The sequence below is a fragment of the Streptosporangium sp. NPDC001681 genome (assembly GCF_040298085.1).
GTDB lineage: Bacteria > Actinomycetota > Actinomycetes > Streptosporangiales > Streptosporangiaceae > Streptosporangium.
This window is the reverse complement of the sequence record NZ_JBEOZN010000043.1, coordinates 1-54,982: the sequence shown is the minus strand read 5'-3', so window position 1 is coordinate 54,982 and position 54,982 is coordinate 1. Positions and strand designations below refer to the sequence as shown.

Genomic DNA, 54,982 nt, shown 5'->3' with positions numbered 1-54,982 from the left:
AGGAAGTTGCCGGCCGTCGGGGTGCCTCCCGCAGCCGACACCGACTCGAAAGCGAATCGTGTGGTGGTCTGTCCCGGAGGTACGACGTACACCCCGGTGTAGTGGCCCCAGGCGGTGTTGTCGTCGGAGATGTCCGGTGAGGAGGCCCCGGTGGGGATTTGAGCCACGGTCGAGCCTGGTGCGCCGATGAGCACCCGCATCACGTCGGTACCGAGGCGGCCTCGGTGATACAGCGACCAGGTCATCGGTGTTCCCGGAACGGTGGGCAGATCCTGGTAGAGCGTGGAGACCTGGGTGGCGTTGAGCTCGGCGAACTGCTGGCCGTCGGCTGCCGGGACCCCGCTCGCGCCGCCCCGCCAGAACTCCAGCTTGTTGTCGGTGGCGGTGGTGTGCCAGCCGACGCTCGGGTTGGTGGAGGCGTCGGAGATGGACCAGTCGACCGTGGCCACCGGTGGCGTCTCGAAGCTGCCGTTGACCAGGTTGACCGGTGTGTAGTCGCAGATGACGGTGACGGTGACCGTGGCGGTGCTGGTTCCGCAGGCGGTGGTGATGGTGTAGGTGAAGGTGTCGGTGCCGCTGAAGCCCGCGGCGGGTGTGTAGATCACGTTGCTACCGGAGATCGTCGCGGTGCCGTTGCCGGGCTTGGTGACGCTGCTGATCGTCGGTGCGGTCGCGGTGTCGTTGGCCAGGACGGGCACGCTGACGGGTGTGCCCCGCATGACGGTGGTGCTGGCGGTGTCGTCTACGGCCCTGGTGGGCGAGATGGACTGCCCGCCGACGATCTGGATCGGGGGGGCGGGTGTGTTGCCTCCGAGCTGGCCCGGAGCGGCGATGACGCTGCTGATCCCGGTCGGCCGGATGGTCATGCCGCCCCCGATGGTGCCCTGCCTGACCCGGAAGGTGATGACCTTCGCAGGTGGGTCGGTCTTGGTGCCCGGCGAGGTGATCGACAGGGTGTTGCCGCTGATGGTGCCGGTCCCCGACTGGCCGACGACATCTGCGTTGGCCAGCAGTGACGACAGGTCCCACGTGGTGGTGTAGCTCCTGACCAGCAGTGGCCACTGGGTCGTGCGGTGCGCCAGTGTGAGGGTGAAGGTGTCGCCCGGTGTGATCTGCCCGCCCCACAGGGACGGGGAGGTGTCGACCGAGACCGACCCGCTGCCCAGCCTCATGCCGAACGCGTTCTTCCAGTAGTAGTCCACGGGGTAGGTCGTCTGCCCTGGCCGGATACAGGGCGCGGCGGCTCGCGTGACAGCCTGCCGCGCGGTGGTGGCGGCGTGCGCGTCGGCACTGGCCGCCACCTGCGTTCCCGATGTGGCCAGCAGTGTCAACAGGGTGCAGGCCAGCGCGGTGAGCGCGGATCCGGATCGTTGTGACATCAACGCTGAACTCCCAGTCTGTCCTAGGGATGTCTTCGTAGATCGACTTCACAGCGAAGCTACTCTCTGTGTTCAATCTGTTGCGCTAGGCGTTGAGTCGTGTGATCTCCGTGTCGCCCGCCGCTACCGACTGGACCTCTCGGTATAGGCCGCCGAGACGATCATTCCTCCGCGCTCACTGCGAAAGACGGCGCATTCACCAGGTGACGTGAAGTGCTGTGGGTCCGATGTCGACCGCGTTGCCGGTCCACTCGATCCGGTCGACCGGACCTTGAAGCCGGAGGCCGGGCAACCGTCGGGCGAGAGCGCTGAGGGCGGCGCCGACCTCGATGCGGGCCAGGGATGCGCCAAGACAGTAGTGCGGCCCATGGCCGAACACCAAGGGTGGGCTGGACAGCCGCTCGGGCACGAACCGGTCGGGATCCGCGAAGTGCCCGGGGTCGCGATGGGCGGCCTCGAGTCGGACCAGAACCAGGTCGCCGGCACTGATCGAGACACCGGCCAGTTCGAGATCTTCGTGGGCGTAGCGGGGGAAGGGTTCGCCGGTCCGTCCGGACTGCATACGCAGGACTTCTTCTACGGTCGCGTCGACCTGCTCGGGGGCGGCGGCGGCCAGATAGGCCAGTCGTCCTTCGGTCAGGAGCCGGATCGCGCCGACGGAGATGGCATTGCGGACCGACAGGTAGCCCGCGGAGACGATTGTGGCGATCATGGCGACGAGTTCGGTGTCAGCGAGCCGCTCGCCGTCGGTGTCGCGTACCGCGATCAGGGTACTGAGCAGGTCGTCGCCAGGTTCCTCCCGTTTGGAGGCGATCATTGCGGCGGCGTAACCACCGAGCTCGTTCCACGCCTTTGTGGCCACGGTCATGTCCTCTTCCGTGCCGAAGACGAAGTCCGCGGCGCTCGCGGCGTCGGCCAGGCCGCGAAAGCGCTCACGTTCGTCGATCGCCACGCCGAGCAGCTCGCTGATCACCGTGATCGACAGCGGGGTGGCGAGTCCCGCGACAAGGTCGGCGGGTGGGCCGGTGTCGGCGACCGCCGAGACATAACCGGCGGCCAGCCGCTCGATGCGCGGACGCAGTACGACGAGGCTCCGGGGGGTGAAGGCTTTCGACACCAGGCGACGGAGCCGGGTGTGGGCTTCGCCGTCCTGGAACAACGTGTCGTTGCCCGGGAAAGCGGCGCCGGGCGGCGCCAGCCCGAACCGGCGGTCGGACAGAACCGTCGCGACGGTCTCATAGGAGGTGACCAGCCAGGCCGGTTGTCCGTCCGGGGTGAGCACCGGGGCGACGGGCGCCCTGCCGCGCAGCCGCGCGTAGGCCGGTGGCGCTTCCATGGGATCGGGCCGGTCGAACGGCAGGGTCGGCGTTGTGGTTGTCATGGCATGGGCACCTTTCTGCCGGCGATGAGCCGGACCGCCTGGCGTACAACCTCGGCCTGGGCGGGGGCGATCTCGTCAAGGAAGGGTTCGACCGCCTCCGCGCTCCACGTGAGCGGCCCCGGTGCGAGATCGGTCAGCATGTGTTTGACGGTGTACTCGGCGAGTGCTGTGGCCAGGAACGTGATCCGGGAGTCGTCCTGCCTGGCCTCGGCCAGTTCGTCGAGTCGGCGGTAGAAGTCGTGGCCGCGGGTCGTCGCCTCAGGGTCGGCGGCCAACATCGCGAACATCGTGGAGGAGCGCTTCCGGTCAGGCGGTGACGCCATACCGTCCATCAGCACCAGCAGGTCACGATCCCACGCCGCTGACCTCGACGATGGAACGTCGACCTCTCGCAGGAAGGCCACCAGTTCGGGCGAAGCGGTGTCGTCCAGCCGCAGCGCCCCGACCTCGGCTTGCCTGAGCAGTTCGGCGAGCCGGGATCGTTTGGCCTGAATCTCCTGTTCTTGCCGGGTCAGATCGGCGTCGATCTCCCGCAGGATCCCGGGGAGTTCCCTGGCCCGGTCGTCCGCGATGATGTCGTGCGCCTCATCCAGACTCAGCCCAAGCTCGACGAGACGTCGTAGGCGTGCCAGGGCGATGGCGTCGCGCATGCCGTACTCGCGGTAGCCGTTGGCGCGACGGAACGGTTCTGGCAGGACGCCCTGGCGGTGGTAATAGCGCACCATACGGGTCGACACCCCGAGCAGTGCGGCGAGTTCTCCGATCCGCATGCCCACAGTTAAGACCTTGACGCCGTGTCAAGGTCAAACGTGGCAGCCAAACAGGCCGTGCAGCCTGCGGCGATTCCTGGGCCGAAGATAGAACGTAGTCCATGTCAAAATTGCAGTCGACTTCATATTTGGAGTGGAGTTAGACTTCCGGCCATGTCTGAAGGGCTGCGGGAACGGAAGAAGCGGCAGACGCGGCAGCGCATCTCCGATGTGGCCGTCGGCCTGTTCGTGCAGCGGGGCTTCGAGCGCGTCACGATCGCCGAGGTCGCCGCCGCGGCGGAGGTGTCCGTGAACACCCTCTACAACTACTTCCCGGCCAAGGAGGACCTCGTCCTGCCGCCGGACCAGGCCTCCCCGCAGCGGATCGCCGACATCGTGCGGCAGCGCCCGTCCGGCGACTCCGCCGTGCGGGCGGTGCTGACCGGGCTGCGTGAGGAGGTGCGGCGGCGCGACCGCAAGCTGGGGCTGACCGACGGGTTCGGCCGCGTCCTCGAGATGATGCTGGCCGCCCCCACGCTTACCGCCCGGCTGGGCGATCTCGCCCAGCAGATGACCGACGCCCTCGCCGCCGTCCTCGCCGAGGAGACCGGGACCGCGCCGGACGACCCACTGCCCCGCATGGTGGCCTGGCAACTCGGTTGTCTCCACTCGCTGGTCTACGCCGAGATCGGCAGACGCACCACGGCGGGAGAGGACCCCGACGCGATCGCCGAGGCCGTGCTGGACCTCCTGGACGCCTTCGAGGACCTGCTCGGCGAACGCGTTCTCAGCTATGCCGTACGAAAGGAACAACCTTGTTCAGAGTGATGATCCGCGGCAAGTTCGACGGGCTGAACGACGCCGGTCGCGCCGCCGTCCTGGCCGCGGGTGGCGCCGCCTTCACCGAGGCGGGAGCCTTCACCCATGACTCGAGTCTTTCGGCCTTCACCTTCCGCTGCCAGGTGCCCGCGGGCCCGGATGACGGCGAGAACGATGCCGTCCGGAAGGCGACGGCGGCGTTGGACGCGCATGGCCACCCGTATCAGGTTCTCCACGTCGCGGTGACGGACATGCGCTATATCAAGATCCGCCGGAAAGGCCGACGGGAGTGAGCCGCTGAACCGCGCCGCCCTTGTCACGTCGGCCCCTGCCTTACCCGGCAGGTGTGATCCGCCGCCACCGAACATCCCCTCGGTTTCGGGCTACCGATCCAGGCGCACCCCCGCCATGTCCACGTAGCCGATGACATCGCTCTCTGACAGCCGCTGCCGAGCCGTCTCCCATCGCCGCATCTCACTGTCCTCGTCGGCGTCCTCCTCGTACCAACCCGTTTCCGCGACCCAGGCCTCCAGCCAGCCGACCAGACTCTCGGTGTCGACGTACCACGCGTCGTGCCAGTCGTCCTCGATCCCGTTCGGCTCGAAGAGCAGCACGGTGCCCTCGGGGCTCCGGCAGTCCACGGCGGCGTACATGCCGCATCCCCAGTCCAGGATCGGCAGGACATCCACCGGCCAGTGCGCCTTCTCGCCACGCTCTGATGTCGCGCGTTCCTCGTGATAGACGCCCACGGCGGTACGCCCTTCTCCCCGGAGCGGGAAGAGCCGGTAGTCCGGGCCGAAACCGCCGTTGGCCACCTCGCGATAGAGCCGTGCGAGCAGCGGAGGAAGCTCGAACCCCAGGATGCTCTCCGCCTGTGCCACCTCTTCCGCCGTCGCGGTGGGAGGCAGTCGTTCCTCGGTCGCACTCGCCTTCACGGACACGCGCCGGAGGAGATCATCGATGTCTGTCATGGCGAGGATCCTGCCAGCCGCCTACGACGGACTCGCACGCATCCCGAGGAGCGACAGGCCGCTCGGCCGGGCGACACCGCCGATGTGTGTGCGGGGGTGGTGCTCATGCGAGTGTTCGCCTTTCCCGTGGCGCCCGGTCGGCGTTCTTGTGTTGGGGGGTGCGGTCGTGCCGAGGGAGGAGGAGTGAGGTCGCCAGAAGGAGGAGACCGGCGATCGCGATCGCGGTGCGGGGGCTGGTGAGGCCGGCCAGCAGGCCCCACAGTCCGGTCATGGCCGCGACGGTGGCTTTACTGGTGATCGACCAGGCGGACAGCGTGCGGACGACCCGGTCCGACGGGAGCTGTTCGAGCCGGTAGGTGGCGAATACCGGGTTGAACACGCCCATGCAGGTGATCAGCCCGAGTTCGACGGCGATGACGAGGACAAGCCCGGCGGGGCCGGGGCTGACGAAGGCCAATCCGAGTGACCAGCACGCGCGCAGCGTCCCGGCGGTGAGCATGACCTTGTGCCGTCCGAACCGGGCGAGGAGCGGGCGGGCCAGTCGCGAGCCGATGAGGCCGCCGACGCAGGGGACGCCGAAGGCGAGGCCGTACTGCCAGGGGGCGAACCCGAGGTCACCGAGCATGAGGACGGCGAGCAACGGCGAGGCTGCCATGATCAGGCCGCTGACCAGGACCGTGTTGAAGAACAACGGGCGCAGCGCCGGGCTGGCGAGGATGTACCGCCATCCCTCCAGCAGGTCGCCGGCTCCGGGCCGGGGCGGTGCGGCGGTTCGCGCGGGACGTGGCTCCCGCCCGCCGATGGCGCGGACCCCTGCGGCCGAGAGGAGGAAGCTGACCGCGTTGGCCGCCACGCTCGTCACCGGGCCCACCAGCCCGATCGCGGCGGTACCGAGCGGCGGCCCGAGCGCGGTGGCGGTCCAGGCCGTGGCCTCGAACCGCCCGTTCGCGACGAGCAGGTCCTCGGACCGGACGAGCGCCTTCAGACATGCTCCGCTCGCAGCGGTGAAGGCGATGTCGGCCGCGCCGACAACGACCGCCACGATCAGAAGTTGGGCGAAGCTCAGCCGGCCGAGCACGTAGGCGGCGGGAACGCTCATCAGCGCCGCGAACCGGATCAGGTCCATCGCGATCATCACCGGCCGTTTGCGCCGGAACTCCACCCACGGCCCGAGCGGCACCGCGACCACCGCCCCGACCGCGAGCCCCGCGGCGGCCAGCACCGACACCTCGGCAGGCCCTGCGTCCAGGGCGAGAATCGCGATCAGGGCGAACGCGTCGAACGCGAACCGTGTGCCGAACGTGCTGACCGCATACGCGGCCCAGAACCACCTGAACTGCCGCCCCAGCGACCTTCCCAACGCGCACCCGCCATCTCCAGGAAACAACCATCCGCTGATTTGAGAGATCAAAACGCGCAGCCAGTAGGCAGGTCAAACAACCGTCCGACCGAAGTCACACAACCGCAAGTTGTGCACTAAGGTCAGTCGACGTGGATCTCGATGCTGTGCGCACGTTCGTCGCCGTCGTGGACACCGGCCAGTTCCAGGACGCCGCCGCAGATCTGTCGATCACCCAGCAGGCCGTCTCCAAGCGCATCGCCGGGCTGGAGAAGGACCTCGCCGTGCGGCTGTTCACCCGCACCGCGCGCGGGGCCCGGCTCACCATCGACGGGCAGGCGTTCCTGCCCCACGCGCGCGAGCTGCTGCGCGTCGCCGAGCGCGCGGTCGCGTCCGTGCGCCCCGGCAGCCGTCCGCTGCGCGTCGACGTGATCGCCTCGCGCAGCGCGGCATCGGGCCTGATGCGCGGCTTCCACCGCGCGCACCCCGAGATCGAGCTCGACGTGGTGATGCTGTTCGATGTCGAAACGGCCCTCGCCGCCATTCGGTCCGGTGCGATCGACGCGTCCTTCCGTGCCGTCGCCGTGCCCGGCCGGCCCCTTCCCGAGGACATCGAGTCCGTCTGGGTGCTCGACGAGGTGCTCCAGCTCCTCACCGGGCCCGCCCACGCGCTGGCCGGCGCCCGGTCGGTGACCGTCGCTCAGCTCGCCGGGCACCGGATCTGGATGCCCGGCATCGTCCCTGGAACCGAGTGGGCCGCCTACTACGACGATCTCGTCGCCGAGTTCGGCCTCACCATCGAGGCGACCGGCCCCAACTTCGGCTCCGACGCGCTCCTCGACACCATCGCCGACACCCCGGCCTTGGCCACTTTCATGGGCGAGCAGACCCGCCTGGTCTGGCCCGCCGACCACGGCCTGCGCCGCATCCCGGTGACCGACCCGACGCCCGTCTACCCGCACTCGCTCCTGTGGCGCCGCGACAACCCCCACCCGGCGCTGGCCACCCTCCGCGCCCACCTCGCCGCCGCAGCGGCCGGCCACGACGCCGCCGGGACCTGGGCGCCGGGCTGGGTGATTCGGCGCTGAACGCCGCCGACCTCGACCTCACCCCGGCGGACCTGGCCGACCTCGACGCCCTACCCGCACCGCGGGGCGCCCGCTACTGATGCCAAGCCGCATCCGGCTGCCAAGGCTGCAAAACGCGTTCGGCCAGTGAACACGGGAACCTTTACCATCGCGCCGCTGGTCCGTCGCTGCGGCGTGCGGCGATTTTGTCGGAGGGCTGCCGTAGCGTCGTAGCCACGACCGTGGCGGGCATGTCGTGAATGGAGTCGACTCCGAGTCCGGTCAGCCGATCAGGAGCGTGGCCGCAGTGCCGACACAGCTTGGCACCAAGGTCGGAAAGGAACGCCGATGAGTGGTGTACGAGTACTGGTTGGCACGCGCAAAGGCGCGTTCATCCTGACGTCGGACGGCAGGCGCGAGCGGTGGGACATCAGTGGCCCTCATTTCGGGGGCTGGGAGATCTACCACCTCACGGGTTCTCCCGCTGATCCGTCCCGGCTGTACATGTCGCAGTCCGGTGGCTGGTTCGGGCAGTTGATCCAGCGTTCCGACAACGGCGGTGCCACGTGGGAACCGGTCGGTAACCAGTTCCAGTACGCGAGTGTCCCCGGCACGCACCAGTGGTACGACGGCACGCCGCATCCATGGGAGTTCGCACGAGTCTGGCACCTCGAACCCTCGCTGACCGATCCGGACACGGTTTATGCCGGGGTTGAAGACGCCGCCCTGTTCCGCTCGGTGGACGGCGGGCAGAGCTGGCAGGAACTGCCTGGGCTGCGCGACCATCGCTCAGGGCCCTCCTGGCAACCGGGCGCCGGTGGGATGTGTCTGCACACGATCATTTCAGACCCGCACGATCCCGGGCGTATCGTCGTGGCGATCTCGGCTGCGGGTGTGTTCAGAACGGACGACGCCGGCAAGAGCTGGCAGCCGATGAATCGCGGCCTGCGGTCCGAAGGCATTCCTGACCCGGATGCCGAGGTCGGTCACTGCGTCCACCACATCGCGATGCACCGGTCGCGTCCAGAGGTGCTCTTCATGCAGAAACACTGGGACGTCATGCGCAGTGACGACGCCGGTGAGTCGTGGTACGAGATCAGCGGCGACCTGCCCAGCGACTTCGGATTCCCGATCGCTGTCCACGCGCACGAGCCGGACACCGTCTATGTCGTTCCGATCAAGAGCGACTCGGAACATTACCCGCCCGAAGGAAAGCTCCGTGTGTACCGCAGCCGGACGGGCGGAAACGAATGGGAGCCGCTCACGAAGGGGTTGCCACAGAGCCACTGCTACGTCAACGTGCTGCGGGACGCGATGGCCGTCGACTCGCTGGATTCGTGCGGCGTGTACTTCGGTACGACCGGTGGACAGGTGTACGCATCGGCCGACGCCGGCGACAGCTGGGCGCCCATCGCCCGAGACCTTCCGGCCGTGTTGTCGGTCGAAGTCCAGACGCTCCCATGATCCGTGTCGTGCTCCCGGCGCATCTGCGGAACCTCGCACGTGCCGAAAGCGAGGTGAGGATCGACGTTCAGGGGCAGGTCACGCAGCGCTCGGTCCTCGACGCGCTTGAGGCCCGCTATCCGATGTTGCGCGGGACGATCCGTGATCACGTCACGCAGCGGCGTCGACCATTCGTGAGGTTCTTCGCCTGCGAACAGGATCTGTCCCACGAACCGCCGGATGCCCCGTTGCCCGAGCCGGTCGCAACGGGGGCCGAACCGTTCATGGTCGTGGGAGCCATGGCGGGCGGGTAGGCGGTACGGACGACGAGAAGCCCAGGCAGGGACGAATCTCTGACCTGGGCTTCCAGGGGGCGAAGAGCCGCAGCAACTCCGCTTGTTCTGGGCGTACCGGAAGTGCCGGGTTGCCGGCACGCGGGTAGATCTCGGCTGCTGCCCACTGCTGGGCTCGAACGCTGGACGCGGTTCCGATTCTGACTCCACGCGTACGCAGTTCGGTGATTAACCGTTTGGCATCGAACAGGTACACCGACTCGATACACCAGGGGCGAGTGCTGCCTCGTGACGAAGACGCTCTCGACGCGGGTCCCGTCAGCACTAGATAGAAGTCCAAGGCCGGCCCCTCGGTTACGTCGAGAAGGCCCTCGCGCTTGAGGTACCACTTCACATTGACCGTCTGCCCGCGCAATGGACCAGACGAGAACCGGCCGTCGACTGCGGCGGTCACGGCGGACGGCTCCAACTCGATTCCGAAGACCTGCGCCGCGATCCACTCGCCCAGATGGCCGGAGGTCATAGGGCGCTGGGTAATCGATGCGATCTTCTCGTCGACAGAGTTGCGCTCCCTCAACAGTCGCGCTATCTGCTCAACGTTGACGTTGCTCATGTTGCCCAGCTTCTAGGGGACTGGATGAGATGTTAGACAGGTCGACCAGCAGACTGCTAACGGCATTCGGGAGGCAGCTCGCCCACCGGTGCGACGGTATGTGTTCCGGCGGCCGTGCATTGCCAAACGGCGATCTCATCTTCCACCTCGGCACGCAGGCCCCGATCGTGCGTCGAGCAGACAGGCCAGGCCCTCCAGATCATCTCCATGATCACTTCTTGGGTGGCGTCGGCGATGCGTGCGAGTCCCGCTTCGGGCCCAAGGGCGTTGCCCTGGCAGATGCCCTGGAACTCCACCCAGGCCCCACCCATGCTGTCCCAGTCAGGGACGACCATCCGAAGCGTCCCGGTGATTCCCGTGGTGCGAACGTCACGCTCCACGATCTTCAGCTCTTGCTCCAGGGGCACCAGCAGACTGGGCTCAAAAGCGAAGGTCGGCCGGAAGCCGGTCTCGTCGAGAAGAGCCTTGCCCAGCCGGGGCAGGTCAGCCGCCGTCAGATCGGCGGTGGGGCGTTCGAGGAGCTCGCGCGTGACAGGAAGGGAGGCGCCCCAGTCCTCCAGCAGGCAGGCGAGCTCGATGAGGGGTTCGGCTTCGAGGCCACCGTCGCGCAACGCTGTGTAGATGCGCTTACTCAACTCGTCGACGATCCGCTCGGCTCGCTCATAATCGGTTTGCCCATAGGAGTCCACGCTGCAGTGTTACCTGCCGCATGAGTCCAGGTAAACGGGATTTTCCGCGCGCTATCGAAGACATCTGGTGGACCCTGGCGTCATCGACCCTTCCTATCAGCCGGGGCACAATCTCCTTTAGCGAGCATCCTTTTCGGGCAGTACCGGCAGTCCGGTTCCGGAGTCGAGCAGGAGTCGGTTGCCCAGGGGTTTGTCGAGCGTGACGGTGATCCGGGCGGAAAGGAGCTGGTCGGTGCAGAATTCGTCGCCGGCTTCCTCGTCCACGTCGACCACCACCAGATCTCCGGCCTCGTAGGCGCGGGCGCCGTGGATCTGGTCGCACGCGCCGTGACCGTACTGGAGAAGCAGGTCTCGGGGCTTCGCCGGGGTGAGGTCGAAGGCCATCACCTCCTCGTACTCACCTTCTTTCCGGGCCGGGCGCGGGCTGATCTGCGATGGGTGGACCGCCACCCGGCTGAACCTTTCCTTGACGCCCTTCACCGTGAAGTGCCAGGCGGGCACCAGAATCGTCCCTCGGCTGGTGCGCAGCGGCACCTCGCCGAGCTCGGCGCCGGTGACCCGGAGAGGGGTGCAGCCGTCCGGCGGGCACTCCTCGTCGATGAAGTCGGCGGCCTTGCTCCGCTCCGCGTACGCCGTCGCCGCCGTGACCAGCGGAACCGTCAGGGTGGAGCCGTCCGGCCAGCTCATTCGCCTGCTGGGCGGGGTGTCCGCGGGCAGATCGACGTCAAGGGACCACGCGCCGTTGTGCACGCTCAGGGGCACCCAGTCAGGAATCCGTTCTCGCGGCTGGATATCGAGATCGTCCAGTGGGACGAAGCCTGTCCGCCATGCGCGGTCCTCCTCGGAGCCATGCCAGCGCTCCGCCACCTCACGGGCGCGATCCTGGAACTCTCCCGGCGACATGCCGTTATAACCGCATGCGGACAGCAGCAGCATCAACGAGAGGAACCAGATCGTTTTTCGCAAGACGGCTCCTGAGTCATGGAGAAGAGGAGCCACCGTAGCAGCGAGGGGGCGGGCACGGCGGCCCCATTCCTTCCCCGGCCTGGGCCGCCGTGCCTTCGACCTGCGTTGTTCAGTCCGCGACGAGGCGGGCTCGCTGTCCCTCGTGCTCGCGTTGCCGCCGGATGACGTAGCTGCCCGGTGGGCAGCCGGTGGCGCCGTGCTCGGGGTGGAGCAGGTAGGCGACGGCCGAGGTCTCGAAGACGCCGATCGCCAGCTGGTCGGAGTCCAGCACGTGGGTCGTCCACCGGCAGGTGCCCGGGTCGGCGACGAGGGTGTGCGGGTTGCCCCCGGCCGCGCCGCGGAGCAGTTCGACCCCCTCGGCGGGCACGTCCGTCCAGCGGGAGTCGGGCCAGACCCGCACGGAGGAGGCGATGACGGGGAGCGGGATGACGATGAGGTCGCCCTGGGCCTGGAGCCCGTGGACGACGGGGATGCTCGCCGACCGCTCAAGGTGGTCGAGCACGGCGAGTCCGGTCTGCCGGGAGAGCGAAGCGAGAGTCACGGTCATGGAGGTCACCTCAGGTTCGGCGGAGAAGAAGGGAGTACTGCTTGGCGGAGAGCCCGTAGGTCCAGCCGGCGGCGGCGATCGGATCGTCGAGGAAACCCGGCACGGTCAGCCCGTACCGGCGGCGGCGTCCGTCGCGTTCGACGGACCCGTTGACCGCGAGGAGCACCCTGGTCTCCCTGCGCATGTCGTAGAGCCGTAGTTCCGAACCGGGATTGCCGGGGTCCGGTGCGGAGGCGACCAGCCGCAGCCCGGCCCGGTCGATGTAGGACGCCCAGCCGATGCGCTCGATCGCGCACCGCCTGACCTCGACGTTGGCCTCCCGCGCGATCCGCTGGACGCTCGGATCGGTGATCACCCAGGAGGGCACCCGTGTCCCGTGCCAGGCGTGCACGTCCCACCCGTCGGCGTACCGCACCGCGGGGCCGTCCGCGCTGTGCAGCCGTACCTCGCCGTCGTCGCCGCACACCTCCGTGCGCATGGTGACGGGGCGCTCGGAGATGACGCACGCACCTTCACGAGGCCACCACCAGCCACCTGACCGGGCCACCGCCGCCCACAGGTCGAGCCGCCGGTTCTGCTCGGGAGTGAAGGGCACGCCGGCCGCCCGGCGGAGAGCGTCGTAGTGGGCGATCCAGGAGACGCACTGTGTGTCGTACCAGGTGTCCCGAAAGCGGTGTCGCGAGTCGTGCGCCGCCAGCAGCGGCATGCGGAGTGAACCGTCGGTGGATCGGGTGAGCGGGCTGCGAACCTTCTGGCGGATCAGCTGGTCCATCGACTGACGGCCCCATCCGACCTGGGCGTCGAGTGCTGTGCACAGCTGTCTCATCAGCGAGGAGAACCGGGACGGCAGCGGCCATGCGGAGATGCGGTCGACGGTTTCCGAAGGCCGTGGACGCACGCCCGGCGGGACGGTTGTCAAGGCCGTGACCGGTGAGGGGACCCAGTGAAAACGTGGTGGGGCGAGCCCGATCAGGCGGTACAGCTCGGAGATGGCGGCCTCTGCGGCCGGACGGTCGGCGGGCAGCGTCGACAACGCCCGGCCCAGCCATTCTTCACGAATGTCGGCAGCTTCCCGCTGCACGAGAACGCTCACCGGATGAGGGTGGCGTCGTCCTTTCTTACGATCATGTCCGGAATGGTGACAGATCGACGCGGTGCCTGTCCACCACGTACGAAGCCGGACGCCGCGCGGCAGGCGTGACGTTTCCAGGTACGCGGGCCGGGTCGTCAGCGCAGTGGGATGGGGTTCGGAGCGGGAGGGCGGCGCTTCCACCGGTAGGTGCCGGACGGCCAGTCCGCCACCTCGTAGCCAGGCAGGTTTTTGATGCCCACGGTACGGAAAGGCCGGCCATTGTCGTCGATGGTCGCGGTTCCCTTCCTGCCTTGACTGCTCCAGTCCACGAGGATCCGCCAGCGGCAGTCGCAGTCACGGGTGGCACCGAAGATGTGAAAGATCTCGGTATCGCTGTCCGAAACGCTGCCGCCACCCATATCCGCGAGCTTTAGTCTCGCTTTCCAGCCGCGCTGTTCGGGGCCGTGTGCGCGGCGGATCGGACGGTTCCTGTTCGTGGTCATCGATCACCGGCCATGGGTTTGGTGGCGCCACAATATGCCAGCACGAAGGAACTGCTGAACCTACAGAATGATGCCATGCCGGAAAGTGCTTCGCGGGTCGTCCAGGTCACCGTTTGAGGACCGGTGGGTCGTGCGACACACTGATCGGCATGACAACCACCCCCCATGCTCCGACAACGTGGACTCTCGCCGCGAGACGTCACCGTCTGGTGGCCGCGATCATAGACGGTTTGATTTTTGCCGCAGTGGTATTATCGGTCCGCGCGCTGCTTGGCACTGATTACGAGGTGTCCGATGAATCGGCTCTCGTTGGTTATCTCAACCCCTATGTGGGAAACCCCTATTGGCCGATCGACGTTTCGGTCACGGTCCTTCTCGCGGTCTACTTCTGGCTGCAGCACGCGCTGTGGGGGCAGACGCTCGGCAAGCGGCTCTGGCGTCTGAAGGTGGTGTCCGGCGTGACCGGAGAGACGCCCGGCTTCCGTCAGGCGGGAATGCGGGTTCTTGTCTACCCCGTCCTGACATTGGTGCCTTACCTCGGAGTGCTGATCAGCCTGGTCGATCCGCTGTGTGCGTTCTTCGGTTCGAAGCGCCGATGCCTGCATGACGTGATCGCTGAAACCGTCGTGGTCGACCTCGGCAGCCCCGTCCGGGAAAAGTCCGGAGGATCCGGATCCCTGTTCGGCCTGGGCGTCGTCCTCATTCTTCTCGCTGTCCTCATAATCGTCTCCGCGCTGGTGTGGATGTAGCCCACCGCGGCGAATACGGGCCTGATCCGCGCACAGGTCGCGGGAACGGGCTATGTGGAGCCCCTGCCGTTTTGTTGAAGATAAGTGGATGAAAAGCGGTAATCCTCCCTCGGGATGCCGAGCTCCTTGCCGGTTGGGATGAGCGGGTTTCTTATGATTTCGGCGTCGGCGAAAGTCGTGCGGAGGCATGGGCGCGCGCGGAGGTGCGGGCGAGGCGGCGCACTCCTCGGAAAGCGAGGCGGACAAGCTCGAAGAGAAACGCCAGCCGGCACAGCAGGGCGGACATGATCGTGGTCTCGCCGAGCAGCTCCTGGTGGTTCTGGTACGCCCACTGGCCCAGTACGGTCGCGGCGAGGGCGCCCAGCACGTACCCGAGCATCGCCAATGCCGCGCTGTGTCCCGATCGCATGAAGTGATCATACGGATTTACCGTGGTTTTTTCGGATAACTCGGGATCTTGATGATGTCTGGTTATTTACCGACGTTGCCGTCGAGGTAGACCCAGGCGTAGTCGTGGCGTACGAAACGGCTGTTCTCCCGGAGTTCGCCCGGACGGCCGCGTTCGGTGTAGTGGGCGCGGAACTCGACGGTGCCCGCGGTGGAGAACGGGCCGCCCTCGGTGCCGCCGAGGATGTCCAGGCGCACCCAGCGCAGCCCGGGGTCGAAGTCGATGCCGGGCGGCCTGGTCGTGGGGTGCCAGCTGCGGAGCAGGTACGCCTCGTCGTGAACGGCGAACGCGCTGAAGCGGGAGCGCATCAGCTGCTCGGCGGTGCTCGCCTTGGTCTCCCCGCGGTGCAGCCGGCCGCAGCAGTCGTCGTAGGCCGAGGGCAGCCCGCAGGGGCAGGTCGCCGGAGTGGCGCGGACCGGTCGCGGGCGTGGCGTGCGCGGGGACATGGCTCCATCATGTTCAGTGCGGGGACTATCGAGCTTACCCGGCAGGTGAATCGCTTGTTTGAAACGGTCAGGGCCTGGCCGTCGTCCACCTCGGCCGAGGGAGGCGAGAAGCCGCTCCCCTCGGGGGCGGAGGAGTCACCGTGGCTCAGGCCCGCCGGTCCGGGTGGTCCGCGGCGCTGAGCCGGGCGGCGCGGGTGGTGAGGTAGTCGCGCTCCGGGGCGCTCGTCGTGCGGCTCGCCGCCGCGCGGTAGTCGTCGACGGCCGCCCGCAGGTCACCGGCCATCTCCAGCAGGTGGGCCCGGGCGGTGTGGAAGCGGTGGTGTCCCGACAGGCGGTCTTCGAGTTCGCCGAGCATCTCCAGGCCGGTCGCGGGGCCGTGCGCCATGGCGGCGGCGACGGTGCGGTTGAGCGAGACCATCGGGTTGTCGGACATGCGTTCCAGCAGGCCGTACAGGGCCAGGATCTGTGGCCAGTCGGTCTCCTCGGCCGTCGGCGCCTCGTCGTGGACCGCGGCTATCGCCGCCTGGAGCTGGTAGGGGCCGACCGCACCCCTGGCCAGGGTGTCGGTGATGAGCGCGATCCCCTCGGCGACCGCCTTGCCGTCCCACAGGCTCCGGTCCTGCTCCGCCAGCGGGATCGGGGTGCCGTCCGCGCCGGTCCGCGCCGGGCGCCGGGCGTCGGTGAGCAGCATCAGCGCGAGCAGCCCGGCCACCTCGCGGTCGTCGGGGAGCAGGTCGTGAGCCGTCCTGGTCAGCCTGATCGCCTCGCGGGACAGCTCCACGCGCTGCAGGTCGGGACCGGCGCTGCTGGCGTAGCCCTCGTTGAAGATGAGGTACAGCACATGCAGCACCGAACCGAGTCGCCGCGCCCGTTCCTGGGGAGCGGGCATGCCGAAGGGGATGCCGGATGCCTTGATGCGCTGCTTGGCCCGGCTGATCCGCTGCGCCATGGTCGCCTCGGGCACCAGGAAGGCCCTGGCGATCTCGGCGGTGGTCAGGCCGCCCACGGACCGCAAGGTGAGGGCGATCGCCGAGGCCGGGGTCAGTGCGGGGTGACAGCAGAGGAACAGCGTGGTCAGCGTGTCGTCCCGGTCCCTCGCGCGCGCGTCGTCCGCCGGCGGGGCGGTACGCGGCTCGGAGGGCGCCTGCGAGGCCACCAGCTCCTCCCGGCGGCGGCGGGCCTGCTCGTTGCGCACCTGCTCGGTCATCCGGCGGTACGCGACCTGGATGAGCCATCCTCGCGGGTTGGCGGGTACGCCCTCCGCCGGCCACTGGGCGATGGCGTCGAGCAGCGCCTCCTGGACCGCGTCCTCGGCGGCGGCGAAGTCTCCGAAGCGGCGGGTGAGCACGCCGACGACCTGCGGCACCAGCTGGCGCAGCAGGTCGTCGATGGCCGGGCTGTCCAGCGGTCACAGCTCCTCGGGCGGGGCTGCCGACATCACCTCGCGCACCTCGATCGGCATGTTCAGCGGCTTGCCGCCGGGGCCGGGCGCGGCCGAGACGTACGCGGCGAGATCGACGGCGCGCTCGGGGCTGTCGCAGTCGATGATCCAGTAGCCGATCAGGAACTCCTTCGTCTCGGGGAACGGGCCGTCCGTGACGACGGCGGCGCCGCCCTCGCCGGCCCGGACGATCCTGGCCTGGTCCGGGGCCGCCAGTCCCTGCGCGTCCACGAACTCCCCGGCCTCGGTGAGCTTCCTGTTCGTGTCGTGCATGAACTCGATGTGGGCCCGGACGTCCTCGACGGGCCAGGTGTGCATCGGCGGGACCTCGTCTTTCAGCTGCCCGCTGAACTGCATCAACATCATGTACTTCACGTCTTCGCTCCTCACGTTCGAGCGCCGTTCTCGGTGCTCTCACCCACAGGTAGAAGCAGACCCAGCCGTTCTCGACATTCTGCCGGACATCCGTGCGGAAAAATCTGCCGGAGTTCACGCGGCACACCCCGGCGAGCCGCTACGGGGTGGGTGTCCAGCGCCGCAGGCGGGGTCCCGGTCCCGCTCGTCGCGGTGGCCGGAGGTGGGGAGCGGGCGGGACTACAGGCCCATCTCGCGGGTCAGCAGCCGGTGTGCCTGCTCGATGTCGGCGTGGGTGTAGCCGGGGACGCTCAGGTCGAGCTGCTGGAGGAGGTCCATCAGGGCCTGCTTCTGTGCCAGGTGCTGGACGGGGATCTGGTCAAGGTCCACGTTGATGAGCCAGTCGAACAGCACCACCGCGTCGGCGGTCCACAGGCTCAGCGCGGTCATGTCCGAGGCTGCCATTCTCAGGCCGGGCGTTCCGCTCATGCGAGCAACCTACCCCCATGCCCATATGCGAAATAACCCGCTTTGTCATCTCAATGTGCCGGACTTACGGCGGGGCCGGAACTACTACCGAGTAGTGATCGAAAACATTCGAAAATCAATAGAAAGAGATGTTGTATGCGCTTTTTGGCCGTTAGCTTCGCGTGTAGTCGGTAAATGTCCGGATTTGAGCTCACCCGACAGCTCCGGCCACCCCGAGGGCCCTGCCCGGGCGGCGGGAGGAGCCCTCCAGGGGAAGATCTCATCGCCCGCTGAGCGCGGCCCACAGGGTTTCGAACTCCTCGGAGGTCAAGGAGTTCAGGCCGAAGTCGCCGGGATAGATCGGGCCCTCGGCCAGGAAGCCGTGCTCGTCCTCGATATGGTTCCACGAGTACGTGCGGGCCACGCCGTCCGAGCCCAGCTCGGCGTGGCGCACGGGCCAGTACTCCCCGCCGCTGTCGATGACGGTCTCGAACAGCCATACGTGGCCGTCGCCGTCCACCCCGTGCCAGTACAGGTGCGGCCGGTCGCTCTCGTCGAGCGCCCGGATCGTTTCCTTGCGACGGTCTTGCAGCATTCTGCTCCTAATGTTCGCCAAACGCAGTCCGAGGGCGCTTATCCTGCCTTTTGCTATGTTGCGAGTTCTTGGTCCGCTTCAGGCGGAGATCAACGGCCATCCGGTCGACCTCGGTACCTCCCGGCAGCGGGCCGTGGTGGCCAGGCTCGTCGCGGCGGGTGGGCACGTGGTCTCCACCGATCGTTTCATCGATGACCTGTGGCGCGGGCAACCCCCGCCCAAGGCGCTGGCCGCCCTCCAGGTCTACGTGTCCAACCTGCGGCGGGTGCTCGAACCCGGACGGCTGCCGCGCACGCCCGCCACGGTGCTGGTCAGTGCCGCACCCGGTTACCGCCTTCGGCTGGAGCCCGAACGGGTGGACGCCTGGCTGTTCCCCCGCCTGGTCGACGCCGCCGGGGCCGCGCTCGCCGCGGGAGACGGGGCGCGGGCACTGGAGGCGGTGGACCGGGCACTCGCGCTCTGGCAGGGGCCCGCCTACGCGGAGTTCGCCGACGACGAATGGGCGGAGCCCGAGGCCGTACGGCTGGACGAGTTGCGGCTGGTCGCCGTGGAGCACCGGGCGGAGGCGCTGCTGGTGCTCGGCCGCAACGCCGAGATCGAGCTTGAGCAGCACGTCCGAGCCCATCCGCTCAGGGAGAACGCCGTCCGGCTGCTCGCCCTGGCCTACTACCGGGCCGGTCGGCAGGCCGATGCCCTGGCCACGATCAGGAAGGCCCGTGAGACCCTCGCCGACGAGCTGGGGGTGGACCCCGGTCCCGCGCTGCGCGCGCTGGAGGGCGACATCCTCGCCCACGCCGACTCACTGAACCGCCCGGCCACGCCCGCCTCCGGTGCCGATGGGGTCGCCGTGGGGGAGCCGGAGCAGGACAGGTCTGAGCGAGACCTGGACGCGCCGGACCTGGCCACCGCCCCCGTACCCGACCTCGTGGGCCGTACCGAGGAGATGGCGACGCTGCAGGCGGTCGCCGACCGGGGCAGGCTGCGCACGGTCTGGCTGGGCGGAGACCCCGGGGCGGGCAAGAGCGCGCTGGCCGCGGCCTTCGCCAGGCGGCAGGCGGCACGTGGCTGGCTGACCGCGACCGGGCAGTGCCCGGAGACCGAGGGCGGGGCGCCGCCCGCCTGGGCGTGGAGCGAGGTGCTGCGCGCCCTGGCCGCGGACCGGCCGCCCCGGGACGACCTGGCCGCCCGGCTGGCGCCGCTGCTGGACGACGACGCCCCGCCGGCGGGCCCGTTCCTACTGGCCCGGGCGGTGGGTGACTACCTGTCCCAGATCGTCGGGCAGGGCACCCGGCTGCTGGTGGTCATGGAGGACGTGCACCGGGCCGACAGCGAGACGCTCCAGCTCCTGCGCCACCTCGCCACGGGCGCCGCCGAGGCCGACATCATGATCGTCGCGACCTACCGGCCCACCGAGGCCGTCGACCACCTGGGGGCGACCTGGGCGGCCCTGGCCGGGCGCGACACCCACCGGCTCGACCTGCACGGGCTCGGTGACGAGGACGTGGCGCTGCTGCTGCGTGAGCGTTCGGGCCGGGAGGTGGACGCGGTGACCGCGCGGACCGTGGCCGAGCGCACCGGCGGCAACCCGCTGTTCGTCTGCGAGACCGCGCGGCTGATCACCACGGACGGCACCTCGGCCGCCCGCGCGCTGCCGCCGGGCGTGCGCGACCTGATCAGGCGCAGGATCGCCAGGCTGCCCGCGGTGGCGCAGAGAACCCTGCGGGACGCGGCCATCATCGGGCGGGACATCGACGTCGACGTGCTACTCGCCCTGGACGGCTCCGATGAGGACACCGTGCTCGAAGGGCTGGAGGCGGGCGTGCTGACCGGGCTGCTGACCGAGCCCGCGCCGGGCCGGGTGCGCTTCGCCCACGTGCTGGTCAGGGAGACGCTGTACGAGGACACGCCGGGACTGCGCCGCATGCGCCTGCACGGCAGGGTCGTCGGCGCACTGGAACGGGTCCGGCCGGGAGAGGTCACCGCGCTGGGTCACCACGCGCTCGCCGCGGCCACCGCGGCCTCGGCGGGGCGGGCGGTCTCCTACGCCAGGGCGGCGGCCGAGCAGGCGCGCGGCATGCACTCCTACCGGGAGGCCGGGACGTTCTACCGGGGGGCGCTGGACCTCGCCGAGGACGACGCGCTCCGGCTCGACCTGCTCTGCTCGCTGGTGCAGGTCCAGGCGCACGAGGGCAACGTGCTGGCCGCCAGGGAGAACCGGGAGCGGGCCATCGCCCTCGCGCGGCGGCTGGGCGACGGCCTGAACCGGGCGCTGACCGCCTACGACGCCCCGGTGACCTGGTCGATCCAGCCCAACAGGCAGGTGGACCAGCCGCTCGTCGACGAGCTGGTGCAGGCGCTGGACGGCGCCGACGACGAGACCCGCTGTCGGCTGCTGGCCACGCTCGTCTTCGAGCTGGAGGGGCACGACGACGAGCGCTGTCTGGCCTACAGCGCCGAGGCGGTCGTGATCGCCCGGCGGCTGGGCCGCAGCGACCTCGTCCGCCTGGCCCTGAACGCCCGCTACTTCGTGCTGCTGATCCCGGACCGCCGTGACGAGCTGGAGGTGCTGGGCCGGGAGCTGGTCAGGCTGGGCGACCGCGACGGGCTGCCCGGGTACGCCATGCAGGGGCACCACGCCCTGTCCATGGTCAGCCTGGGCCGCTGCGACCTGGCCGCGGCCAGGCGGCACGCGGACCGCGCCCTGGAGCACTCCACCACCGGCCAGCTCGGACTGGCGCTGAACGTGTTGTCCATGATCGACACACTGGTCATGCTGGTCAAGGGCGACTTCGAGGGCGCGGAACGGTCCTACCTGGCGATCGGCGAGCGGATGATGGCCGCGGGCGGGGCCGTCGCCCACATCATCGGCGCCATCGGCCGGTTCGTGGCCCGGCTGGCGGGTGGCGTGCCGCAGGACATGGCGGAGCTGCTGACGCTGTACTCCTTCGTTCCCGAGGGGCTGGCGGACATCGTCGTCCGGGCGCTGGTCGCCGAGGGCAGGGTGGACGAGGCACGCGCCTACTGGAGGCCCGACCAGGAGCCCAACCGGGACTACTACTGGCTCCTCTGGCAGGGACTGCGCGGGGAGAGCGCGATCGCGCTGGGCGACCGGGCGGTGGCCGAAGGCTGCTACCGGACGCTGCTGCCCTGGGACGGCGAGCTGGCCGGGATGCACTCCGGGTCGATCACGCTGGGGCCGGTCGCCCTGATCCTGGGCAACCTGGCGGCCTTCCTCGGACACGACGCGAGTACCCACTACAAGCAGGCGGTGCGGGTCGCCGAGCGGGTCGGCTCGCCGCACTGGGCGCGTAGGGCGGCGGAGGCACTCGCGGGGAGTGGGGGCCAGAGTTCGGCGGGAGGCTCGAACCAGGCGTAGACGGCCCGCTCGGGGCGGAAGCGGGCACACCGGGCCCGGCCGCCGGATCACACACGGATCTGCGGGCATGATCCGGCTCATGCCGCGCGGGCAGGCGCTCCGGGACGGCATGTAGTGCGGCCCGGATCAGAGGCCGGCGAGAGGGCCGAAGACGAGTCGCTGACGGCGCCGGTGGCCGCGCCGGAACAGGGAGAGCATCAACGTCAGCATGGGACCGGCGAGCTTGCGCAGCCGGGCCAGCTCGTCGGGCCTGGCGTACTGCTCGATCCTCGGCAGATCGATCTTGATGTTCCCGCCCTTGCGTACCGCCGTCTCGACCGTCTCCCAGTCGGCGACGGACACGTACTTCTTGATGATCGGGAAGAGCAGCCGCTCCTCTTCGGTGATGTGCTCGTCGAGCATGTCGGCCAGCCGGGTGAGGGACTTGGCGAGTGCGGAGGCGTCGCCGGTCGAGGCGAACGCGGCGGCCTGGCCGTTGATCTCGGTCAGCAGCGGGTCGAGGTCGGCGTGGTCGTCACTGAGGTCGCGCAGGTCCACCTCGACTCCGGCGGACCGTTCGAGGACGGGCCAGAGCACCTCGTCCTCCATCGTGTGGTGATGGTGGATGCCGTGGTTCATGGTCGTGATGAATTCGGCGATGGCGCGGGCGCGGGCCGGATCGGCTACCTGCCGTCCCTCGGTCAGCTGGGTCGCGAGGTCGGCGAGGCGGCGGGCGTCAGCGCGCATGGCGCGGTGGGTGATCTGGAATCCCAGTAGTTCCGGGGTCATTTCGGAGGGCTCCTTGAGCGGTGCGGTCGCTTACCCGACCACGGTGCGGCAGCCCTCTTATGAGCTACTTGGCGGCTACTTGGTAGGACGAGTCCCCTCGGCGTGGGGAGGCGCCCTTTCCGCCGCTCGGTGCCCGTCGGGGTGGCCGCCGGGGGCTCCCGGGCGGAGGCCGGATCCGGGGCGCCGGCGGCGGTTCGCGGGGATCCTCGGGGGAGGGCGTGTGGTGATCCGGACGGTCCTCGATTGATTTCGCATCCCGCTCCGGAGCCGTGTATGGTTACACCTGTCCGCAAGCGAGAGCGACACGGACAGGCCCCTTTAGCTCAGTCGGCAGAGCGTCTCCATGGTAAGGAGAAGGTCTACGGTTCGATTCCGTAAAGGGGCTCAACAGCCTAAAAGCCCTGACCTTCGGGTTGGGGCTTTCGGCTTGGTTGACCTTTAGGTCAGCCAGAAAACACTCAAGGTTCCCGACGCGCGAACGGGCATACTGGGGTAACCCAGAAGAGATCGCCCTGACCTGCACAAGTACGTAGGCACTCAGCGGGTCGGGTATCCTTGCGAGGTCGGTCGATTTCATCGGCCTCAAGGCGGAGTAGCTCAGTCAGGCAGAGCAAACGGCTCATAATCGTTGTGTCGCCGGTTCAAGTCCGGCCTCCGCTACTACCCACCGGGGTCCCCTCCCACAGAGGGGCTCTGCCGTGGGTTGTCCACTGTCCCGAACGTAGAAAGGCACTCCCAAGTGGCTGCCACCGACGTTAGGCCGAAGATCACGCTGGCCTGCCAGGAGTGCAAGCACCGCAACTACATCACGCGGAAGAACCGGCGCAACGACCCGGATCGGCTTGAGCTGAAGAAGTACTGCCCGAACTGCAAGGCGCACCAGGCGCACCGCGAGACCCGCTAGTCCGCGAAGCCTCCCGCTCCGGTGGGAGATGAGTGTCTGATGGGCACGCACATACTCCACGAAAACCGGCGTCCTCAGGCGGGCGCCGGTTTGTCGTATCCGCACAGCTTTTCCGCTCGGCTGTTGACCGCGGCGGACAGGTGGGGCCGTAGTGGCTTCGGGCTACGGTTTCCTGGTGGCCCCGAGGGCACACCCTGGAATCTTGTTCTGTTACTGTCGGCCTGACCCACCGGTATCCGCAAAGGAGCACGATGGCCTTGAACCGTGACTTCGTCGGGCGGGCGTCCGCGCCCTCCTCGCCGTACGAGGTCAGCCGCGTGAAGATCAAAGAGTTCGCCGCCGCGATCGGCGACGACAACCCGATCTACCGGGACAGGGAGGCCGCCCAGGCGGCCGGGCACCCCGACGTGATCGCCCCGCCGACCTTTCCCATCGTGTTCAGCCTGGCCGGGGGGTCGATCCTGGCCGACCCCGAGCTCGGGCTGAACTTCGCCATGGTGGTCCACGGCGAGCAGCGTTTCGAGTACCGGCGGCCGATCCACGCCGGGGACGAGCTGGTCAGCGTCTCCACCGTGACCGACATCCGCAGCGCCGGCCGCAATGAGCTGATCACCGTCAAGAGCGAGGTCAGCACCGTCGACGGCGAGTCCGTGTGCACGACCTACAACACCATCGTCGAGCGTGGAGGGGCGGGCTGAGATGGCCGCGACTGTCAAGTACGACGAGGTCGAGACGGGTCAGGAGATCCCGCCCGCCGACTACCCGGTGCGCCGCGCCAGCCTGGTGATGTACGCCGGGGCGTCCGGTGACTTCAACCCCATCCACTGGAACGAGCGCTTCGCCAAGACCGTCGGGCTGCCGGACGTCATCGCCCACGGCATGTTCACCATGGCCCAGGGCGGACGGTTCGTCACCGATTGGGCGGGCGACCCGGGCGCGGTCGTCGACTACGGGGTGCGCTTCTCCTCCATGGTCGTCGTCCCGGATGACGACCAGGGCGCCGTCATCACGGTGAGCGGGATCATCGAGGAGAAGCTCGAGGACAAGCGCGTGGTGGTCGCCCTGACCGCCAAGTCCAACGACTCCCGGGTCCTGTCCAAGGCCCGCGCGGTGGTCCAGCTGTCGTAGCGGTCGCCGGGCGAGGGCATGCTCGCGGGCCGGGGCCGAATCTTCTCCCGGTCCGTGGGTAGCGTCCCCAGCATGAGCGAAGTACCACCTGAGGTGACCAACCTGGCCGAGCGATGGGCCAGGGCGCGAGCCGAGCACGACCATGCCATGGCCGACGCGCTCCGCGACGAGATCAGAGCCGAGGGCTGGCTCGTCCAGGACACCGCGGTCGGCTTCGAGCTCATCCCCGTACCCCCCTTCGAGGCGTGGCCCACGCTCCGTTCCCTGCCCGAGAACGCCTCGGCTGCCGGGAGGCGCGAGGGTTCCCCAGCGGCCGGGCGGGACGGTTCCGGTGCGCGGCCGGGTACCTCCGCGGACACCGGCACCGAAGACGCAGCCCGCAGGCGGGACGGATCCGCCGATGCTGGACAGGTCGCCGAGACCGCGGATCCGGGGCGTCACCCCGGGCGGCTCGGTGCTCTGGACGCGGAGCGGGTCGCCGAGACCGAGGCGGCACCCCGGCCGAGGCCCGAGGGCTCCGAGCTGGTCGGCCGGTCGGACGATCTCCACGGTCATCCCGAGTGGATGGTCTCCTCCCAGTTGCTCTGGGACGCCAGCCTGTCGGTCTCCCGGCTCGACGAGACCATCGTCGCCCCCGCCGAGGTCGAGGAGCCGAGGGCCGCGCACTCGACGGTGACCGTCGCGCTGCTGGTCGACGGCCGGCCAGAAGAGCTGCGCGAGTGCGTACGCGCCCTGGTCGCCCGTACGGAGGCCAGGATCCTCGCCCTCGACCTGGGGAACCTGGACGGAGCCGGAGCCGTCCTGCAGGAGCTGGTGCGGGAGTTCCCCCATCGGGTGGAGGCGTGGCATGTGGCCGAGCTCCCGCACTGGAGGGGCGGCTCCGCCGGGTGGGGGGAGAGCCGTGACAAGCTACTCCGTCTCGACACCTCTGACGTGCACGTCGTCATGGACACCTCGATGATCCTGGAAGGCGACGCCATCACCCCGCTGGTCAAGGCGCTGGACGACGACATCACCGCGGCGGGCTGGAAGGGCGTGAACCCTCGCGAGGACGGTCAGGAGTGGCTGGAGGCCGAGCCGGGCGAGGTCCGGGCACTGCTCGGCCACCTGATCGCGGTCAGGCGCGACACGGTGCTCGCCGCGGGCGGCTTCCCCACCGAGGCCCGTTACTACCGCAACGCCGACCTGGAGTTCTCGCTCGGGCTCCCCGGCATCCTGGTCGGCCTGGGCAAGGACCTTCCGGTCCATCAGGAGCGGCACCGCGGTCAGGACGACGTCGACCCCGAATATCGCGACAGGGAGTCGCGGCGGACCTACGACCGGGTGCTGAGGCTGCTGCGCTCCCCGTAGGCTGGTCGCGGATTTCTGCCGGGTGTGGGGAAGCGTATGACGGAGCGGGTGGCAGGGGTACGGCTGGCGCCGTACACGACGCTTGGGCTGGGCGGAGCGGCCAGGGCGTTCGTGGAGGCCGGGTCGGCCGAGGAGATCGTCGAGCTGGTGGCCGAGGCCGACCGGGCGGGCGAGCCGGTGCTCGTGCTCGGCGGCGGCAGCAACCTGGTCGTCTCCGACGAGGGGTTCGACGGCCTGGTCGTGCGTGTCGCCTCCCAGGGCGTCGAGATCGACGGGGACCGGGTCACCGCGCAGGCGGGCGAGGACTGGGACTCACTGGTCGAGCGCATGGGGGCGGAGGGCCGCTCGGGAGTGGAGTGCCTGTCCGGCATCCCCGGGTTGGTCGGGTCCACACCGATCCAGAACGTCGGCGCCTACGGGCAGGACGTCTCCCAGACGATCATCGCTGTCCGGGTCTACGACCGCCGGAGCGGCGAGGTGCGGGACCTGACCGCGCGGGAGTGCGGGTTCGCCTACCGGCACAGCGCGTTCAAGGAGGAACTCGGGCGGCACGTCGTGCTCGCGGTCACCTACGAGCTGGCCGGCGACGCGCTGTCCGGTCCGATCGCCTACCGGGAGCTGGCGGTCCGGCTGGATGTCGCGCTGGGCGATCGGGTACCGCTGGCGCGGGCTCGCGCGGCGGTGCTGGAGCTGCGCGCGGGCAAGGGCATGGTCCTGGACGCGGCCGACCCGGACACCCGCAGCGCGGGGTCGTTCTTCACCAACCCGATCCTGACCGGCGGACAGGCCGCCGAGCTGGAGCTGCGGGCGCCGGGGTTCCCCCGCTGGGACATGCCGGACGGGGCGGTCAAGGTCCCGGCGGCATGGTTGATCGAGAACGCCGGGTTCCCGAAGGGATACCGGCGCGGCCCGGCACGCATCTCCACCAAGCACACCCTTGCAATGACAAATCCGGAAATGTCGGCCTCGACCGAGGAGCTTCTCGATCTCGCCCGCGAGGTCAGGGACGGGGTCTTCGAGAAATTCGGCGTCACCCTCGTCAACGAGCCCGTGATGGTCGGCACTCGCCTCTGAGCTCTGAGGAGCCGGATTGCCCGGGGCGACCTGCGAAGGCGTCGGTCTCCGGGGCCGGGGCAGGACCCGGGAATGAGCATCCTGCCCCGGCTGCTATGGTCTGATGGAAACACCCGAAGGGGAGTAGTCCCAATCGCGTGATCGACATACTGGCGCTCCAGGGCGCCCGGTCGCGCGGGCCTCGGATTCGGCCGTTCTCTCACGGCTCCGGGGCGGACGAGACCTTCGGCCTGGCAGGCAATCATCGATGCCGCCGGGCCGAAGTCGTGCCCGAAACTCCCCGGGTGCCCCCCTTCAGCCCGGCCGCACGCGCGGGAAGGGCACCCTCCATTGGAAGCGTTCTGGATCAGTCTTGTTGTGATCTTCGTCGCGGAGTTGGGCGACAAGAGCCAGCTCATGGCCATGACCTTCGCCACCCGGTTCAAGCCGTGGCCGGTCCTCGCCGGAATCACCCTGGCCACCGCGGTGGTCCACCTGGTCAGTGTCGGTCTCGGCGGGCTGGCCGGTGACCTTCTCCCCACCACGGCGATTACGATCATCGCCGGAATCGCCTTCCTCGGCTTCGCCCTGTGGACGCTGCGCGGGGACGAGCTGACGGACGAGGAGGCCCAGAAGGCGCAGCGCACCACCCGATCGGCGATCATCGCCGTGACCGTCGCCTTCTTCCTCGCCGAGCTGGGCGACAAGACCATGCTCGCCACCATCACCCTCGCCACCCAGCACGGCTGGTTCGGCACCTGGATCGGCTCGACCGTCGGCATGGTCGCCGCCGACGCCCTGGCCATCCTGGTCGGACGGATGCTCGGCAAGCACCTGCCGGAGAAGATCATCAGGTACGGCGCCGCCGCCGCGTTCGCCGTCTTCGGCGTGATCCTGCTGCTCGAACCCCTGCTGGCCTGACCGTGCTCCTCCCCGACGGAGCGGCGACCGGTCAGGCCAGCCGGGCTTCGATCTCCCGCACGCTGGGATTGACCAGCGCGGATCCGTCAGGGAGGAGCACGGTGGGGATCAGCCAGGAGCCGCCGCCGAGGTCGGTGATGAGCTCGATCGCGCCGGGCGTCCGGTCAACGTTCACCTCGACGAAGGGGATCTCCGCGCGGGTGAGCGCGGCCTTCAGCCGGTGGCAGTGACCGCACCACGGAGCGCTGTAGACGGTGAGGGAGGACATGGATTCCCTATTCGAAAGGTGGGTTTGACGTGAACGACGACCAGTGAATATTCTCACTCGCCAAGTGGATGTTAATGGTAGACACAGCAGCTGAGCGGGCTGGCTGGTCGCACGAAAGTGGGTCCCCGTGACCGAGCTCCCCGACGTCGCCCTCACCCGACGGTCCCTGCTGAGATCCATCGCCATCGTGAGCGGCCTGGCCGCCGTCCCCGGCCTCGCCGCGGCCTGCGGGTCGCCCGAACCGGCGGCCGGGGGCTCGGCTGGGGCGGCGAAGTCCCTTGACGTCCTCAAGGTCGCGCTGCCCTCCTCCCTCGGCTCGCTCGATGCGAGCAAGGAGGCGGGCATCATGAACTACGTCGTCGCGCTCCTGTGCCAGGAGGCGCTCGTCGGGGTGGGGCGCGACGGCAGCCTCCAGCCATCGCTCGCCGAGTCCTGGACCAGGAAGGACGCGACGACCTATGTCTACGCCATCCGCCAGGGCGTGACCTTCTCCGACGGGACGCCGCTGACCGCGGACGACGTCGTGGCCAGCCTCGACCTGCACGCGCGAAAGGGCTCCACCTCGGCCTTCGCGTACGCGTACGCCAACGTGAAGAAGATCGACGCGAGCGGGCCGGCCGAGGTCACGATCACGCTGAAGCGGCCCGACGCCTCGTTCGCCTGGACGCCCTCGCCAGGCACCCTCATGGTCACGAGCAGGAAGTTCATCGAGGTCTCCGGCGACGGCATCGGCACTCCCACCGCGAAGATCCTGGGCACGGGCCCGTACCGGGTGACGGAGTTCGCCCCCGACTCGCACGTGACGCTGGAGCGCAACGATGCCTGGTGGGGAGGCAAGGCCCCGTACCGCCGGATTGAAATCGACTTCGTTCCCGAGGAGTCGACCAGGCTCCTCGCCATGCGCGGCGGGTCCGTCGACGTGGCGCTGAACGTGCCCGCCGAGCAGATCGACCAGTGGAAGGGGCTGCCCGGTGTCGAGGTGAAGGCGGCGAGTGATCGCTCCCTCGTCACGCTCGCCTTCAACACCGCCAAGAAGCCGTGGGACGACGTCCACGTCCGCAGGGCGGTCGCCCACGCCGTCGACAGGGAGGGAATCCTCCGCAGCGTGCTGCGCGGTCACGGCAGGGTGGCCACCACGCTCACCGACCCCGCCCAGTGGGGCGGTGTGCTCGGTGAGGCGGAGGTGGAGAACCTGTACGCGAGCATTCCGCAGTACGGGTTCGACCTGGCCAAGGCACGTGCCGAACTGGCCGCCTCCTCGGTGCCCGGCGGCTTCGCCGACGTGCTGACCTACCCGAACAGCGGGCCGCAACTCGGCAGGGCCGCACTGACCCTCGCCGAGAACCTCAAGGGCATCGGCATCACCCTTGAGGTCAAGGAGGTCCCGCTGGAGCAGTGGATCGCCGAGCTCGGCAAGCACGCCTCCGGCGTCTACCTGGGATGGTACTTCGCCACCACGGGCGACCCCGCGGAGTACATCCAGCAGCTCCTGAACGGCGCCGCCACCGGTGTGAACGGCACGAACATCGCCGAGTATGCCAATGCCGAGGTGACCGGGCTGCTCGACGAGGCGAAGACCGGAACCGACGACACGGCACGCGGCAGGCTTCTCGGGGAGGCGCTGGTCAAGGCCGCGGGTGACGTCCCGTACCAGCCGCTCTGGTGGGGAGAGGCGGCGACGGCGTTCGGCCCCGGCGTGGGGACCGGCGAGTTCGGGCCCTACTTCTTCGTTGGTCCCTGGGCCACCGAGATCACCACCCGCTCATGACCGCGGCGCTGGAGGCGTACGCCGCACTCGCCGGTCTGCGCGTGCCCGAAGCCGTGGTGCTGGATCCGGAGGGGGCCCGCGTCGCCTGCGTTCTTCCGCGCCCGGACGGCCGTCCCGTCGCACACGTACTCGACCTGTCCGGAGCCGAGAGCGGGAGCCGAGGACCGGTCCCGGTGCCCGTTCCCGTGGCGGGCACGGGGACGGAATGGCACGCGTTGACGCGGTGGCTGCCGGACGGGAGGCTGCTGCTCGCCGCCGGTGACGGCCCTGACCTCGACCACGTCGAGGTCCGTTCCCCTGGCGATCCGGTCCCCGCCTGGCGGGTCCGGGTGGGAGGGGAGATCGAGGACCTCGTCCCCGGTGGTGACGGTACCGTGCTCGTGCGGTTCGCCGACCCCGGCAGCGAGCGTGACGGCAGCCACCTCGGCCTCCGGGTCCGTGACGAGACCGATCCCTTCGTCCGCACGCCGGGCGACAGGCGCAGGCGGCTCGCGTGGGCACGGGTGGGCGACGGGGAGCTGCGGCCGGTGCCGCTGCGCGGCCTGACCGTGTGGGACGCCGATTGGCGGGACGGCGTCGTACTGGCCGTCACCTCGGCCGACGAGACGCCCGCCGGGTACTACCGGCCCGCCCTCGACCTGGTCGATCCCGAGAGCGGTGAACCCCGGACCCTGCTGCGCACCTCCTGGCAGCTCAGCCGCCCCCGGCTGGCGCCCGGCGGGCGTACCGCCGTCGTGGTCGAGGGGCTCTCCATCGTCTCCGGGCGGATCATCCGCGTCGACCTCGTCACCGGGGAGGCGACGCCACTGGCCGCCGTCGACGACGTCACCGATCTGGGCTGGTTGGATGAGGACACCCTGTGGTTCGCCGGGTGGTCGGGTACCGGCACGCACGGCGGTACCCTGACCGCCGACGGCCGCCCGCTGACCCGCTGGACCTCCTGGGGAACCCTGGGCGGGCGCGACGGGCAACCGTCACTCTCGGTGGATCGCACCGGTGCGCTCGCCGTCGCCGTCTGGGAGACGGCCGAATGCCCCCCAGAGGTGGCGGTCGCCCAGGTGGCCAAGGGCGACTGGCGCCAGGTCACCGATCTCAACGCCGCGCTGGCGCCGCTCGCCGTGCACCAGGAGGAGGTCTCCTGGACCGGCCAGGACGGCCTCGCCGTCCAAGGTCTCCTGCTGCGGAGGTCGCCGATCTCACCCGCCGTCACCGTCGATCCCGCCGTTTCCCCGAACCTCTCCCCTTCCAGCGGTCCCGTCGGCCCCACGGGAACCGGCGGGACCGGGGCGGGACCGTCGCCGCTGGTGGTGATCGTGCATGGAGGGCCGACCTGGCTGTGGTCCACTGCCTTCGCGCCGGCCGAGTCCGGCGGGCTCGCCGCCGCGCTCGCGCACGCGGGGGCGGCCGTACTGCTGCCGAACCCGCGCGGGAGCAGCGGGCGCGGCCAGGAGTACGCGCGCCGGGTCATCGGGCGATTCGGCGAGGACGACTTGGGCGACGTCCTCGCGGGGGTGGACCACCTCGTCGCGGCCGGAGTCGCGGACCCGGAGCGGATGGCGGTCATGGGGCTCAGCTACGGCGGCTACCTGAGCGCGTGGGCGGTGACCCGAACCGGCCGGTTCCGGGCAGCCGTGGTGATGTCCGGGGTGAGCGACTGGCTCAGCTTCGCCACCGCGAGCAACCTCGGTGGCGGCTTCGACCTCCTCTACCACCGAGGGGCCGACCCCGCCACGCCCCAGGGCAGGGAGTTTCTCGCCGCCCGCTCGCCGGTGTGCCACGCGGCCGGGGTCACCACACCGACGCTGATCCTGCACGGCGCCGAGGATCGCACCACCCCCGTCGGGCAGGCGGAGCAGCTCTATCGTGCCTGGTCTGCGGCCGGCGTCCGGACCCAGCTGGTCGTCTACCCTCGGGAGGGCCACGAGCTGACGGAGGGAGCGCACCGCGGGGACGCGGCGGAGCGCGTGGTCGCGTGGCTGACAGGGAACGGGGTGCTCTGATGGCGGGGCGTGACCGGGTTCTCTTCCTGCTGCGCAGGTTCGCGGGCACCGTCGTCGTCGTCGCGTTGCTGTCGGTCGGCATGTTCGGTCTGCTCTACCTCGCCCCCGGCTCGGTCCAGCAGACCCTGCTGGGCACCCGCCCCGCCACCCCGGAGACCATCGCGGCGATCCAGGCCCGCTACCACCTCGACGAGCCGCTGCCCGCGCAGTACCTGCGCTGGCTCGGCGGCGTCCTCCACGGCGACCTCGGGACCTCGGTCAGGACCGGGATGCCGGTCGCCGACATGATCGGCCAGCGGCTGCCGCTCACCCTGGCGCTCGTCGGGTACGGCGCGCTGCTCGCCCTGCTCGTGGGGGTTCCGCTGGGCGTGGTCGGGGCGCTGCGGCGGGGCCGGGCCGCCGATCGCCTCGTCGTCACCGCCGGTGTGGTGGGGTTGAGCGCCCCGCCCTTCGCGGTCGGGCTGCTGTTGCTCGTGGTGTTCGCCGCGGGGCTCGGCTGGTTTCCCGTGTACGGGACGGGCGAGGGCCTGGCCGACCAGGTGTGGCACCTCACGCTGCCCGCGGTCGCGCTGGCCGTCGGCGCCGTGGGCATGTTCGTCCGCTTCAGCAGGGCGGCGCTCATCCGCGAGCTTGACCAGGACTACGTGGTCTTCGCCCGCGCGCGTGGCCTGGGCGGCGCGGCCGTCCTCGGATACGCGCTGCGCAACTCGCTGGTCCCCATCCTCACCGCGGCCGGGCTCATCGTGACCGGCATGCTGGCCGGGACCGTGCTGGTCGAGGTGACGTTCGCGCTTCCCGGTCTCGGATCACTGCTCGTCGACTCGGTCACCTTCAAGGACGTCCCGGCCGTCCAGGCGCTCGGGCTGCTGTTCACCCTGCTCATCGTCGCAGTCAACCTGCTGGTGGACATCGGCTACTCGGTGGCCGACCCCCGGGTCCGGTTCGGCGGGAGGACATCGTGAGCCCCACGGGCGGGCACGCTGTCGTGTCGGGTGGGAGGCTGCCGTGATTCGCTGTATCTCGCCTGAGGGGGCACCGTGAGAGGCCGTTTTCCGGCGGTCGCGCGGCGCCGTCCCCAGGTGGCCGTGGCCGGCGCGCTGGCCGTCCTGCTCGCCGTGGCCGTGGCCGCGGCGCTCTCGCCCTGGCTGGTGCCCGGCGCGACCGACCAGGACCTCGTGCTCGGCATCACCGGCCCCGCGCCAGGTCATCCGCTCGGCACCGACGACCTTGGCCGCGACGTGCTGGAACTACTCGTCGCGGGAGCCCGTACGGCCGTTCCCGGCGCGCTGTGCGTCGCCGCCGGGTCGATGCTGATCGGCAACCTCATCGGGTTGCCCGCCGGATACTTCGGCGGCTGGGCCGACGCGCTGGCCATGCGCTGGGCGGACCTGATGTTCTCCCTGCCTGCCCTGCTGGTGGCGATCGTCGTCGCCGGGGTACTGGGCGGAGGGTACGGCCTGGCGGTCGCCGTGCTCGTCGTGCTGTTCGCCCCCACCGACACGAGGGTGGTGCGCGGGGCCGTGCTCGAACAGCGGCACCGCCCCTACGTCGAGGCGGCACTGCTCAAGAACCTCTCCGCGTGGCGGATCATGACGAGGCAGATCTGGCCCAACATCGCCTCGGTCACGCTGGCCAACGGGTTTCTCAACTTCGCCTACGCCCTGGTGTCCCTGGCCTCGCTGTCCTTCCTCGGCCTGGGGGTGCCCGCGGGCTCGCCCGACTGGGGGCGCACCCTGGCGGACAATCGGGCCCAACTGCTCGTCAACCCCTGGGCAGTGGTCGCCCCCGGCCTCGCCATCATCCTCACGGCCGCCGCGCTGAACATCGTCGGTGACTGGCTTTACGAACGCGTCGATCGCCGGGGAAGGGCACGTTGAGATGAAGGAGTCCACCGGAACCGGGGCGACCGCCGAGCCCGCGATCCGGGTCGAGGGAATCAAGGTCCGGCAACCCTCCACCGGGCGGACCCTCCTGTCGGAGGTGTCGTTCGAGGTAGCGGCCGGAGAGTCGGTCGCCATCGTGGGGGAGTCGGGTTCGGGCAAGTCCCTCACGGTCCGTGCGATGCTCGGCCTGCTGCCTCAGGGGCTGGAGGCCACGGGGCAGGTGCGCATCGCGGGCGAGCGGGTGGACGACGACCCGCGTGCCCGGCGGCGGCAGCGCGGCGGCGTGGTCTCCCTCCTCATGCAGGACCCGTTCACCCTGCTCAACCCGTTGCGCCGGGCCGGGCGCCAGATCGCCGACGGGTTGCCGAAGGGCGCGGACGCGGCCGTCGAGGTGCCGCGGCTGCTGGCGGAGGTGGGTCTGCCGGCGAATGTCGCGGGGCGCTACCCCTTCCAGCTGTCCGGCGGCATGCGCCAGCGGATCGGGCTGGCCGCCGCGCTGGCCGGAGGGCCGCGGGTGCTGGTCGCCGACGAGCCGACGACCGCGCTCGACGCCACCACCCAGCGCGAGGTCCTCTCCCTCATCCGGCGTGTCCAGCGCGAACGGGACATGGCGTTCGTCCTCATCACCCACGACCTGCGCCTGGCCTTCTCCACCTGTGACCGGGTCATGGTGATGTACGCGGGACGGGTCATGGAGACCGGCAGTGCGGCGGCCGTGCGGCATGAGCAGTTCCACCCGTACACCAGGGCGCTGCTGGCGGCCGAGCCGCCCGCGGACCGGCGGCTCGCGGTGATCCCCTCAGTGCCGGGGGCCGTCCCCGCGCACGACGCGGCGGCAGGGCGGTGCGGGTTCGCCGACCGGTGCTCGCTGGCCGTGCCGGAGTGCCGCGCGGGAGTGCCGGAGCCACGTCCCGTACGCGTGTCGGGGCGCGTCCGCGAAGGGCAGCTGTCGGCGTGCCTGCGGGCAGCCGAGCTGCCTGCGCCGCCCGCGCCGGAACCGGGGGTCGTCTCCAGGCCGCCGGTCGCGGCCGAGCCGGTACTGGAGGTGCGTGACCTGCGCCGGTGGTTCGCCGGGAGCCCGCACCCGGCGCTGGCGGGCGTGAGCCTGACGGTCGCTCCGGGCGAGGTCGTCGGTGTGGTCGGCGAGTCCGGATCGGGCAAGACCACGCTGGCCCGATGCGTCGCCGGGCTGGAGCGTCCGGACGGGGGTGCGATCCTGCTTGGCGGCGCGGATTGCTCCGACTACGGGCGGATGGGGCGCGCGGCCGTGCGCCAGGCCCGCCGGATCTCACAAATGATCTTCCAGGACCCCTATTCGACGCTCAACCCCGCCCGGACCGTGGGGGCGACCCTGCGGGAGGCGCTGTGGGCCGACGGCCGTCCCGCCGGGCCGGACGACCTCGCCCGGCTCCTGGAGTCGGTCGGCCTGGCCCGCGACATGGCCGGGATGCGCCCGGCAGGGTTGTCCGGCGGTGAGCGGCAGCGGGTGGCGATCGCCCGCGCGGTGGCGGGCGAGCCCCGCCTGCTGATCTGCGACGAGCCGGTGTCGGCGCTCGACGTCTCGGTCCAGGCTCAGGTGCTGGGTCTCCTCGCCGAGCTGCGGGAACGACTGTCCATGGCGATGCTGTTCATCACCCACGATCTGGCCGTGGTCCGCCAGATCGCCGATCGGCTCTACGTGCTGGAGTCGGGGACGTGCGTGGAGACCGGCCTCGCCGACCGGGTGCTCGACGCGCCCGAGCATCCCTACACCCGGGCGTTGCTGGCCAGCGTCCCCGACGGCTCCGGCGACTGGCTGGACTGACCGGCTCGCGCGCTCCGGCGGAGAACCGCCCGTGACGGTCGTCAGTCCTCGGAGAACGAGATCAGGGTCAGGACGCGGCAGGCGGCGGAGCCAGTGGTGTAGACGTGGTCGGACTCGGCGGCGAAGCGCACGGCGTCGCCTGCGGCGATGGTGACCGACCACTCCTCGGTCTCGACGGTCACCTCGCCGGAGACGACGTAGGCGTGTTCCACCGAGCCGCGGCCGTGGGAGCTCTTGGCGCTGCGGGTGTCCGACGGGATGTGGCCCTCGGCCAGTTCGAAGCGGCGCCGGTCGGGGGCCGCGAACAAGGCGCGGACCGTCGTGTCCCCGGCGGGGAGGACGAGTCCCTCGTCGTGGCGGATCACCTCCGGGCCGGTCAGGTGGACCCGGGTCAGCTCGCCGAAGGTCAGTTCCAGGGAGGCCGCGAGCCGCGACAGCACCTCGACCGTGGGGTTGGCCACGCCGCGCTCGACCTGGGAGATGAGCGCCTTGCTCACGCCGGTCACCTCGGCCAGCTCGCGAACGCTGAACCCTCGGGCTAGGCGGGTGCGGCGCAGGTTGGCGGCGATCGCTCCGCGCACCCCCGAAGACTCAGGGGGAGCGGGTGTCATGCCGACGGCGATGCCATTCTCGCGCTGCACGTCTGTCTCCTCTTCCCGATCCGATCGGTATCCATGATGCAGGAGGTCAGCCGATCAGGGCGAGGCGGTGGGCGGCAGCGGCCGCCTCGCCCCGGGTGGAGACGCCCAGCTTGCCGAGGATGTTGGAGACATGGACGCTCACGGTCTTGGCCGAGATGAACAACTCGGCGGCGATCTCGCGGTTGGACCGTCCCTGGGCGACCAGCCGGAGCACCTCCAGTTCGCGCGGGGTCAGCAGCTGCTCCCCGCTCCCCGTCCGGTCGATGAGGGAGATCCCCACCCGGCGGGCGAGCGAGGAGATCTCGCCCGCCAGTGGCCGGGCGGAGATCGCCACGGCGATCGGATGGGCGGTGCGCAGCCGGTCGGCGGCACCGTCGCGATCGCCTGCACCGGCCGCCGCCCGTCCGGCGTGCAGCAGTGACCTCGCCTGCGGGAGGGGACGGTCCAGTCGTTCCCAGGCCGCGGCCGCGGCGTCGTGGTCGCGGGCGACACCGAGCCGGTAGGCCTCGGAGACGGGGTTGTCCACGGTCATCGCGGCCGCCGCCTCCTCGACGCGGGCGCGCAGCGCCGCCACCCGTTCGGGGGCGAACGCCCCGATCGTCTCGCAGACCCCTCCGAGCAGGTCGAGCATCCGCCAGCCCAGCATGGGCTTGCTCATGATCCGTTCCTCCCGGGCCACCCGCTCGGCGACCTCCAGCGCGGCCAGCGGCTCCCCGTCGAGCATGTGCAGGCCGATCAGGAGCCGGGAGTTGGTGGTCAGCTCCTGGGTGAACTCCTCCGAGGCGGCGTCGAAGGCGCCCACCTCGTTCAGGACGGACCTGAGCACGTCCGTCTCGCCCCGGGCGAGCGCCACGTCGGCGCGGATCCGCCGCAGGTGGTGGCGGGTACGCAGGATGGGGTCCATGCCCAGGGCCTGCTCGGCCAGCTGGGCCGCCTCCTCGAACCTGCCCAGCGCGTCCAGCGCCTCGGCCCGGTTGTTGGCGATGAAGGTGCCCTGGACCCGGTAGAGGCCGTACTTCCTGGCCAGTCGCTCCCCTTCGAGCGCCAGCTCGATCGCCTCGGCGGAGCGGCCCATGTTGTTCAGCGCGTCCACGTTGTTGGCGAGGGCGCGCAGCACGCTGCCGCCGGAGCCGACGCGCTCGCCGATCGCCTGCGCTCTCGCGTTGAGCCGGGCCATGGCGTCGATGCGTCCCGCGATCGAGTCGCCCAGCGCGAGGTTGAGCAGCAGCTCGGCCTCCAGGGGCTCCTCGCCGTACTCGCGCACGATCCGCAGCGCCTCCTCGGTGAGCGCCGTCCCCTCGTCCAGTTCGCCGCTGAACATCAGGTACGACCCCAGCTTGGACAGCACCTCGGCGCGGTCCAGCCCCGGTTCGGGGACCAGCCGCTCGGCGTAGCGGAGATCGTCGAGCACCCCCGGCTTCCGTTTGGCCTTCTTGAACTGCGACCTTCGTACCAGCAGGTCCGCCACCCGCGCGGGCTCGGTCCGCTCGTCGAGCTCGTCCAGTGCGGCCTTGACGAACTTGCTGCCCCTGTCGACCTCCCCGCACGCGCTCGCGGCCTCCGAGGCGCGCTCCAGGACCGTGGTGTGGTCGACACCGATGCGTTCGGCGGCGTCGGGGACCTTGCTCCACAGCGTGAGCACCCGCTCAAGCAGCTGCATCATCTCCTTGTAGGCGAAGGTCTTCGCGGCCTTGCCCGCGGCCTCCCAGGCGGAGATGAGGGCCCAGAGGTCGTTTCTGGCGGAGTGCCAGTGGTGGGCGATCTCGATGGCGGCCCGGCCGGGCGGGACGAGCGCGCGGTCGTTGCCGATCTCCTCGGCGAAGCGGGCGTGCAGCCGTACGTGCTCACCCGGCAGGAGCTCGTCGTGCACGGCCTCGCGGATCAGCGCGTGCCGGAAGACATAGGCGTGGCCGTCGGTGACCTGCAGCACGTTGGCCGCGATCGCGGTGCGCAGCGCGTCGTCGAGGTCGACGTCGGACAGGCCGCTGACCGCGGCGAGCAGGGCGTGGCCCACCCGGATGCCGCCGGCCGCGGCGATGCGCAGCACCCGCTGGGTCTCCTCGGGGAGCCGCTCGACGGAGCCGATGATCAGGTCGTGCAGGGAGTCGGGGAAGGTGCAGTCGCCGCCGCACTCCATCAGCGCCTCGACGAAGAGCGGGATGCCCTCGCTGCGCTGGAAAACCCTGTTCACCTGGGCGAGCTCGGGTGCGGTGCCGAGGATGCCGGCCATCTGGGCCGCCACCTCCGGCAGGGTGAGCCGGGGCAGGTCCATCCGGAGGACCCCGTCCAGCCGGCCGAGCTCGGCGAGCACCGGCCTGAGCGGGTGCTGGCGATGGAGCTCGTCGGAGCGGTAGGTGAGGACCATCAGCACGGGTGCGGCTCGAAGGTTCCGGCTGAGGAAGGCGATCAGGTCGCGGCTGGAGCTGTCGGCCCAGTGGACGTCCTCGATGAGGAGGATCACCGGCCGGCTCTCGGCGAGCCGTTCCAGCAGGGTGAGAACCTGCTCGAAGAGCCGAGCCCGGGCGGTGTCGCTCTCCGTGTCGCCGCTCGGCTCGCCGAACTCGGGCAGCAGCCGGGCCAGGTCGCGTGCCCCTCCCTCGGGGAGCAGCGCCGCGACCTCCTCGGCACCGCACTCGCGGACGAGCTGGCGGATCGCCGCGGTGAACGGCGCGTAGGCGAGGCCCTCGGTCGACAGCTCCACGCAGCCCCCGTTAAGCACGTGGGCGCTGTCGGCCGAGGCCCGTTCCGCGAAACACCCGATCAGCCGTGACTTGCCGACGCCGGCCTCGCCGCCGAGCAGCACCGTCGTCGCCGCGTTCTTCCGTGTCTGTTCGAATGCCTCGGTCAGATCCGCAAGCTCCGCCTCCCGTCCTACAAAGACGGGGCTTACCGCCCGACCCACCATGTCCGTCAGCATGTCATGCCTTACAGGTAGCACTCTCCTTATTTTTCGCTCGGTGAAATCGATCTTCTATGGGGGCAGAGAGGCCCGGCCGGACAGCAGGCGGCCGGGCTCTCGGGACGTGGTCATGCCGGAATGATCTTGCCGAGGAGGCCCTTGCGGCGCTTGCCGCCCGAGCGGGCCTTCCTGGCCTGCTGAGCCTCGCGGGCGAGGCGGTGGCTGTCGGCCTGCTCGCGGAGCTCGATGGTCCTCTGGGTGATCATCTGGAGCTGAAGCTCGGGACCCATGGGGGTTCCTTCCTGGTGTGGCGCTTTCCTTACACACTCAAGATTCGTCCTAAGGCCCCCGGTCCCACATCGGGAGGATGTCCTATATCCGGGCCGCTCCGCGCCCCACCCCATACCTAGACCCTGTTTCGGCCACCGCGGATCGCGCCTGCCAGCTCGCCCGGAGAAGGCCGCCGAGCGGCGCCGATCCGAGCCTGGCCTCCCTCACCCTGCTCGCGTTCGCCGTGGGCGTGCGCGCCGGGGAGGTGGTTCCAGGTGCTGTCCGGCAATCCGGTGGAGTGATCCACCGGTGGGGAGGCTCCGGATTTCCGGCCGCCTCATCCGCGAACGGTTCCGTGTCGCCGGCCCTCGCGCGACACGGAGAGCCCGGACCCGGCGGATGTTGACGAAAACCGACGGGAGGGCTGTGCAAGGTCCAGTTTGGAACTAATCACACCAGTGGGCATGCTGGAGAGGTGTCAACTATGACTACCTCGCTCGCGGACGTGGCCACGTCCAACGCCACGCTGCGAACCTTCCTGCACGGCCTGCCCGGTGTCGATCGCGTGGGCGCCGACCAGCGCGCCGCGATGCTCGGCACCCGATCCATCAAGACGACCGCCAAGGCCCAGGCCATCGATCTGGCCATCGGCATGGTGGACCTGACGACCCTGGAGGGAGCCGACACCCCGGGTAAGGTCCGCGCGATGTGCGCCAAGGCCCTCCACCCCGACCCGGCCGACCCCTCGGTACCCAGGGTGGCCGCGGTGTGCGTCTATCCCGACCTGGTCGCCGAAGCCGCGACGGCGCTGAAGGGCACCGGTGTCAAGGTGGCCAGCGTCGCGACCGCCTTCCCCAGCGGACGCTCCTCGCTCGACGTCAAGGTCGCCGACACCGTCTTCGCGGTGGCGGCCGGAGCCGACGAGATCGACATGGTCATCGACAGGGGCGCGTTCCTCGCGGGTGACTACGTCAAGGTCTTCGAGGAGATCGTCGCGATCAAGGCCGCCTGCGGCGCCGCCCACCTGAAGGTGATCCTGGAGACCGGAGAGCTGTCCACGTACGACAACGTGCGCCGCGCGTCCTGGCTGGCCATGCTGGCCGGGGGCGACTTCATCAAGACCTCCACCGGAAAGGTGCAGCCCGCCGCGACCCTTCCGGTGACGCTGATCATGCTGGAGGCGGTTCGCGACTTCCTGGCAGTGACCGGCCGGAAGGTCGGGGTGAAGCCCGCGGGCGGCATCCGGACCACCAAGGACGCGATCAAGATGCTCGTCCTGGTCAACGAGACCGTCGGCGAGGGCTGGCTCAGCCCCGACTGGTTCCGGCTCGGCGCCTCCACACTCCTCAACGACCTGCTGATGCAGCGCCAGAAGATGGCCACCGGCAGGTACGCGGGTCCCGACTACTTCACCCTCGACTAAGGCGTTCACATGTTTGAGTACGCACCGGCGCCCGAGTCGCGTGACGTCGTCGACATCAGGCCGTCCTACGGCCTGTTCATCGACGGTGAGTGGGTCGACTCCCAGGGCGGGGATCTTCACAAGACCGTCAACCCGGCGTCCGAGGAGGTCCTGGCGGAGGTCGCCTGGGCGACGGAGGCCGATGTCGATCGGGCGGTCTCGGCCGCCCGCAAGGCGTTCGGCGTCTGGTCGGCGCTGCCCGGCTCGGAAAGGGCCAAGTACCTCTTCAGAATCGCGCGGATCATCCAGGAGCGCTCGCGCGAGCTGGCCGTCCTGGAGTCCCTGGACAACGGCAAGCCCATCCGCGAGTCCCGCGACGTGGACCTGCCCCTGGTGGCGGCCCACTTCTTCTACTACGCAGGCTGGGCGGACAAGCTGGGATACGCCGGGTACGGCCCCGGTCCGCGTCCGCTCGGGGTGGCCGGCCAGGTCATCCCGTGGAACTTCCCGCTGCTCATGCTCGCCTGGAAGATCGCCCCTGCCCTGGCCTGCGGTAACACCGTGGTCCTCAAGCCCGCCGAGACCACCCCGCTGACCGCGCTGCTGTTCGCGGAGATCTGCGCGCAGGCCGACCTGCCGCCCGGCGTGGTCAACATCGTGACCGGTGCCGGACAGACCGGCGCCGCCCTGGTCGACCACCCCGACGTCGACAAGGTGGCCTTCACCGGCTCCACCGAGGTCGGCCGCCAGATCGCCAGGTCGGTCGCGGGCTCCGGTAAGAAGGTCACCCTGGAGCTCGGCGGCAAGGCCGCGAACATCGTGTTCGAGGACGCCGCGCTGGACCAGGCGGTCGAGGGCATCGTCAACGGGATCTTCTTCAACCAGGGCCACGTCTGCTGTGCGGGCTCCCGGCTGCTGGTGCAGGAGTCGATCGAGACGGAACTGCTCGACGCGCTGAAGCGGCGGCTCGGCACGCTCAGGCTGGGCGACCCGCTGGACAAGAACACCGACATCGGCGCGATCAACTCCGCGGCCCAGCTCGCCAGGATCCGCGAGCTGTCGGACCTGGGGGAGGCGGAGGGCGCCGAGCGCTGGTCCCCGGCCTGCTCGCTGCCCGACAAGGGGTTCTGGTTCCCGCCGACCATCTTCACCGGTGTCGCCCAGTCACACCGGATCGCCCGCGAGGAGGTCTTCGGCCCCGTGCTGTCCGTGCTGACCTTCCGCACCCCGGCCGAGGCGGTGGAGAAGGCCAACAACACCCCGTTCGGCCTCTCGGCGGGCGTGTGGACGGAGAAGGGTTCGCGCATCCTGTGGATGGCGAGCAGGCTCCGCGCCGGCGTCGTCTGGGCCAACACCTTCAACCGGTTCGACCCCACCTCGCCGTTCGGCGGCTACAAGGAGTCGGGATACGGGCGAGAGGGCGGACGGCACGGGCTGGAGGCGTACCTCGATGTGTGAGCATCAGCGCCTCAGGCGCCGTCGCCGTCGTGCCCAGAGCACCCGGGGGCACGGCTTCGCCCGCGCCGGACGGCCGGTGCTGCGCGGCTGGTTCGCCCACCGGTGCGGCGTGAGCCGCTGCGGTCAGGTCTTCGTGCCGGCCCGGCTGGCGCAGCAGGAGAGCTCGTGGAGAGGGCTGGGAAATGAGTAAGGCGGAGAAGCCGGGCCGGGCGCGGGCGACCAAGCAGGCCCCGGAGCAGGCCACTGATCAGGCCCCGGGGCAGGCCACGGACCCCGGGGACGGACGTCAGCCCGCACGGCTCGCCGTGCGCAAGACGTACAAGCTGTACATCGGCGGGGCGTTCCCGCGCTCCGAGAGCGGAAGGTCCTACCCGGTGACCTCCTCCAGCGGCGACTTCCTCGCCAACGCCGCCAAGGCCTCCCGCAAGGACGCCCGCGACGCGGTGACGGCCGCGCGCAAGGCCTTCGGCGGCTGGTCGGGTGCCACCGCGTACAACCGGGGACAGGTCCTCTACCGCGTCGCCGAGATGCTGGAGAGTCGCCGGGCCCAGTTCATCGCCGAGCTGGCCGAGTCCGGGACGAAGAACGCGCGGGAGGTCGTGGACGCGAGCGTCGACCGGCTGGTCTGGTACGCCGGATGGTCGGACAAGATCGCCGCGGTCGCCGGGTCCGCCAACCCCGTCGCCGGTCCCTACTTCAACATCTCCTCGCCGGAGCCGACCGGCGTGGTCGCGGTGGTCGCCCCCGACAAGCCGCTGCTCGGGCTCGTCTCGGTGATCGCCCCGGTGATCGTCACGGGCAACACCTGCGTGGTGATCGCGAGCGAGCGCGCCCCGCTGCCCGCGATCACCCTGGCCGAGGTGCTCGCCACCTCGGACCTGCCCGGTGGGGTGGTCAACATCCTCACCGGCTCCGTCGCCGAGATCGCTCCCCATCTGGCCGCGCACATGGACGTCAACGCCCTCGACCTGGCCGGGGTCACCGACAGGGCCGTGGCGGTCGCGTGCGAGGAGGCGGCGGCGGCGAACCTCAAGCGGGTCCTCCGTCCCGCCGAGACCGACTGGTTCGCAGACCCGGGCACCGGACGGATGACCGCCTTCCTGGAGACCAAGACGGTCTGGCACCCCACCGGCGTCTGACCCGTACGGGGCCGCCCGCGCGGGTCTCTCCCGCAGGCGGCCCCGGCGCCGCGCCGGCCGGTTGCCCGGCGCGGCGGTAGGCGGCGGCCAGACGGAAAGCCGATCAGGCGGGCAGGGCGTGGCGGGTCCAGGGGCGGGCGGTCTCCAGCTGGCCGGCCAGGGCCAGGAGCTGCGCCTCACCCCCCGGGGCGGCGACGAGCTGGACGCCGATCGGCATGCCGCTGGAGTGCCGGCCGTACGGGACGGTCATGGCGGGCCAGCCGGCCATGTTCCAGGCCGCGGTGGCGGGCGCGTACGTCAGGTTGGCGCGGGCGTTCGCCAAGAGCCCGCGCCGGCCCCAGCGCTCGGCGGCCGGTGGCAGGGCGGCGAGCGTCGGCGTGACGAGCACGTCGGCGTTGCCGAACCACTGGTCGGCGCCGTACGCGCGCCAGCGGTCACGGCCCGTCGTGCCGTCCGCCCCGAACCTGGCGAGCAGCCGTCCGGCTCTCGCCAGGGCCCTGGTGCGCCGTTCGAGACGGCGCGGGTCGAGGCCGGCCACGTCGCCCCTGGCGCACCCGAACCAGGTGGCGACAGCGGCCGCACCGACCCCGAAGGGCATCCGCTGGGGGTGCTCCACCACGGTGTGCCCCGCCGCGCCCAGGACCTCCGCCGCCCCGGTCACCGCCCGCTGGAACTCGGCGTCCACCGAGAGCCCGGAGGGCAGCGGCATCGGCGCGACCGCGATCCGCAGCCTCAGCGGTTCCGACAGGGTCAGCCCGCCCGGGTAGTCGTCGATGGCGCTGTCCACGCCGAGTGTCTCGCTCTCGCCGGGCGTCGCCAGTGACATGTCATCCGCCATGACGGCCAGGGCCAGGGCGAGATCGGCCACGGTCGTGGCCAGCGGGCCGTTCTCCGACATCCCGTACCAGTCGTGCTCGGGCGGCGGGACCACCCCGTGACCCGGCTTGATCGAGACCAGGCCGCAGCAGGCGGCCGGGATGCGCAGCGAGCCCAGCCCGTCGTTGCCGTGGGCCAGCGGGACCATGCCCGCCGCCACGGCGGCGGCGCTCCCGCCCGACGACCCGCCGGGGGTGCGCCCGAGGTCCCACGGGTTGCGCGTCACGCCGTACACGCTGTCGGAGAATCCGACCAGGCAGAGCTCCGGCACGTTGGTGATGCCGACGACCACCGCGCCCGCGGCCCTGAGCCTGGCCACCACGGGATGGTCCTCGTCCGCGGGCGCGTCCGGCGTCGCCGCGGAACCGTTGCGGGACGCCTCGCCCCTGATCGGCACATTGTCCTTGATCGCGATCGGCACCCCGGCGAGCGGCAGCCCGGACAGGTCCGCCCGCTCCTGTAGTGCCCGCGCCTCGGCCAGCGCCCGCTCGGCGAGGACCGTGCGGAACGCCCCGACGCGCCCGTCACGCTCGGCGATGGCGTCGAGGTGCTCCTCGACGACCATGGGCGCGGTGACCTTCCCCCGTCGCACGGCCTCCGCGATCTCCACTGCGGAACTTCCCACCCACGACATGAACCGAGTGTGGTCCGGCGAGTCCGTCAGGGGAAGCGTCCCACGTCTCAATCAGATGACTTGTCCGGCTCATCGGTGTTATTCCGTTCGCCCCGCCGGGGCTCGCGACCCGCCGCCTTGAGTGCCAGGCGGAGCGCGTACTCCAGCTGGGCGTTGACACTTCGCAGGTCGTCGGCCGCCCACTTGGCGATCACCTCGTAGACGGCCGGGTCGAGTCTCAGCAGGATCTTCTTGCGCTCAGCCATAGAGGCTGCCGGCGTTGACCACCGGCTGCGTCGCCTTGTCACCGCAGAGGACGACCAGCAGGTTGGAGACCATCTGCGCCTTGCGCTCCTCGTCGAGTTCCACCACCTCATCCTCCCGCAACTTGGTCAGCGCGAGCTGGACCATGCCGACCGCGCCGGCGACGATGTGGGTGCGCGCCGCGACCACCTGGGCGGCCTGCTGCCGGACCAGCATCGCCTGGGCGATCTCCGGAGCGTAGGCGAGGTGGGTGATCCGCGCCTCCAGCACCTCCACCCCGGCGAGCTGGGTGCGGTCGCTCAGCTCGGTGGTGAGCTCGGCGGCCACCTCGGCGCCGTCGCGCAGGCTGGTGCGGCCCTCCTCGTGGGCGTCGTACGGGTGGCTGGTGGCCAGGTGCCTGACGGCGGCCTCGGACTGGATCGCCACGTACTGCTCGTAGTCGTCCACGGAGAACGTCGCCTTGGCGGTGTCGGCGACCTTGTAGACGACGACGGCGGCGATCTCCACGGGGTTGCCGTCGGCGTCGTTCACCTTGAGCTTGGTCGTCTCGAAGTTGCGCACCCGGAGGGTGACGCGCTCCTTGCTGGTGAACGGCAGCACCCACTGGAACCCGGCCTGGTTCACCGTCCCGATGTAGCGGCCGAAGAACTGCACGACCTTCGCCTCGTTCGGGTTGATCACCGTGAACCCGGTGGCCATGACCGCCGCGACGATCCCCCATCCGATCGCCGCGGCGATCAGCTGCGTTTCCCCCGCCGTCCACCCGGCCCAGGCCAGGACGGCCCCGAGCGCCAGGAGTCCGACCAGGACGCCGAATCCGCTCATCCGGAAAGCACGTCGTTCCATGTACGCCACCTTTGCTATCGAAGTGATATCACTACGATAGCTCATAAAAGCCGGCCGCGCGCCGGTCGTCGGGTGAGGTGCGAAGACGGCCGCAACACGCCAGAAAGAGGCCGCGGGCTGGTGTAGCCCCAGGTGAGCGGCGTCGGCGCGAAAAAGGGTTTCCGTGCGATATCCCCGGATTCAGGGGGCCGATTGTCCGCCAACAGGAGCCGTCCGGTGTTGCCGTACCGGCGGCGCAACGGTCGTGGGAACGGGGAGCATCACCTCCACCGTGGTGCCCTCCCCAGGCTCGCCGTTGACGAGGCAGACTCCGCCCAGCTCTGCGGTGCGCTCGCGCATGGAGGCCAGGCCGACGCCCGAGTGGCGCTTCGGCGGCAGGCCCACGCCGTCGTCGGCGATCAGCAGGCGCAGCGCCTCGGGCTCGCGGTGCAGCTCGACACGGACGCGAGTGGCACGCGCGTGCCGCCGGACGTTGGTCAGCGCCTCCTGCGCGATTCGGTAGACGGCCACCTCGACGGCGGCGGGCAGGTCGGTCAGGTTGCCCTCGGCGCTCACCTCCGTGGCGGGGCCTTCGGGGGCGGCCGGCCCGGCCAGCGCCTGTACGGCGGCGGCCAGGCCCAGATCGTCCAAGGCGGGCGGGCGCAGGCCGTAGACGAGCTGCCGGATGTCGCCGGTGACCGCGTCCATGCCGGAACGCAACTCGCGCAGCAGCCCGTCCGCCGCCTCCGGGGAGGTCTTCAGGCTGAGGCGGGCCATGTTGATGGTCATGGCCATCCCGCTGAGCGTCTGGCCCAGGCCGTCGTGCAGGTCGCGGCGTAGCCGCCGCCGTTCCTCCTCCCGGGCGGTCAGGATGCGCTGCCGGGAGCGCTGCAGGTCGGCCGCCATCCGCAGCGCGTGCGCCACGTCGGCCGCGTACGGGACCAACGTGGCCAGCACCCGCTCGTCGTGTGCGGCGGGGAAGCGGCGCGGGGTGGGCGGGCCGACCAGCAGCCGCCCCACCTGCTCGCCGTGCCAGATCAGCGGCACCTCGCGCGGGGAGTCGCCGACCTGCCCGCTGACCGTGCTCGCCACGCTGACCTGGTGCCCCGGCTCGCCGCCGGTCACCTCCACCGTGACCCCCTGTACCGCCAGGCCCTCGCGCAGCACGCCGATCACCGAAGCCAGCGCCTGCGCCGGATCTCCCCGGCGCACCTCCTGGACCAGCCGCTCGGCGAGCACGCGTGGGTCGCCGACCGGGCCGTAGAGCAGGCGGTCGACGGCACGTTGCAGCATCCGGCGCAACGGCTGGAAGAACGCGCCGGTGAACAGGGCGGTGACCAGCCCGGCGATCTGGTCGAACCCGGACACCATCAGGCTCGACAGCGCGGCCACACCGAAGTAGACCCCGCCGACCACGGCCAGCAGCCCCGCGGCGACGAAGGTCCGGCTGATGATGGTGTCGATGCCGTACAGCCGGTAGCGCATCACCGAGAACACCATCGCGACGGGGATGAGCGCCGCCCAGAGGACCGACAGCCAGTACAGCTCCGGCGCGACCAGGCTCATGAGCATGAACACGATGTACCCGGCGAACGCCGACAGCGGCCAGCCGATCTGCCGCCTGCCCGCCGGGTCCGCCCGGCGAAAACGCGGCAGCAGGGACAGCGCCGCCAGCGGGATCGCCACGAAGATCCCCGTCCAGATCAGCACCACCATCACCGAGTCGTACGGCGCCAGAGCGGGGATCTGCAGCGGGTTGGGGATGACGGCCGGAAACGGGGAGTCCTCGAGCGGCGGATCCGGCCGCACGAACTTGCGCGCGGTCTCGGCACCGACGGACACCACACCCAGCAGCACCACCGCTCGCCAGCGCCGCGAGGGCAACCTGCCATCCGGGGAGTACAGCGGCAGCAGTATCTCCAGCGCGAGCGTGCACGCTGCCCAGCCCACCTGCGCCGGGAATCTCAGGAGCCCCGCCAGCGCGAGATCCCCGCGTGCCGCGGACTCCAGCGCCGTCGCCTGGGAGAAGTCGAAGACGGCACCGCCGAGCCCGCCCGCGCACATCAGCCATGCCAGCTTGAGCCGAGGCCGATGCGCGATGAGGAACGCGCCGACCACGGGAAAGGTCACCCCCGCCGCCGTCAGCGGCGTGACCGTCACCGGCAGCCGCCACTCCTCCGGAAGCCCCGCGAAGATCAGCATGGCCGCGACCACCAGCGCCGGAGACAGCACGGCCAGGACGACGGCGACCGTCCGGGCTGCCCACGCCATCCCGCCCCTGCTTTCCGGCTCCCGTTCCTGCCTAACCCCAGTGTGCCTGCGGAACGGCACAAAGGATGCTATTTACCACCATCGTGGCAGGGGTGTTACCAACTGGTCCGAGATATGTCGTGCGAGGCCTTCGCGGCGGCGCCGGCGTATTCCCCCCAGGTGAGGTTTCCGGCCTTGTCTCCGGGAGTGCCTGGTATGGCTCCCGGGTCGGTAGGGGAGGTGAGCGGAGCCCGGAGTCAGCGCCGTGTCAGCGCCGTGGGTTGGTGCGGCGGGTGGCGGTGGCCGACATGGGGTCGTCCGGCCAGGGATGCCGGGGGTAGCGGCCGCGGAGCTCGGCGCGGACCGCGCGGTAGCCCTCGCGCCAGAACGAGGCCAGGTCGGCGGTGACCGCGGCCGGACGGCCCGCGGGGGAGAGCAGGTGGATCACCAGCGGGACTCCCGCGACGCGCGGGGTCTCGGCCCAGCCGAACAGTTCCTGCAGCTTGGCCGCCAGTACCGGCTGCTCGCCCGAGTAGTCGATCCTGATCCGCGACCCGCTCGGCACCTCGACCCGTTCCGGGGCCGTCTCCGCCAGCCGGGCGTTCCACGGGACCAGGCGGTGCAGCGCGGAGACCACGTCGAGGCGCTCCAGGTCGGACCGGCGGCGGGCCCGCGACAGCTCGGGCTCCAGCCAGCGGTCGGCCGCCTCGATCAGCGCGTCGTCGTCCGTCGCGGGCCAGGGGTCGCCGAGCGTGCGCCGGCAGAAGGCCAGGCGCTCGCGCAGGGCCACGGCCTCGGGCGTCCAGCGCAGGATCGACAGGCCCTCGGCGCGCAGACCCTCCAGGACGGCGGGTCGTACGTCGGCGCCGCGGAGCGCGCTGTCGGCCAGCTCGATCGCGCCCAGCCGTTCCACCCGGCGAGCCGACACATCGCCCCGCCGCTCTCCCGGCGGTACGCGCCAGATGATCTCCTCGTCGGAGCCGTACAGGGGAGCCGCGGCGAGCCTGGCGATCTCCTCGTCGATCACCACCGCCTGCCTGATCCTGGCGGACGCCACCCCGGCGGGCCGGTCCGCGACCGCGATGGCCAGCCACTCCGCCGTCCCCAGCCGCGACCCGCGTGGCAACTCGGCGGCCGTTCCCGAGGTCATCAGGTACGACCCGCCCCGCCGCCGCGCCACCCGCTCGGGGTAGGCCAGCGCCACGACGATCCCGGCCACGGCATCGTCGTCCCAGGCCGTCTCGTCTTTCTTCGCCGTCCTGCCGCCCCGGGGCGTGACGTCGGCGGACAGTGGCCGTCCCTGACGCCGGTCGGGGCCGGGGACGGCGCGAGCCAGGCGCCCGGCCTCCTGACGCCACCGGGCGGAGAAGCCGTCCCCGCCCCGGCGCGCGGCGCGCCAGACCGCCACCAGGTCGTCACCCGCGTCCCGGGGCAACTGCTCCGACAGCAGCGCCACGACCTCGGCGACCCGGGACCTCGCGTTGCTCCCAGTACCGGTCCCGGGGCCGGTCAGGGGATCGGTCCCGGCATCGATCAGGGCCCGTGCCAGACGCGGATGGACCCCGGCCCCGGCCATCCGCCGTCCCCGCTCGGTCACCCGGCCCATGGTGAGACCCGGCGCGCCAGGGGAGTCCAGGGCGCCCAGGGCGTGCAGGGTACGGCGGGCGGCGTCCATCGCGGCGGCCGGGGGCGGGTCGAGCAGGGCCAGGCCGGTGGCGGTGGGGTCGCCCCAGCAGGCGGCCTGGAGGGCGAAGCCGGTCAGGTCGGCGAGCGCGATCTCGGGCCGCGCGTGCTCGGGCAACCGCTCGTGCTCGGCCCGCGACCAGCAGCGGTAGACCACGCCCGGTGCCTCGCGGCCCGCCCGCCCCGCCCGCTGGGTGGCCGAGGCCCGGGACGCGCGGACCGTGGTGAGCGAGCCGAGGCCGCGGGCGTGGTCGGTACGGGGCTCCCTGGCCAGGCCGGAGTCGACCACCACCCGTACGCCGGGCACGGTCAGGCTCGACTCGGCGACCGAGGTGGCGAGAACCACCCTGCGCCCCTCACCCGGGGAGAGAACCGCGTCCTGGACCCGGGCCGGCGCCTGGCCGTGCACCTGGAGGACGTCGACGCCGGGAAGCATCGCGGCCACCCGGCCGATCTCGCCGACGCCCGGCAGGAAGCAGAGCACGTCCCCCTCGTGCTCGGCCAGCGCACGCCGTACGACGGCTGCGACATGGGCCAGGAACGCCGGGTCCACCCGCATGCCGTGGGGCGGCGCGACCTTCCCTGGGGGCGGGGCCCAGACGGGCGTGACGGGATGCGCGGTGCCGGCCGCGTGCACGATCGGCGCGGGGTCGCCCGAGCCGAGGAGGCGGGCCCAGGGGGCGGCGTCGGCGGTGGCGGAGGTGGCGACGATCCGCAGGTCGGGACGGAGCGTGGCGCGGACGTCGAGCAGGAAGGCCAGCGCGGTGTCGGCATCCAGGTGGCGCTCGTGGCACTCGTCCAGCAGGACCGTGTCCACGCCTTCGAGGTCGGGGTCGCGCTGGAGTCGCTGGAGGAGGACCCCCGTGGTGACGACCTCGACGACGGTCCTCGCACCGGCCCTGCGCTCGCCGCGGACGGAGAACCCGACCTCCGCGCCCACCTCCGACTCCAGCAGCCATGCCATCCGCCTGGCCGCCGCCCGTACCGCCATCCGCCTCGGCTCGGCCACGATCACCCGCTTCGCCACCGGGCCGTCGAGGAGCCCGGCCAGCGCGAGCGGGACGAGCGTGGTCTTGCCGGTGCCCGGGGGTGCGGTGAGCACGGCGACGCCCCGCTCACCCAGCGCCGCGAGCAACTCGGGCAGGGCATGGCGGACGGGCAGGCCGGACCAGTCGGAACGCACCCGTCCAGTGTCCACGAGCCCGTCCCGCCACGAGACGCGCCCCCGGCACGCGCTGTCGCCTTCCGCCGGCGAAGTCAGCCGGGCGGGGCATGTCCCGCCGCCGGTGTGATCCACAACACGGGGGCGAAGAGGCACGTGAGGGCGAGTGGCCAAGCGCACGCCGCGGGGGCCGGCATGACCTGTCAGCTCGGGGCGTCGAGCCGGGGCTCCTCGTGCGAGACGCCCTTGAGCTCGTGAAAGCCCGGCGTCCCCGCCACCAGCAGCGTCCCGTCCCACAGGCGGCCCGCCCGCTCTCCCGTGGGAATCCGGGAGATCACCGGGCCGAAGAACACCACGCGCTCGCCACCGGTGGCGGGGCCGGTGGCGGCGACCACCGGGGTGCCGACGTGTTCGCCGATCAGGCCGATGCCCTCGGCATGGGAGGCCCGTACCGCCTCGTCGTAGGCCGTCGACATCCCGGCCCCGGCCAGCTCCGCCGGCAGCCCCGCGGCGGCCAGGGCGGCGTCGAGAGCACCGGCCCAGTCCGTCTCAGGTGCACGCGCGACGGTCCACATCGCGGTGTACAGCCTGCCGAGCGCCTGCTGCCCGTACTCCTGTCGTACGGCGGCGCAGACGCGTACGGGCACCCACAGGTAGCCCTCGGTGTCGCCCTCCGGATCCTCGTCACGGCCCTCGTTGAGCACCGACAGGCTCATCACGTGCCAGCGCACCTCGACCGGCCGTACCTTCTCCACCTCCACCAGCCATCGTGAGGTGATCCAGGTGTACGGGCAGGAGGGGTCGAACCAGAAGTCCGCGATCGTCTTGTCCATCCTGCCCGTCCTTCCCGGCTCTCCGATCATCATCCCCGGTCGTGCCCGGGCAGCGTGCCACCTTCACCGGATCGCGCGCCACAACCGACCCGCACGGCCTTTCCCACCCGCGATAAAAAGCGAACCGGGTTTGCTTTTGAACCCGGTTCAGTTTTATTGTGCTCGTATGGCGGGACTGCGAGAGCGGAAGAAGGAGCAGACGCAACGGCGGATCGCCGCGGTGGCGCTGCGGCTGTTCGCCGAGCGCGGCTTCGACGCGGTGACCGTCAACGAGATCGCCGAGGCCGCCGAGGTGGCGAAGGTGACGCTGTTCAAGTACTTCCCGACCAAGGAGTCGCTCGTCCTGCGGGGCGTGGGGCAGGAGGACCTGGCGGGGATCGTCACCGCGCGGCCCGCCGGGCAGTCGCCGCTGGAGGCCCTGCGGGCGCACTACCGCGCGTTCGCCGCCGAGCCGGCGACGGCCGTGGACAGGGACGCCCTGATCACCCAGATGCGGGTGATCTTCGCCAGTCCCGCGCTCAGCAGCGGCGCGAACGACCTGCTCCACGGGCAGCGCCAGGCGCTGGCGCTGGCGCTGGCCGAAGAGCACGACGAGTTGACGGCCGCTCTGATGGCCGCCCAGATCACCGCCTCCGTGCTGACCCTGCAGGAGAGGTTCTTCCGCCTCCTGGTCTCCGGCGCCTCGCCGGAAGAGGCGGGCCACGACCTGTGCGGAGACGTCGAACTCGCCTTCGACCTGCTGGAGTACGGCATCAACCGACAAGGGAGACAGTGACGTGCGCGCGCGAGGAATCAACTACGACACCGGGTTCCTTCCCGGTCGCGACAACAGCCGCAAGGTGTTCGATCCCGACGCCGTCCGGCATGACATGGGCGTCATCGCCGATGAGCTGCACTGCGACGCGGTACGGATCTCCGGCGGCGATCCCGCGCGGCTGAGCGTCGCAGCCGAGCACGCCGCCGCCGCGGGGCTGGAGATCTGGTTCGCCCCCTTCCCCGTCGACCTCCCGCCCGAGGCGATGCTCTCGACCTTCGCCGACTGCGCGGAGCGGGCCGAGGCCGTGCGAGGCGGCGGGGCCGAGGTGGTGTTCGTGACCGGATGCGAGATCAGCGGCTTCGGCGCCGGGTTCATCCCCGGTGCCACGTACCGCGATCGCCTGCAGACGATAAGCACCGCCGACATGGAGTGGTGGACCTCGCTCGGCCCCGTCCTGGAGCGGCTCAACGGTTTCCTGGCCGAGAGCGCGGACGCTGTCAGGACCCGTTTCGGCGGGCCCGTCACCTACGCGGCGGCCCCGTGGGAGTTCGTCGACTGGGCCCCGTTCGACATCATCGGCGCCGACGCCTACCGGGCCGCCTACAACGCCGCCACCTTCCAGGAGGAGCTGCGCGACAAGTTCAAGCACGGCAAACCGGTCGCGGTGACCGAGTTCGGCACCTGCGCCTACCGGGGGGCGGGCGAGCGCGGTGGCATGGCCTGGCAGCCGCCGGAGGGCGCCGTACGGGACGAGGGCGAGCAGGTGCGCTACTTCACCGAACTGCTGGACGTCTTCGAGAAGGAGGGGGTGGACACCGCTCTCTGGTTCACCTTCGCGGGCTTCAGCCACATCGGGGACGGGGACATCGCCTCCTACGGCGTGGTCAGGATGCTCGACGAGAGGCGCTGGGCACCGAAGGAGGTGTTCCACACGATGGCGGCCAGATACGCCCGCGACCGAGCCGTCCGGCGAGACTCATGAGTCACCGGGGAGGCCCGGGAGGGGGACGGACGGTCTGAGCCGCCGACGCCGGGACTTCAGGCCGACGGGTCGAGGACTCCGGTGCTCACCAGGGCGATGATGAGGACGCCGAGGGCGATCCGGTAGATCACGAAGCCGGTGAAGCGGTGGGTGCTGATGTACTTCAGGAACCACGAGACGGCCAGGTAGCCCACGATGAAGGAGATCACGGTGGCCAGGATCGTGGGCCCCCAGTCGGGGGCGCTGCCATCGCCGATCTTGAACAGCTCCAGGAAGCCCGAGCCGAGCACGGCCGGGATGGCCAGCAGGAAGGAGTACTTCGCGGCCTCCTCCCTGCGGTAGTCCAGCAGCAGCCCGGCGCTGATCGTGCCGCCGGAGCGGGAGACGCCGGGAACCAGGGCGAGCGACTGGGCGAAGCCGTAGATCAGGGCATGGGTGAAGCTGAGGTGCCGCTCCAGGGTGAGCTTGTTGCGGGCGGTGTGGTCGGCGAACCACAGCACCAGCCCGAAGACGATCAGGGTCGTGCCGATCAGGCGCAGGTCGCGGAAGACGCTCTCGATGGAGTCCTTGAAGAGCAGGCCGAGCACCACGATCGGAATGGTGCCCACGATGACGTACCAGCCCATCCGGGCGGAGTGGTGGCCGCGCAGGTCGGGTGTCCACAGGGACCGCGTCCAGGTGGAGATGATCTCCCAGATCTCCTTGCGGAAGTAGATCAGCACCGCGGCCTCGGTGCCGAGCTGGATGACCGCGGTGAACGCGGCTCCGGGGTCCTGCCAACCGAAGAACGCCGAGACGACCCGGATGTGGGCACTGGAGGAGATCGGCAGAAACTCCGTCAGTCCCTGAATCAGTCCGAGGACCACGGCTTCGAACCAGCTGATCACTTGAGCGCCTTCCGTACCAGCACGTGCGTAACCTACGCGAGGCTAGCGGAGCGCACGGTAGGCGTGATCGGTCATTCAGCTGATGTTCACCATTGCTTTTTTGGACATACGCCCTCGTGTTTCTGACTTTTCATCTTTTGGCGCCAGTGGAGGGGAGGACTCAGGCGCGGTGTGCTCTGAGAGGGGTGCGACCCGCGTGGCGGGCCGTCCGGAGCAGGCCGGACGGCCCGAGAAGGGGGAAGGCGCGGGTCGCACGGCCCTGCCTACTGCCGGGTTATCTTGACGTCGTCCACCCCCGCCTCGACCAGGGAGGCGGTCGAGGCGTCGGCGGCCTCGACGAGGATCCGGACGCTCTGCCCGGCGAAGGCGGAGATGTCGACGTCGGCCGCGCCCCAGGCGCCGTTGCGGTTGGCGGCCGCGCCGAGCTGCTGGAACACCTGGGTGGTGGTGGAGCCGACGACCTTCACCCGCAGGAAGTCGGCGGTG

53 protein-coding genes, 2 tRNA genes and 1 pseudogene (1 of these 56 cut by a window edge) are annotated in these 54,982 nt (G+C 70.5%); 26 read left to right on the top strand and 30 right to left on the bottom strand.

Annotated features, from left to right (window positions below):
* The 3 genes from ABT130_RS20950 to ABT130_RS20940 form a co-directional block, all read right to left on the bottom strand.
* A protein-coding gene (locus ABT130_RS20950; protein ID WP_350957517.1) for an Ig-like domain-containing protein crosses the window boundary here: on the bottom strand, window positions 1–1,379 show its 5' portion. It extends 52 nt beyond the left edge of the window; 1,379 of the gene's 1,431 nt are visible here — the first part of the coding sequence; it begins with the start codon at window positions 1,377–1,379; its stop codon lies beyond the left edge, outside the window.
* Window positions 1,380–1,575: 196 nt separating this feature from the next.
* Window positions 1,576–2,760 (bottom strand): cytochrome P450, encoded by a 1,185-nt coding sequence (locus ABT130_RS20945; protein WP_350957514.1) that lies wholly within the window; start codon window positions 2,758–2,760, stop codon window positions 1,576–1,578.
* Window positions 2,757–3,530, bottom strand: a complete 774-nt coding sequence (locus ABT130_RS20940) for a MerR family transcriptional regulator (protein ID WP_350957511.1) — start codon at window positions 3,528–3,530, stop codon at window positions 2,757–2,759. The genes ABT130_RS20945 and ABT130_RS20940 overlap by 4 nt, the downstream gene beginning before the upstream one ends.
* Before the next feature lie 153 nt (window positions 3,531–3,683).
* Here ABT130_RS20940 and ABT130_RS20935 point away from each other — a divergent pair, with 153 nt between their 5' ends.
* A complete protein-coding gene (locus ABT130_RS20935) occupies window positions 3,684–4,337 on the top strand; it encodes a TetR/AcrR family transcriptional regulator (RefSeq protein WP_350957508.1) in 654 nt (217 codons plus the stop codon).
* Window positions 4,337–4,621: a DUF6204 family protein gene (locus ABT130_RS20930; protein WP_350957506.1), complete on the top strand. Its 285-nt coding sequence runs from the start codon at window positions 4,337–4,339 to the stop codon at window positions 4,619–4,621. Before ABT130_RS20935 ends, ABT130_RS20930 begins: the two co-directional genes overlap by 1 nt.
* Before the next feature lie 90 nt (window positions 4,622–4,711).
* Here the strand turns inward: ABT130_RS20930 and ABT130_RS20925 are convergent, their stop codons facing one another.
* Together ABT130_RS20925 and ABT130_RS20920 are read right to left on the bottom strand one after the other, a co-directional pair.
* The gene (locus ABT130_RS20925; RefSeq protein ID WP_350957504.1) at window positions 4,712–5,299 is read right to left on the bottom strand and encodes an SMI1/KNR4 family protein; all 588 of its coding nucleotides are present in this window, start codon (window positions 5,297–5,299) and stop codon (window positions 4,712–4,714) included.
* Window positions 5,300–5,402: 103 nt separating this feature from the next.
* Window positions 5,403–6,659 (bottom strand): MFS transporter, encoded by a 1,257-nt coding sequence (locus ABT130_RS20920; protein ID WP_350957501.1) that lies wholly within the window; start codon window positions 6,657–6,659, stop codon window positions 5,403–5,405.
* Between the two features lie 131 nt (window positions 6,660–6,790).
* Between ABT130_RS20920 and ABT130_RS20915 the strand changes: the two genes are divergently transcribed.
* The 3 genes from ABT130_RS20915 (at window position 6,791) to ABT130_RS20905 (ending at window position 9,462) form a co-directional block, all read left to right on the top strand.
* Window positions 6,791–7,726 carry a LysR family transcriptional regulator gene (locus ABT130_RS20915; protein ID WP_350957498.1) on the top strand — a complete coding sequence of 312 codons (936 nt, stop codon included), beginning with the start codon at window positions 6,791–6,793 and terminating at the stop codon, window positions 7,724–7,726.
* A 327-nt stretch (window positions 7,727–8,053) separates the two neighbouring features.
* A complete protein-coding gene (locus ABT130_RS20910) occupies window positions 8,054–9,169 on the top strand; it encodes a WD40/YVTN/BNR-like repeat-containing protein (protein WP_350957496.1) in 1,116 nt (371 codons plus the stop codon).
* Between the two features lie 8 nt (window positions 9,170–9,177).
* Window positions 9,178–9,462, top strand: a complete 285-nt coding sequence (locus tag ABT130_RS20905; protein ID WP_350957494.1) for a MoaD/ThiS family protein — start codon at window positions 9,178–9,180, stop codon at window positions 9,460–9,462.
* Here ABT130_RS20905 and ABT130_RS20900 read toward each other — a convergent pair.
* From ABT130_RS20900 to ABT130_RS20875, 6 genes are all read right to left on the bottom strand, one after another.
* Window positions 9,431–10,054: a hypothetical protein gene (locus tag ABT130_RS20900; RefSeq protein WP_350957491.1), complete on the bottom strand. Its 624-nt coding sequence runs from the start codon at window positions 10,052–10,054 to the stop codon at window positions 9,431–9,433. The two genes, ABT130_RS20905 and ABT130_RS20900, sit on opposite strands and share 32 nt — an antisense overlap.
* A gap of 56 nt (window positions 10,055–10,110) precedes the next feature.
* Window positions 10,111–10,743: a hypothetical protein gene (locus tag ABT130_RS20895; protein ID WP_350957489.1), complete on the bottom strand. Its 633-nt coding sequence runs from the start codon at window positions 10,741–10,743 to the stop codon at window positions 10,111–10,113.
* A gap of 117 nt (window positions 10,744–10,860) precedes the next feature.
* Entirely contained in the window at window positions 10,861–11,709 is an 849-nt protein-coding gene (locus ABT130_RS20890; RefSeq protein WP_350957487.1) for a hypothetical protein, read from the bottom strand.
* A 109-nt stretch (window positions 11,710–11,818) separates the two neighbouring features.
* Window positions 11,819–12,256 (bottom strand): DUF8820 family protein, encoded by a 438-nt coding sequence (locus ABT130_RS20885; RefSeq protein ID WP_350957484.1) that lies wholly within the window; start codon window positions 12,254–12,256, stop codon window positions 11,819–11,821.
* A gap of 10 nt (window positions 12,257–12,266) precedes the next feature.
* Window positions 12,267–13,349, bottom strand: coding sequence for a DUF6745 domain-containing protein (locus ABT130_RS20880; RefSeq protein ID WP_350957481.1), 1,083 nt, complete (start codon window positions 13,347–13,349; stop codon window positions 12,267–12,269).
* Between the two features lie 134 nt (window positions 13,350–13,483).
* Entirely contained in the window at window positions 13,484–13,831 is a 348-nt protein-coding gene (locus ABT130_RS20875) for a hypothetical protein (RefSeq protein ID WP_350957479.1), read from the bottom strand.
* A gap of 149 nt (window positions 13,832–13,980) precedes the next feature.
* Here ABT130_RS20875 and ABT130_RS20870 point away from each other — a divergent pair, with 149 nt between their 5' ends.
* Window positions 13,981–14,580, top strand: a complete 600-nt coding sequence (locus ABT130_RS20870) for an RDD family protein (RefSeq protein ID WP_350957476.1) — start codon at window positions 13,981–13,983, stop codon at window positions 14,578–14,580.
* Window positions 14,581–14,731: 151 nt separating this feature from the next.
* Here ABT130_RS20870 and ABT130_RS20865 read toward each other — a convergent pair whose 3' ends face one another.
* The 6 genes from ABT130_RS20865 to ABT130_RS20840 form a co-directional block, all read right to left on the bottom strand.
* Window positions 14,732–14,989, bottom strand: coding sequence for a hypothetical protein (locus ABT130_RS20865; RefSeq protein WP_350957473.1), 258 nt, complete (start codon window positions 14,987–14,989; stop codon window positions 14,732–14,734).
* A 62-nt stretch (window positions 14,990–15,051) separates the two neighbouring features.
* Entirely contained in the window at window positions 15,052–15,474 is a 423-nt protein-coding gene (locus tag ABT130_RS20860; protein ID WP_350957471.1) for a YchJ family protein, read from the bottom strand.
* 145 nt (window positions 15,475–15,619) lie between these two features.
* A complete protein-coding gene (locus ABT130_RS20855) occupies window positions 15,620–16,879 on the bottom strand; it encodes an RNA polymerase sigma factor (protein ID WP_350957557.1) in 1,260 nt (419 codons plus the stop codon).
* A 3-nt stretch (window positions 16,880–16,882) separates the two neighbouring features.
* On the bottom strand, window positions 16,883–17,281 hold the full coding sequence (locus tag ABT130_RS20850; protein WP_350918670.1) for a YciI family protein: 399 nt from the start codon (window positions 17,279–17,281) through the stop codon (window positions 16,883–16,885).
* Between the two features lie 228 nt (window positions 17,282–17,509).
* Window positions 17,510–17,758 (bottom strand): hypothetical protein, encoded by a 249-nt coding sequence (locus tag ABT130_RS20845; RefSeq protein WP_350957468.1) that lies wholly within the window; start codon window positions 17,756–17,758, stop codon window positions 17,510–17,512.
* Window positions 17,759–18,017: 259 nt separating this feature from the next.
* Window positions 18,018–18,332 (bottom strand): hypothetical protein, encoded by a 315-nt coding sequence (locus ABT130_RS20840; RefSeq protein WP_343964889.1) that lies wholly within the window; start codon window positions 18,330–18,332, stop codon window positions 18,018–18,020.
* A gap of 55 nt (window positions 18,333–18,387) precedes the next feature.
* Between ABT130_RS20840 and ABT130_RS20835 the strand changes: the two genes are divergently transcribed.
* Complete coding sequence (locus ABT130_RS20835) at window positions 18,388–21,708, top strand: ATP-binding protein (protein WP_350957465.1); 3,321 nt, start codon at window positions 18,388–18,390, stop codon at window positions 21,706–21,708.
* 126 nt (window positions 21,709–21,834) lie between these two features.
* On the opposite strand, the gene ABT130_RS20830 is transcribed toward ABT130_RS20835, so the two are convergent.
* A complete protein-coding gene (locus ABT130_RS20830) occupies window positions 21,835–22,476 on the bottom strand; it encodes a hemerythrin domain-containing protein (protein WP_350918030.1) in 642 nt (213 codons plus the stop codon).
* Between the two features lie 312 nt (window positions 22,477–22,788).
* On the opposite strand from ABT130_RS20830, the gene ABT130_RS20825 reads away from it, so the two are divergent.
* The 8 genes from ABT130_RS20825 to ABT130_RS20790 all read left to right on the top strand — a co-directional run bounded on the left by ABT130_RS20825 (window position 22,789) and on the right by ABT130_RS20790 (window position 27,832).
* A tRNA-Thr gene (locus ABT130_RS20825) sits at window positions 22,789–22,861 on the top strand.
* Between the two features lie 201 nt (window positions 22,862–23,062).
* Window positions 23,063–23,136 (top strand) — tRNA-Met (locus tag ABT130_RS20820).
* Between the two features lie 79 nt (window positions 23,137–23,215).
* The gene (gene rpmG, locus ABT130_RS20815) at window positions 23,216–23,380 is read left to right on the top strand and encodes a 50S ribosomal protein L33 (protein ID WP_350957462.1); all 165 of its coding nucleotides are present in this window, start codon (window positions 23,216–23,218) and stop codon (window positions 23,378–23,380) included.
* Between the two features lie 251 nt (window positions 23,381–23,631).
* The gene (locus tag ABT130_RS20810; RefSeq protein WP_350918025.1) at window positions 23,632–24,078 is read left to right on the top strand and encodes a MaoC family dehydratase N-terminal domain-containing protein; all 447 of its coding nucleotides are present in this window, start codon (window positions 23,632–23,634) and stop codon (window positions 24,076–24,078) included.
* Between the two features lies 1 nt (window position 24,079).
* Window positions 24,080–24,508: a MaoC family dehydratase gene (locus ABT130_RS20805; RefSeq protein WP_350957459.1), complete on the top strand. Its 429-nt coding sequence runs from the start codon at window positions 24,080–24,082 to the stop codon at window positions 24,506–24,508.
* Between the two features lie 72 nt (window positions 24,509–24,580).
* Complete coding sequence (locus tag ABT130_RS20800) at window positions 24,581–25,858, top strand: hypothetical protein (RefSeq protein ID WP_350957457.1); 1,278 nt, start codon at window positions 24,581–24,583, stop codon at window positions 25,856–25,858.
* A 36-nt stretch (window positions 25,859–25,894) separates the two neighbouring features.
* Entirely contained in the window at window positions 25,895–26,932 is a 1,038-nt protein-coding gene (locus ABT130_RS20795; protein ID WP_350957455.1) for a UDP-N-acetylmuramate dehydrogenase, read from the top strand.
* A 330-nt stretch (window positions 26,933–27,262) separates the two neighbouring features.
* On the top strand, window positions 27,263–27,832 hold the full coding sequence (locus ABT130_RS20790) for a TMEM165/GDT1 family protein (RefSeq protein ID WP_350957453.1): 570 nt from the start codon (window positions 27,263–27,265) through the stop codon (window positions 27,830–27,832).
* A gap of 31 nt (window positions 27,833–27,863) precedes the next feature.
* On the opposite strand, the gene ABT130_RS20785 is transcribed toward ABT130_RS20790, so the two are convergent.
* On the bottom strand, window positions 27,864–28,100 hold the full coding sequence (locus tag ABT130_RS20785) for a glutaredoxin family protein (RefSeq protein ID WP_350957450.1): 237 nt from the start codon (window positions 28,098–28,100) through the stop codon (window positions 27,864–27,866).
* Between the two features lie 127 nt (window positions 28,101–28,227).
* Here ABT130_RS20785 and ABT130_RS20780 point away from each other — a divergent pair, with 127 nt between their 5' ends.
* From ABT130_RS20780 to ABT130_RS20760, 5 genes are all read left to right on the top strand, one after another.
* The gene (locus tag ABT130_RS20780; RefSeq protein WP_350957447.1) at window positions 28,228–29,868 is read left to right on the top strand and encodes an ABC transporter substrate-binding protein; all 1,641 of its coding nucleotides are present in this window, start codon (window positions 28,228–28,230) and stop codon (window positions 29,866–29,868) included.
* On the top strand, window positions 29,865–31,868 hold the full coding sequence (locus tag ABT130_RS20775) for an alpha/beta hydrolase family protein (RefSeq protein WP_350957444.1): 2,004 nt from the start codon (window positions 29,865–29,867) through the stop codon (window positions 31,866–31,868). The genes ABT130_RS20780 and ABT130_RS20775 overlap by 4 nt, the downstream gene beginning before the upstream one ends.
* Window positions 31,868–32,830, top strand: a complete 963-nt coding sequence (locus ABT130_RS20770) for an ABC transporter permease (protein ID WP_350957442.1) — start codon at window positions 31,868–31,870, stop codon at window positions 32,828–32,830. Before ABT130_RS20775 ends, ABT130_RS20770 begins: the two co-directional genes overlap by 1 nt.
* Before the next feature lie 75 nt (window positions 32,831–32,905).
* On the top strand, window positions 32,906–33,745 hold the full coding sequence (locus ABT130_RS20765; RefSeq protein WP_350957439.1) for an ABC transporter permease: 840 nt from the start codon (window positions 32,906–32,908) through the stop codon (window positions 33,743–33,745).
* Window position 33,746: 1 nt separating this feature from the next.
* Window positions 33,747–35,555, top strand: coding sequence for a dipeptide ABC transporter ATP-binding protein (locus ABT130_RS20760; RefSeq protein WP_350957436.1), 1,809 nt, complete (start codon window positions 33,747–33,749; stop codon window positions 35,553–35,555).
* Between the two features lie 41 nt (window positions 35,556–35,596).
* On the opposite strand, the gene ABT130_RS20755 is transcribed toward ABT130_RS20760, so the two are convergent.
* From ABT130_RS20755 to ABT130_RS20745, 3 genes are all read right to left on the bottom strand, one after another.
* Window positions 35,597–36,196, bottom strand: coding sequence for a helix-turn-helix domain-containing protein (locus tag ABT130_RS20755; protein ID WP_350957433.1), 600 nt, complete (start codon window positions 36,194–36,196; stop codon window positions 35,597–35,599).
* 46 nt (window positions 36,197–36,242) lie between these two features.
* Window positions 36,243–39,101 (bottom strand): helix-turn-helix transcriptional regulator, encoded by a 2,859-nt coding sequence (locus tag ABT130_RS20750; RefSeq protein ID WP_350957430.1) that lies wholly within the window; start codon window positions 39,099–39,101, stop codon window positions 36,243–36,245.
* Between the two features lie 122 nt (window positions 39,102–39,223).
* Window positions 39,224–39,385, bottom strand: a complete 162-nt coding sequence (locus ABT130_RS20745) for a hypothetical protein (protein WP_350957427.1) — start codon at window positions 39,383–39,385, stop codon at window positions 39,224–39,226.
* 464 nt (window positions 39,386–39,849) lie between these two features.
* Between ABT130_RS20745 and deoC the strand changes: the two genes are divergently transcribed.
* From deoC to ABT130_RS20725, 4 genes are read left to right on the top strand one after another with little or no spacing between them, the layout of a single operon-like run.
* On the top strand, window positions 39,850–40,788 hold the full coding sequence (gene deoC / locus ABT130_RS20740; protein ID WP_350917986.1) for a deoxyribose-phosphate aldolase: 939 nt from the start codon (window positions 39,850–39,852) through the stop codon (window positions 40,786–40,788).
* Window positions 40,789–40,797: 9 nt separating this feature from the next.
* Window positions 40,798–42,225, top strand: a complete 1,428-nt coding sequence (locus ABT130_RS20735) for an aldehyde dehydrogenase family protein (RefSeq protein ID WP_350917983.1) — start codon at window positions 40,798–40,800, stop codon at window positions 42,223–42,225.
* Window positions 42,218–42,415 carry a hypothetical protein gene (locus tag ABT130_RS20730; RefSeq protein WP_157594674.1) on the top strand — a complete coding sequence of 66 codons (198 nt, stop codon included), beginning with the start codon at window positions 42,218–42,220 and terminating at the stop codon, window positions 42,413–42,415. Before ABT130_RS20735 ends, ABT130_RS20730 begins: the two co-directional genes overlap by 8 nt.
* Window positions 42,408–43,364, top strand: a complete 957-nt coding sequence (locus ABT130_RS20725; RefSeq protein WP_350957424.1) for an aldehyde dehydrogenase family protein — start codon at window positions 42,408–42,410, stop codon at window positions 43,362–43,364. The genes ABT130_RS20730 and ABT130_RS20725 overlap by 8 nt, the downstream gene beginning before the upstream one ends.
* A 103-nt stretch (window positions 43,365–43,467) precedes the next feature.
* On the opposite strand, the gene ABT130_RS20720 is transcribed toward ABT130_RS20725, so the two are convergent.
* From ABT130_RS20720 to ABT130_RS20695, 6 genes are all read right to left on the bottom strand, one after another.
* A complete protein-coding gene (locus tag ABT130_RS20720; RefSeq protein ID WP_350957421.1) occupies window positions 43,468–44,874 on the bottom strand; it encodes an amidase in 1,407 nt (468 codons plus the stop codon).
* A 47-nt stretch (window positions 44,875–44,921) separates the two neighbouring features.
* Complete coding sequence (locus tag ABT130_RS20715; RefSeq protein ID WP_326635151.1) at window positions 44,922–45,119, bottom strand: type II toxin-antitoxin system antitoxin; 198 nt, start codon at window positions 45,117–45,119, stop codon at window positions 44,922–44,924.
* Window positions 45,112–45,963 carry an SPFH domain-containing protein gene (locus tag ABT130_RS20710; protein WP_350957419.1) on the bottom strand — a complete coding sequence of 284 codons (852 nt, stop codon included), beginning with the start codon at window positions 45,961–45,963 and terminating at the stop codon, window positions 45,112–45,114. The genes ABT130_RS20715 and ABT130_RS20710 overlap by 8 nt, the downstream gene beginning before the upstream one ends.
* Before the next feature lie 180 nt (window positions 45,964–46,143).
* Window positions 46,144–48,213, bottom strand: a complete 2,070-nt coding sequence (locus tag ABT130_RS20705; protein ID WP_350957416.1) for a sensor histidine kinase — start codon at window positions 48,211–48,213, stop codon at window positions 46,144–46,146.
* A gap of 247 nt (window positions 48,214–48,460) precedes the next feature.
* A complete protein-coding gene (gene hrpB, locus ABT130_RS20700; protein ID WP_350957414.1) occupies window positions 48,461–51,058 on the bottom strand; it encodes an ATP-dependent helicase HrpB in 2,598 nt (865 codons plus the stop codon).
* A gap of 182 nt (window positions 51,059–51,240) precedes the next feature.
* Complete coding sequence (locus tag ABT130_RS20695; protein ID WP_350957411.1) at window positions 51,241–51,870, bottom strand: DsbA family protein; 630 nt, start codon at window positions 51,868–51,870, stop codon at window positions 51,241–51,243.
* A 166-nt stretch (window positions 51,871–52,036) separates the two neighbouring features.
* On the opposite strand from ABT130_RS20695, the gene ABT130_RS20690 reads away from it, so the two are divergent.
* Together ABT130_RS20690 and ABT130_RS20685 are read left to right on the top strand one after the other, a co-directional pair.
* Window positions 52,037–52,645: a TetR family transcriptional regulator gene (locus ABT130_RS20690; protein WP_350917961.1), complete on the top strand. Its 609-nt coding sequence runs from the start codon at window positions 52,037–52,039 to the stop codon at window positions 52,643–52,645.
* Between the two features lies 1 nt (window position 52,646).
* Window positions 52,647–53,609: a glycoside hydrolase family 113 protein gene (locus ABT130_RS20685; protein ID WP_350957409.1), complete on the top strand. Its 963-nt coding sequence runs from the start codon at window positions 52,647–52,649 to the stop codon at window positions 53,607–53,609.
* Between the two features lie 56 nt (window positions 53,610–53,665).
* Here ABT130_RS20685 and ABT130_RS20680 read toward each other — a convergent pair whose 3' ends face one another.
* Window positions 53,666–54,496 carry an undecaprenyl-diphosphate phosphatase gene (locus ABT130_RS20680; RefSeq protein ID WP_350917956.1) on the bottom strand — a complete coding sequence of 277 codons (831 nt, stop codon included), beginning with the start codon at window positions 54,494–54,496 and terminating at the stop codon, window positions 53,666–53,668.
* Between the two features lie 263 nt (window positions 54,497–54,759).
* Window positions 54,760–54,982, bottom strand: a pseudogene (locus tag ABT130_RS20675) (aminopeptidase); the annotation flags it as partial.

What these genes read in the sequence shown, in the direction of transcription:
- ABT130_RS20945 (WP_350957514.1), bottom strand. Translation starts at nt 2,760, where the DNA reads ATGACAACCACAACGCCGACCCTGCCGTTCGACCGGCCCGATCCCATG.
- ABT130_RS20940 (WP_350957511.1), bottom strand. Translation starts at nt 3,530, where the DNA reads ATGCGGATCGGAGAACTCGCCGCACTGCTCGGGGTGTCGACCCGTATG.
- ABT130_RS20935 (WP_350957508.1), top strand. Translation starts at nt 3,684, where the DNA reads ATGTCTGAAGGGCTGCGGGAACGGAAGAAGCGGCAGACGCGGCAGCGC.
- ABT130_RS20930 (WP_350957506.1), top strand. Translation starts at nt 4,337, where the DNA reads ATGATCCGCGGCAAGTTCGACGGGCTGAACGACGCCGGTCGCGCCGCC.
- ABT130_RS20925 (WP_350957504.1), bottom strand. Translation starts at nt 5,299, where the DNA reads ATGACAGACATCGATGATCTCCTCCGGCGCGTGTCCGTGAAGGCGAGT.
- ABT130_RS20910 (WP_350957496.1), top strand. Translation starts at nt 8,054, where the DNA reads ATGAGTGGTGTACGAGTACTGGTTGGCACGCGCAAAGGCGCGTTCATC.
- ABT130_RS20900 (WP_350957491.1), bottom strand. Translation starts at nt 10,054, where the DNA reads ATGAGCAACGTCAACGTTGAGCAGATAGCGCGACTGTTGAGGGAGCGC.
- ABT130_RS20885 (WP_350957484.1), bottom strand. Translation starts at nt 12,256, where the DNA reads ATGACCGTGACTCTCGCTTCGCTCTCCCGGCAGACCGGACTCGCCGTG.
- ABT130_RS20875 (WP_350957479.1), bottom strand. Translation starts at nt 13,831, where the DNA reads ATGACCACGAACAGGAACCGTCCGATCCGCCGCGCACACGGCCCCGAA.
- ABT130_RS20870 (WP_350957476.1), top strand. Translation starts at nt 13,981, where the DNA reads ATGACAACCACCCCCCATGCTCCGACAACGTGGACTCTCGCCGCGAGA.
- ABT130_RS20865 (WP_350957473.1), bottom strand. Translation starts at nt 14,989, where the DNA reads ATGCGATCGGGACACAGCGCGGCATTGGCGATGCTCGGGTACGTGCTG.
- ABT130_RS20860 (WP_350957471.1), bottom strand. Translation starts at nt 15,474, where the DNA reads ATGTCCCCGCGCACGCCACGCCCGCGACCGGTCCGCGCCACTCCGGCG.
- ABT130_RS20850 (WP_350918670.1), bottom strand. Translation starts at nt 17,281, where the DNA reads ATGATGTTGATGCAGTTCAGCGGGCAGCTGAAAGACGAGGTCCCGCCG.
- ABT130_RS20845 (WP_350957468.1), bottom strand. Translation starts at nt 17,758, where the DNA reads ATGAGCGGAACGCCCGGCCTGAGAATGGCAGCCTCGGACATGACCGCG.
- ABT130_RS20840 (WP_343964889.1), bottom strand. Translation starts at nt 18,332, where the DNA reads ATGCTGCAAGACCGTCGCAAGGAAACGATCCGGGCGCTCGACGAGAGC.
- ABT130_RS20835 (WP_350957465.1), top strand. Translation starts at nt 18,388, where the DNA reads ATGTTGCGAGTTCTTGGTCCGCTTCAGGCGGAGATCAACGGCCATCCG.
- ABT130_RS20830 (WP_350918030.1), bottom strand. Translation starts at nt 22,476, where the DNA reads ATGACCCCGGAACTACTGGGATTCCAGATCACCCACCGCGCCATGCGC.
- ABT130_RS20810 (WP_350918025.1), top strand. Translation starts at nt 23,632, where the DNA reads ATGGCCTTGAACCGTGACTTCGTCGGGCGGGCGTCCGCGCCCTCCTCG.
- ABT130_RS20805 (WP_350957459.1), top strand. Translation starts at nt 24,080, where the DNA reads ATGGCCGCGACTGTCAAGTACGACGAGGTCGAGACGGGTCAGGAGATC.
- ABT130_RS20800 (WP_350957457.1), top strand. Translation starts at nt 24,581, where the DNA reads ATGAGCGAAGTACCACCTGAGGTGACCAACCTGGCCGAGCGATGGGCC.
- ABT130_RS20795 (WP_350957455.1), top strand. Translation starts at nt 25,895, where the DNA reads ATGACGGAGCGGGTGGCAGGGGTACGGCTGGCGCCGTACACGACGCTT.
- ABT130_RS20785 (WP_350957450.1), bottom strand. Translation starts at nt 28,100, where the DNA reads ATGTCCTCCCTCACCGTCTACAGCGCTCCGTGGTGCGGTCACTGCCAC.
- ABT130_RS20775 (WP_350957444.1), top strand. Translation starts at nt 29,865, where the DNA reads ATGACCGCGGCGCTGGAGGCGTACGCCGCACTCGCCGGTCTGCGCGTG.
- ABT130_RS20770 (WP_350957442.1), top strand. Translation starts at nt 31,868, where the DNA reads ATGGCGGGGCGTGACCGGGTTCTCTTCCTGCTGCGCAGGTTCGCGGGC.
- ABT130_RS20760 (WP_350957436.1), top strand. Translation starts at nt 33,747, where the DNA reads ATGAAGGAGTCCACCGGAACCGGGGCGACCGCCGAGCCCGCGATCCGG.
- ABT130_RS20750 (WP_350957430.1), bottom strand. Translation starts at nt 39,101, where the DNA reads ATGGTGGGTCGGGCGGTAAGCCCCGTCTTTGTAGGACGGGAGGCGGAG.
- ABT130_RS20745 (WP_350957427.1), bottom strand. Translation starts at nt 39,385, where the DNA reads ATGGGTCCCGAGCTTCAGCTCCAGATGATCACCCAGAGGACCATCGAG.
- deoC (WP_350917986.1), top strand. Translation starts at nt 39,850, where the DNA reads ATGACTACCTCGCTCGCGGACGTGGCCACGTCCAACGCCACGCTGCGA.
- ABT130_RS20735 (WP_350917983.1), top strand. Translation starts at nt 40,798, where the DNA reads ATGTTTGAGTACGCACCGGCGCCCGAGTCGCGTGACGTCGTCGACATC.
- ABT130_RS20730 (WP_157594674.1), top strand. Translation starts at nt 42,218, where the DNA reads ATGTGTGAGCATCAGCGCCTCAGGCGCCGTCGCCGTCGTGCCCAGAGC.
- ABT130_RS20725 (WP_350957424.1), top strand. Translation starts at nt 42,408, where the DNA reads ATGAGTAAGGCGGAGAAGCCGGGCCGGGCGCGGGCGACCAAGCAGGCC.
- ABT130_RS20720 (WP_350957421.1), bottom strand. Translation starts at nt 44,874, where the DNA reads ATGTCGTGGGTGGGAAGTTCCGCAGTGGAGATCGCGGAGGCCGTGCGA.
- ABT130_RS20715 (WP_326635151.1), bottom strand. Translation starts at nt 45,119, where the DNA reads ATGGCTGAGCGCAAGAAGATCCTGCTGAGACTCGACCCGGCCGTCTAC.
- ABT130_RS20710 (WP_350957419.1), bottom strand. Translation starts at nt 45,963, where the DNA reads ATGGAACGACGTGCTTTCCGGATGAGCGGATTCGGCGTCCTGGTCGGA.
- ABT130_RS20705 (WP_350957416.1), bottom strand. Translation starts at nt 48,213, where the DNA reads ATGGCGTGGGCAGCCCGGACGGTCGCCGTCGTCCTGGCCGTGCTGTCT.
- ABT130_RS20695 (WP_350957411.1), bottom strand. Translation starts at nt 51,870, where the DNA reads ATGGACAAGACGATCGCGGACTTCTGGTTCGACCCCTCCTGCCCGTAC.
- ABT130_RS20690 (WP_350917961.1), top strand. Translation starts at nt 52,037, where the DNA reads ATGGCGGGACTGCGAGAGCGGAAGAAGGAGCAGACGCAACGGCGGATC.